Source organism: Paenibacillus mellifer, assembly GCF_023195895.1.
Taxonomy (GTDB): domain Bacteria; phylum Bacillota; class Bacilli; order Paenibacillales; family Paenibacillaceae; genus Fontibacillus; species Fontibacillus mellifer.
This window is the reverse complement of record NZ_JALPRK010000001.1, coordinates 519045-576715: the sequence shown is the minus strand read 5'-3', so window position 1 is coordinate 576715 and position 57671 is coordinate 519045. Positions and strand designations below refer to the sequence as shown.

The following is a 57671-nucleotide window of genomic DNA, read 5'->3' as shown; positions in this document are numbered from 1 at the left end:
TTTCAAGAGGACGAGGAAGGGAAGGTCGGTAAACTTTTTTACATACTCCTTGAAATAAGGGGTTTCTTGATCGACGTAAAATTCCTTCAGAATGACATGCGTCATGGCCATAGCCAGCGCCGCGTCCGTGCCGACCCGGGCAGGCAGCCAGATGTCGGCGAATTTCTCGTATTCCGAATAATCCGGACTCACGCCAACGACCTTGGTCCCGTTATAGCGGGCTTCCACCATAAAATGAGCGTCGGGGGAACGGGTTTGCGGGATATTCGTGCCCCAGATAATAAAATATTTCGTATTGTACCAATCCCCGCTTTCCGGCACATCGGTCTGCTCCCCCCATACCTGCGGGGAAGCCGGCGGAAGATCGGCATACCAATCATAGAAGCTCAGAATGGTTCCGCCGATCAGCGAGAGGAACCGAGTCCCCGCCGCATAGCTGACCATCGACATCGCCGGAATCGGGCTGAAGCCAACCACGCGGTCAGGCCCGTACTGACGGATCGTATGAATGGTTGCCGCAGCGATCATTTGACAGGCGGCATCCCAGTCCGCGCGGACGAAACCGCCTTTGCCTCGCGCTTTAACATAGCGGGCGCGTTTCTTCGGATCATCCACGATATTCTGCCAGGCGATCACCGGATCCTTCACGGCCGCCATCTCCTCACGCCACATCTCGTATAGATCCCCGCGGATATACGGGTATTTCACCCGCAACGGGCTGTAGGTATACCAGGAGAAGCTGGCCCCCCGCGGACAACCGCGCGGCTCATATTCCGGAAAATCCGCGCCCGTCGTCGGGTAATCGGTCTTCTGCGTCTCCCACGTAATGATGCCGTCCTTCACGAACACGTTCCAGCTGCAGGAGCCCGTGCAGTTGACGCCATGCGTGGAGCGGACGACCTTGTCATGCTGCCAGCGGCCGCGGTACAAGCTCTCCCAATCCCGGCTGCGGGGGCTTTCCTCGGTCCAGCCGTCATTGATTCGCTCCCCGCGCCGCAAATATTTCAAAGACTCGAACAGCTTGTTCTGCTTATCGCCCACTTAACTATCTCCCTTCTGTTCAAATGCCGCTTGTGAAATCGGATTAAACCGCTCACCGGTCAGCTTGAACGCGCCCTCTCCAGCCCGCAGCTCTTCAGCGAACACGCTCCAGGCGGGTGCATTACAAGCGGCCAGGATCAAACGCTGCAGCTCGTCCGGCTGATGGATGGAATTGATCTTCGCCTCGACATCGGCCTCCGGCTCTCCGAATCGCATCTGCAGCACCGCTAGCAGGTCCTCCCGGTCCTGACTGACGATGAGCTCAAGCTCGCGTGCTTCCTCCAACTTCCGTCAACTCCTCTTATAGTAATCCGTGATCAACGCCTGTTTGACCCGTTCGGCGGCTTCCCGCAGGAATCCCCCAATTCGTTCGTCGTCGCGCTCGATCCAATCCCAAGGAATCACGCTGCTTTCCAGACGTTCATAACGCTCGCCGTAGCGAACGCGAACGGCAACGCCGCGTTCATGGAGCTGTGCTCCTGCCTTAACGTCATAAGGGTGCAGACCCAAGCGCGCGAGCTCGTCCGTCAAACGGGAGTATAGCCGCGGCTCAGCAGCACGAAGCGGCTTATCCGGCAGCAATTCCGTCAATTTCGGGGCCGGAAGATGCGTCATGACGTACCGCCTCCATTTCTTTTTCCACCATGTCCTCTTCATACCGGTTATGCAGCTGATCGACCAGGATCAACGCCTGCAAGCGATGAACCACTTCATCCCCAACCTCGCCGCGTTCCAAACGATCCTTAATCTCCGCCACCAGCTCCCGCAGCAGCTGATGATCCCGGGACAAGGCGATAATGACATCCTTCAACTGCGGCTTGAGTTCCAGTGCCTCGACGTACAACCCTTCTTCCTCGCTTTGCGCATGCTGCAAGGTGCGTGATTCCCAGTGTTCTACGGCGATCCAGGCGATATCCAGCGCCTTCTCCGATTCTCCTCGGCTTAGACAGCGCGCGAGCAGCTCCGTAAGTTCCTTCGCCTCTTCCAACACCGCTTCATGAATCAACGCATGGCTGTCCACATTTCTTAATGAGGGCCCCGATCTCATGAATTTCACATCCCTTTTTTGGCTAATTTTTACTAGGGTTCGCTTTAAAATTCCGAATTATACCACATTTTGGGTAGAAAAAAACCGGGGTCCTTGCTTTACGCAAGACGCCCGGCGTGAAATAAATATATTTAGGAATCTCCGCTTTTTTTCCGTCGGATTGTTACCAAACCCGCGCAAGCTCCCTCACATATCGCCCCTCTCCGTGAATATACTTTATTTACATCCACAAATATAGCGTTCCGGGAAATCCCGATATGGAGGTGTTCATCTATGCCAACGCCTGATCGATATAACTTTGTCGTCTCCAAAGAGGACTGGTCGCTGCATCGCAAAGGGTATCAGGATCAACAGCGCCACCAGGAGAAAGTGCGGGAGGTCATTAAGCAGAATCTGCCCGACCTCGTCACCGAAGAAAATATCATTATGTCGGACGGCAAGCAGATCATTAAGGTTCCCCTCCGCAATTTGGAAGAGTACCGCTTTATCCATAACTACCAGAAACATAAGCATGTCGGCCAAGGTGACGGAAGCAGCGAGGTAGGGGATGTGCTTGGCCAGGACAGTCCTAAGGATAGCGGAAAAAGTGGAAAAGGCGGCAAGGCCGGCGATCAGCCGGGCTACGATTATGTAGAGGCCGAGATTAGCCTCGAAGAACTGGAAGATATGCTGTTCGATGAGATGGAGCTGCCCTACATTCAGGAGAAAGACAAAGAAGAAATGGAAACTGAGTCCATTCGTTTTAACGATATTCGCAAAAAAGGCCTGATGTCCAACATCGATAAGAAACGTACGATTCTGGAAAACTTACGTCGCAACGCAACCGCCGGCACCCCTGGCATCCATGGCATTTCGCCGGATGATCTTCGCTACAAAACATGGGAAGAGATCATTGTCCCCCGCTCCAACGCAGTGATCCTGGCGATGATGGATACGTCGGGCAGTATGGGCGCGTTCGAGAAATACTGCGCACGCAGTTTCTTCTTCTGGATGACTCGGTTTTTGCGGCGGCAGTACGAAAAGGTGGAGATCGTCTTTCTGGCGCATCATACCGAGGCGAAGGAAGTCAGCGAGGAGGAATTTTTCACCCGCGGGGAAAGCGGCGGCACCATCTGCTCTTCGGTTTATCAAAAAGCGTTGGAAATCATCGATTCCCGTTACCCGCCCTCCAGTTACAATATCTATCCGTTCCACTTCTCCGACGGCGATAACCTGACCTCCGACAACGAGCGTTGCGTCAAGCTGATCGGCGAGCTGATGAAGCGCAGCAACCTATTTGGATATGGGGAAGTCAACCAGTACAACCGCGGCAGCACGTTGATGTCCGCATATCGAACCATTAAGCAAGAGAAATTCATGTATTACGTCATTAAGGAAAAAGGCGAAGTATATAACGCGTTGAAACGGTTTTTCCACAAGCGTGAAGGGGGTGCGGCGAGTTGAGTAGTGAAATGGAGCAGCTCGAATACGCCATCTCGGAAATCATGGAAATCGCCGACTCGTTTGGGCTCGACTATTATCCGATGCGTTATGAAATATGCCCCGCCGATATCATCTATACGTTTGGGGCTTACGGCATGCCGACCCGCTTCTCTCACTGGAGCTTCGGAAAGACCTTTAACAAGATGAAGATGCAATACGATTTTGGACTCAGCAAAATCTATGAGCTCGTCATTAACTCAAACCCGTGTTACGCCTTCCTGTTGGAGGGTAATTCGCTGATCCAGAACAAGCTGATCGTTGCTCACGTGCTGGCACACTGCGATTTCTTCAAAAATAACGCTCGGTTCTCGGCAACCAACCGGGATATGGTCGAGAGCATGTCCGCCACCGCCGAGCGAATCAGCCGATATGAACTGGCTTACGGCGCGAGTACCGTGGAGAACTTCATCGATGCCGTACTCGCGGTCCAGGAGCATGTAGACCCGCAGCTGATCAAGCCGATGCGCTACGATAAACGCCAGCAAATGGAGGAGAAGCTGCGCCGGGCCAAGGATGGGCGGTATGGGCAGGTGAAGGAAGGTGCCTACGACGATCTGTGGTCGCTCGATGTGAATCCGGGCGGAAGCGCGGCTGCGGAAGCCAAAGAGAACGGCGTCCAATTCCCGCCTGAGCCGGAGAAGGATATCGTCTGGTTCATCCAGGAATATTCCGAAGCGCTGGAGGATTGGCAGCGGGACATCATGAGCATGCTGCGCGAAGAGATGTTGTATTTCTGGCCGCAGATGGAGACGAAGATCATGAACGAGGGGTGGGCTTCGTACTGGCACCAGCGAATCATCCGCGAGCTCGACCTCACCAGTGACGAAACGATCGAATTCGCCAAGCTGAACGCCTCGGTCGTCCAGCCGTCGCGGCAAAGCCTGAACCCTTATTATCTCGGGCTGAAGATCTTCGAGGACATCGAGCGCCGCTGGGATCACCCCACCGTAGAGGAGCGCCGCCGTTTTGGCCGTGAGCCCGGGCAAGGCCGGGAGAAGATCTTCGAGGTCCGTGAGCTCGACTCCGACACTTCGTTCCTCCGCAGCTATTTGACGAAGGAACTCGTCCGCGACCTAGACCTGTATATATTCGAGAAGCAAGGGCCGGAGTGGAAAATCACCGACAAAACCTGGGAGCACATCCGCGACCAACTTGTGGCCTCCCGCGTGAACGGCGGCTCTCCGTACATCGTCGTTCAGGACGGCGACTACCTGCGCTCCGGCGAGCTGCTACTGAAGCATCAGTATGAGGGGCTGGAGCTGGACCTGAAATACTTGGAGCATACGCTCCCCCACGTTTACAAACTGTGGGGCCGCCCCGTTCACCTGGAGACGGTGGTAGAGGAGAAGCGCGCCATGTTCTCTTATGACGGGCAAAAGCATGTGAGGAAGATGATTTGAGTTAGATTACCTTCAGGCTGAAATAGAAATCACTTTGGCCTTGATCCAGGAACCATTCGCAATGGATGCGGAACAGGTAGGTTCCTGTCTCTTGCGGAACCCTATAAGGGTCATTGAGGGCTCCGCCTTTCGGGTCCGTCCCCGTAAGCGTGAATTCCTTGATGCCCTCTGGAGCCTCGGTATCGATTGGAGCGCCTGCGGGAACCGGGGTTGCCTTTAGTTCAGGAATGCTGGCATCCACGCTGACGCAGCTGCCTTCACTGCTAAGAACTGGCGAGCACCAAGAGTAACCGGCCTGGGCAACCTCGATGGCGGTTCCTTGTACGGTAACGATGGGCGAGGGTGGGGTGCCTGCGATGACCCATTTGGAATGAATGGCTTGTTGGATGTCGGATGGATCCACGGGCTCGTTCTGCCGAATGCCAATCGAATAACCCGCCCAGAAGGTACACGCTACTACCGCGAGAGCGACTACTACCGTTAGCATGAGTTTATTACCTTTTTCCATGATATCCTCCCGTATTTGTCTCTTCATAATTAACGTTGCCGTTGACATGGATGTTTCAATAAAGAAGAAGAGCCACCTCGATCAAGGGATCAGGCGGCTCTTCTTCTGCCTGCGGAACCTCTCAGGACAGCAAAGCGATGACCAGCAGTTCGTAAAGCACCAGCGTCAAGATCATCTCATCGCTTGGACTTGGGCCAAAGAAGGGAGCGCCAAAGGCTCGCTGGCCCCCGTACCGTGGAACGGCCAAGTGCAACATCCCGCCTTGGCAGCTCACAATCCGGCCGACATGCACATGACCGTCCATCGTCTCAATACGGACTCTTTGATTGACATGCTGCCGGCAGATGCCTTGCACCCGGTCGCGGATCGATCGCAAATGTTGCGCGGATTGCGTGTCCGCCTGGTAAACGATGCGTTGTTGAGGGTGCCCCCATGGTTGAACACTCATTCGTTATTCGCCTCCAAGGTTTCAAGTTCAAGTTATCGTATGCGGATACCTAGAGGGCGGTGAGGCGGGGAGAGGGGGGAATTCGGCCCCGCCTTATAAATGGCGAAAAATTAACTGTAAAACCTGCTGTTAATTTGGTCAGTTCTGCGTTTGGAGGACGAATAGCAGTAAAAAGTAACGTTAATTTCAGTGGTTTTGCTGGTATGGCGAGAAAACGCGAAAATAGAGGTGCTTTTTCCAGTTAAATTGCTGAAACGGCCTTCTCGCTCCAAATTAACGGTAGAAAATCCAGTTAAACTCGACGCGTGCCGGACAAAGCAAATACGCAAAAAAAGGCGGAGGGCTTCCCCTCCACCTTACTCTTTACTCACTGATTACCGGTTCAACAAACTTCCCACGTACCGCAGCAGCTCGTTGGCACATACCGGGCAGTAGCCATGCTCGTCGATCAGCCGTTTGCTGACCTCGTTGATGCGTTTGAGCTGGTTTTCGTCCGGCGTTTTGGTCGAGGTCGTGATCTTCACGATGTCCTTGAGGTCGGCGAACAGCTTCTTCTCGATCGCTTCCCGCAGCCGGTCGTGGTGGTTATATTCGAATTTCCGCCCTTTGCGCGAGTACGCGGAGATGCGGATCAGAATTTCCTCTCTGAACGCCTTTTTGGCATTTTCCGAGATGCCGATTTGCTCTTCGATCGAGCGCATCAGCCGCTCGTCGGGATCCATCTCCTCGTCGGTGAGCGGATCGCGGATTTTCGTCCAGTTGCAGAACGCCTCGATGTTGTCGAGGTAGTTCTCGAACAAGGTGCGCGCCGACTCCTCGAACGAGTAAACGAACGCTTTTTGCACTTCTTTTTTGGCGAGTTCGTCGTATTCCTTGCGGGCAATGCTGATAAAGTTCAGATAGCGCTCGCGTTCTTCCTTCGTGATTGAAGCATGCTGGTCTAGGCCGTCCTTAATGGCCCGCAAAATATCCAGAGCGCCCATGCAATGCAAATCCTGCTTGATTAGCGCGCTGGAAATCCGGTTGATGACATACCGCGGATCGACGCCGGACATGCCCTCCTCGAGGTATTCGTTCTGCAGCTCCTTCAGATCTGCGTCCTTATAGCCTTCGACTTCTTCCCCGTCGTAGAGGCGCATTTTTTTCACCAAATCGACGCCTTGCTTCTTCGTCTCCTTCAACCGGGTCAAGATGGAGAAGATCGCCGCGGACCGCAGGGCATGCGGGGCAATATGGATGTGGCTCATATCGCTTTGGCCGATCAGCTTGGCGTAGATTTTCTCCTCCTGCGACACCTTGAGGTTGTAGGGGATCGGCATGACGATCATCCGCGACTGCAGCGCTTCGTTTTTCTTATTGGCGATAAACGATTTGTACTCCGCTTCGTTCGTATGCGCGATGATTAACTCATCGGCCGAAATCAGCGCGAACCGCCCCGCTTTGAAATTCCCTTCCTGCGTCAGGGACAACAGGTTCCACAGGAACTTCTCGTCGCATTTCAGCATTTCCTGAAACTCCATCAGGCCGCGGTTGGCCTTGTTCAACTCCCCGTCGAAGCGGTACGCCCGCGGGTCGGATTCCGACCCGTATTCGGTGATCGTGGAAAAATCGATGCTGCCGGTCAAATCGGCGATATCCTGTGACTTCGGATCGGACGGACTGAACGTGCCGATGCCGATGCGGTCGTCTTCGGACAAGAGCACCCGCTCGACCTTTACATTTTCGATGTCGCTGCCGTATTCCGTCTTCAACCTCATTTGACAGACGGGGCATAAATTGCCCTCAATCCGGACACCCAGCGTTCGTTCCACGTCCGGCCGGAGCTCATGTGGAACCAGATGAAGCGGATCCTCATGCATTGGGCACCCGGCGATGGCGTACACCGCCCCTTGATCGGTCCGAGAAAATTTCTCGAGCCCGCGCTTCAGCAATGTGACCAGCGTTGATTTGCCTCCGCTCACCGGTCCCATCAACAGCAGGATCCGCTTGCGAACGTCGAGCCGGCGGGCGGCGGAGTGAAAATACTCCTCGACCAGTTTTTCGACGGCCCGATCGAGCCCGAAGATTTCCTGTTCAAAAAATTTATACCTTTTCCTTCCGTCATCCTCTTCTATGCCATAGGACTTAATCATTTCATAAACCCGGGCATGGGCGGTCATCGCCGGCGAAGGGTCTTTGGCCAACAGTTCGACATATTCTTTAAATGTTCCGCTCCACGACAAGGAGTCGCTTTCCGCCCGGTAAGCCGCTAAACGCTCAAAAATGTCCATGTTAGGTACCTCCTGTACTCCCGCTTTGGGGGTTCTCCCGCGTCCCCGATCTTTAGAACTTGCCTGACCAGTATATGGAGCTTCCACGATAAAAAGTGTATTACATTCCTATGCGCCGGGACGGGAGAAGTTGACCTTTTTTCCGATGAAAATATTCGGATGGAAAAAGTAGGAATTCAGCTTTGTGATATAATTTGGATCATGATCATGGGAATGAAAAGGGGATCGTCATGGCAGTACAGCATGAGACGGAATTGTACGCTCCGCTGAAGGCTTTTTTTGAGGAGCGGGGGTATGTGATCAAAAGCGAGGTGCGGCATTGCGACCTGGTCGGCGTTCGGCCCGGCAGCGACGAGCCGCTGATCGTGGAAATGAAAAAGACGTTTAATCTTCCCCTGCTGCTGCAGGGTTTGGAGCGCCAGCGACTCAGTGCCGAGGTATATCTGGCCGTGGAGCGCAATCGCGCCAAAAAAGGGGCGCACAACCAACGATGGAGCGAAATAACGCTGCTCTGCCGCCGGCTGGGACTGGGACTCATCGCGGTAACACGGTATAAAACGAAACCCGCGTTCGTGGAGATCCTGTGCGCGCCGGGGAACGAGGCCTTGTACACGCCGGGGCCAAAGGTGGTCAAACGCCGGGCGGAGAAGCTGCTGCATGAGTTCCACGAACGCAGCGGCGATTACAACGTTGGCGGCAGCACCGGCACCAAGCTGGTGACGGCCTACCGCGAACGGGCGCTGCGCATCGCGCTCGCCATCGAGGAGGGTGGGGGCGAGATGTCGCCGAAGGACGCGCGCGATCGCAGCGGCGTCGGCACGGCCGCCGCGATTCTGCAGCGCGACTACTACGGCTGGTTCCGCCGCGTCGTCCGCGGGCGTTACGCGCTGACGCCAGCCGGCGCGGAGGGGCTGCGCCAGTACGCCCACGTCGTCGACGGGTGGCGGCGGGTGGCAGCGGCCGCGGAGCGGGATGGGGAGCGCCTTTAGGAACTGGCGAGATGAGGGCGATGCGCAGGTCTATCCTAGACCCATGAAATTGATCCTTGGCCCGCTCAACTCTAATCTTTATCCCGTTGATCTTTAGGGTCCGGGATTTGATTCAGACCTCTCATGAATAGCAGATACACATAGATGGCCAGACCCAGGCCTGCCATAAACAGAACGAATTTCCCTAGTGCCCATAACGTCGCCATCGTTCTACCTCCCTTATTGCGATTCGGGCAGCCTTCATTCGTCCGCGGAGCGCGCCGTGAACTCGGCGAGGGCGGCGGTGAGGCGCGCCAGCCCCTCGTGCAGCCGCGCCGGTTCGTGCGCGGCGACCGTGAGCCGGATGAAGCGATCATCCGGCTCTTTGGCGTAGCACAGCGTCCCCGGCAGGAACGCGGTGCCTTCCAGCAGCGAAGCGCGCAGCAACGCTTCGCTGGAGACCCCGGCGGGCAGGCGCAGCCAGAGGAACAGCCCGCCGCCGGGGTCTTCCACGCAGGCGCCGTGCCAAGCGGGCGCCTGCAGCAGCTCCAGCGCGAGCGCGCGCCGCGCGGCATACGCCGCCGCAGCCTCGGCGGCGGCGGCGCGCCGGCGTCCCGGCGGCTGGGCGAGCCAGGCGTGGAGCCGCCCGGCTCGCTCGGCCACGGCCGCCCCCGCGGCGCTGGAGCTGCCCGGCGATGGAACGCGGCGCAGCCGTTCCATCGTTTTCGCTTCACCGCGCAGCCAGGCCAGCGGCAGCTGCGGCGTCAGCGTCCGCTCCAGGGAGCCGAGGCTGACGGTCTCGGCTCCCCATAGGCCCGCTTGCTGGCGCAGCACATCCAGCGGCGTCCTATCCCCCTGCGCCCTGCGCTTTGAACCCGCTGCGCCCTCTGCACCCGCTGCCTTGATGAGATCCACGCTGTTCTCTTGGACATGGACCTCGCCTATTGCCGTATGCTCCTTCTGGCTCTCTCCCTCAGCCTCCCGTTTCACCTCGTCCGCCGCTTGCTGCGCTCTTTGAACCTCAATCCCGCTTCTCCTAGTTGTATTGTCCTTGACTTTACCCTCGGGTCCACTCTCTATTAAATCCTCCAATTCATTTCCAAATCCTGCCTCTCCCTCTTCTGCGAAAAGCACCAAGCTCGCTGTATCATCTATGACGATCGGCAGGCCCAGCCGCTCGCTGACCTCCAGCAGCGCCAGCTTGCGCTGCCGGCTCCACACCCGGCCGGACGGGTTCGAGTAATGCGGCGTCACATACGCCATAGCCGGCCGCCCGCCGGCCACCTCGCATTTCCGCCGCAAATCGTCCGGCAGCATGCCGTCCCGGTCACAATCCACCGGGACCGCCCGGATGCCGCGGCGACGCATCAACTCCAGCGCCTCCGGCGCAGCCGGCGTCTCGACGAGCACCGTGCCGCCGCCGGGAACCAGCCCTCGCAGCAGCATGTCAAGCGCCCCGTCGGCGCTTTCGGCCAATATCCATTGCTGCGGGTCCGTGCTTATTCGGACTTCGGCTTCTTCGTAGGCCGAAGCCAACCAATCCAGCAGCGCGCGAACCCCGCTGCGCTCCGCCGGCTCCCCCTCTTGCCCTTCGCCGTCCACGCCGTATTCCCGATCCAGGCGTACCCCGACTCCATACCCTTGCGGTCCCGCCAACGAGATCAAGTTACCTTCCCGCTGCCGATCTTCGATTTCCCGGGCGAAAGCCGGCGGCAGTCGGCGCTTTAACATTTCCAAACCCGTATCCACAAGAACACCCCGCTTCCCATCACTGTATATACGATTGTACCTCAGGACAAATTTTCCAGACAATGGGGGCAAACCGCCCGTCGTGCTTGATTTTGACGAATCATTGGCAAATCTATCATTTTTGCGTACCTAGTGTCGGCATGATAGAATGAGAACTGCATCATACGACTTTTATTAATTCTCTTGAGGTGATTTACCATGTCTTACTCTACGGAACCTGCAACCGTCACGGAAACGAGTCGCAGCAGGAAGACACGACGGCCTTCCGTAGCTATGATTTTGTTGATTTGGGTCCTACTGATTGGCGCCGGCGTCACTGCGGCTTACATGTATAGCAATCATTTGAAGCAATCGATGATCGATCAACTGGACACCAAATGGCAAAGCGAAGCGGAGCAAATGAAGGCGGATTATACCGCACAGCTAACAGCTTTGTCCGGCGAGGTCAAGGATTTGCAAAGCAAGGTGGAAACGTTCAACGAATTGCTCGAATTCACGAAGGATAACAACAGCGAAAAAACGGATAACAGCAACAAATTGTATTCGCAATTGAGCGAGGTTAAGCAGCAGCTCGCCGCGCTTCAGAAGAAAATGGACCTGCTCAAATGATTACGCCGGTCAAACAAATCAACCGTTTTTTTCTGCTGACTACCGGCCCGTTGATCGGAATGCTGATTGCACTTTTTATTAGCGGAGCCGCCATCGAATGGAACCGAGCCCCCCACTCTATCACGCATGATGCTGATGTATTTCAGACCACCGCTTCGATATCGGAAGGGTTATCCAAAGCGGAGAAAGATGCCAAAACGACGATCTCCTCTATCCGCCAAACGGCCGAGCTTTATCAGAAGACAACCCAAACGATGAGCACGATCGTCAAAACGGCAAAGACGACAGCAACTAAGCCGGAATCCATTTACAATCGGCGAATCACGTCCAAGTTAGGTTCCCCCTTCGAGACGATTCAAAGCGACCGGATTCGCATTGAATTGTACAAGATCAACCCCGGCACCTACCGAGGGTATGCGATGAAGATTCGACTCAAGTCGCCGGACGCCATGAAAATGACGCTGGGGAAGGACCATGTTGGGGGAGCGGAGACGACGAAACAAGCCGTACAGCGTCATGGTGCGGTCGCAGGTATTAATGCCGGTGGATTTGCGGATTCCCGCGGAGAACGGTACCCTTTGAGCACCACGATCCTGAACGGTCAATATGTGAATGGCTTCGAGCCAACGTATAAAGATTTGTTTTTCGTCGGATTAAATCGGTCGGGGCAGCTGGTCGGGGGCAAGTTTCAGAACAAAGCGAGCCTCGACAAGCTACAGCCCAAGTTCGGCGCCTCCTTCGTACCGATCCTGCTGCAAAACGGCGTCAAACTCCAGATCCCGCCAAAATGGAAAACATCGCCATTACGCGCACCACGTACGGTGATTGGGAATTACAAGGATGATCAGCTGCTTGTGCTGGTCGTTGACGGCGACAACGAAAAGGGCCGTTCCGGCGCTACGCTGGAAGAATTGCAAAACAAGCTGTGGAAGATGGGCGTGCAAGATGCTTACAACCTGGACGGCGGAGGTTCCTCCTCGCTGATCGTGAACGGCCGAGTCGTCAATAAACCGTCCGACGGCGCGCTTCGCCCGGTACCCACACATTTCTTGTTTTTCAAATAAGCGGTTCGCCTCTACCCATTCCCAACTTGTCTATGAAATATTTCACATTATGGATTTATTTTTAGGCTATCGCCGGGTATAATAGGGAAAGGAGTACAACGTGGAGGTGTTCGGCTTGTCATTCTCTTTAACGTTCTGGATTATTGCCATCGTTTTGGCTATGTTTTTGTGTGGGATTTTGACGGCATCCTATAACGAAGATAAAACCAAAGGCCTTTAAAAGGTTAGTCAAAAAGGCGGCTTCCCATCACGAAGCATTACAATGAAGAAGGCCCGGCTTCGAATCTTAGGATTCAGCCGGGCCTTCCGTTGCTCTCATAGCCCCTGGCTCCGCTACTCCTCCTGAGCTTCTTCCAACCTTCTCGGTGCTCGGCGGCTTCCCCCACCCTTCTCCTTCTCGCTAACGGACACCAGAGGCGCTATTTCTCGCATTCCGGGATCCTCCGAACTTTAACGGACACAGGAGACCTTATTTCTCACAAAAAGGGCTCAAACACCGCTCGAGGGTGCCGATAACGTCTCTGGAGTCCGTTACAGTGGGAAATAACCGGGAAATCGGCAAATAAGGTCGCTACGGTCCGTTTGAAGTCTTCCTGTAGGCTTGACAGCACATTCGTGGGCTATTTGGTTCCATAGCAGTCCGTTTCTAGCCCGAAGCGGTTCGTTAGGTTCTTCCCTACTTCTACCAAGATATTACCAAGTTTCTATCACTGCTCGTGCTTTAACGTAGGACCTCAATCGGCACCCGAAATCGACTCAAAACGACAAAATAAATAAGCTTCCCTCGCGGGAAGCTTATTTAGGGTTGTGCTCTGGTGCTGCTAAAACGTATCAAACGTCCTATTGGATCTAGGACAGTTGGCTCATTTCGACCAGGCATTGATTGCAAATGGAACGCTCTTTGAAATCGCTCACGCCTTCCATCGATCCGCAGAATACACATTTCGGGCGGTAACGCTCCAAAATGATGTGATCCCCCTGCACCAAAATCTCGACGGGGTCTCCCTCGTTCATTTGATATCTCTTGCGAAGCGACTTGGGTAACACGATTCTCCCGAGTTGATCCACTTTACGGACCACACCAGCAGGTTTCATAAATTTGTACACCTCTCCTGAAAAAAATAGTTATGTAAAAATAGAACCAAATACCTAATCTATTATATTTCGCTATTTTTTTCAGGATTCCTGCTACATTTCCACGTTTTTAATTATTTTCGCAGGATTGCCCCCAACGACGGCTCCATTGGGCACGTCTTTCGTCACGACTGCGCCGGCCGCAATCACCGCGTTATCGCCGATGGTTACCCCGGGAACGATCACCGCCCGACCGCCGATCCATACGTTGTTGCCGATGTTCACCGGTTTGCCATATTCTGCCCCAGAGTTTCGCGCAGCCGGATCCAACGGATGAGTTGCGGTATAAATGTGTACCCCCGGCGCCATAAAGCAATATTCCCCAATCCGCACCTCGCAGACATCCAGGATCACGCAACGAAGTTGGCGTAAAAATGATTGCCGACGTAAATATTCGACCCGTAATCGCAGCGGAAGGTCGGTTCAATGTAGATATCATCGCCGCAGCTGCCAAGCAACTCGTGAAGCAGGGCGGATCTTTGCTCTCGTTCATCCTCCAGAGTCGCATTATATTCCCGTGTCAGCCTGCGGGCCCGAAGCCGAGCGGCCACCAGCTCCGCGTCACCGGCGTTGTACCATTCCCCGGCGAGCATCTTTTCTTTCTCCGTTGTTCCCGAATTCATGAGGTCATCTCTCTTTCTGCCCTTTCAAACTTACTCCATTCCCGGAAAATCAAGCTGACGCAGCGCCTCGTACACAATAATAGCCGCAGAGTTCGACAGATTCAACGAACGAACCTTGTCGGTCATCGGCATGCGCATCACCGTATCGGGATGGGCGGCCAAAATTTCTGGCGGCAGGCCTTTCGTCTCCTTGCCGAAGACGAAGAAATCGCCGTCCTGGAACGTCAAATCCGTGTACCGTTTCTTGGCTTTGGTGGTGGCAAAGAAGAAGCGGCTGCCCGCGTACTTCTCCTCTACTTCCTGAAAAGAATCGTGATATTCGAGATTCACCGCATACCAATAATCCAAACCGGCCCGCTTCAGCGTCGCATCGTCTGTCCGAAATCCAAGCGGACGCACCAGATGCAGATGGATGCCCGTTGCTGCGCAGGTTCTGGCGATATTTCCCGTATTGGCCGGAATTTCCGGCTCCACCAGCACAATATGTAAGGCCATGATGATCGAACTCCTCGTCCTAATAAATAAAATCGGCCCGTCTGAGACCGTACTTGATCCATTATATCAAATTTTGCCCGCAAAAAACCTCCAACCCCTACCTGGAAACAGGCGGGGTTGGAGGTTGCGGCATAACGGGGCATTCTGAAGGAAGCCCCGCAATAAACATTATCCGTGGTTTTTTTGGAATTGGCCCATGAAATCGACGAGAGCCTGAATGCTGGACTTCGGAACCGCGTTATAAATCGAAGCGCGCAAGCCGCCGACGCTGCGATGGCCTTTGAGGCCGACGAAACCTTCTTTTTCCGATTCCTTCACGAACAGCTTCTCCAGCTCCTCGCTCGCAAGACGGAAAGTGACGTTCATCGTCGAGCGGCTTTCCGGATGGACGCACCCGCGGTAGAATCCGCCGCTGGCATCGATCGCTTGATACAGCAAGTTCGCTTTATCCTGGTTCTTCTTCTCGATGCCCTCAAGCGCCCCTTGCTCCTCGATCCATTTCAGCACTTCGTTCACCATATAAATCGAGAAAGATGGCGGAGTATTGTACAGCGAGTTGTTCTCGGCGTGCGTATCGTAGCGGAACATCGTCGGAAGATGCTTCGGCGACTCGCGCAACAGCTCCTCCCGGGCGATGACCACGGTCACGCCGGACGGTCCCAGGTTCTTCTGAGCTCCGGCATAAACCATACCGAACTGGGTCAAGTCGAACGGACGGCACAAAATATCGCTGGACATGTCGGCGATCAACGGAACGCTGCCGGTATCCGGAAACTCGCGGAATTGCGTGCCTTCGATCGTTTCATTCGAAGTGAGATGCAGATACGCGGCGTTTTCCGGCAGGCGCAGATTGCTGACGTCCGGAAGCGACATGTACTTGTCTTCCTCCGAAGAGGCCGCAACGAACGTTTCGCCGATGAGCTTGGCTTCTTTTAACGCTTTCGTAGCCCAACTGCCCGATTTTACGTAACCCGCCGTCTTGCCTTCCGTAAGCAGGTTCATCGGCAGCATGGCGAATTGGGTGGAGGCTCCGCCTTGCAGGAACAGCACCTGGTAACCGGACGGATTGCCGAACAGATTCAGCAGCCGGCTGGCCGCTTCGTTGTGGACCGCTTCATAAACGGCGCCCCGGTGAGACATCTCCATAATCGACATGCCTGTCCCGTGAAAATCAACAAACTCCGCCTGCGCCCGTTCCAGGACCTCCAGCGGCAGTGCGGCTGGGCCCGCGTTAAAGTTATAAGCTCTGTTACTCATTTCTCCCCATCCCTTCCCTTTACAATCCATGTCTGGTTTCGAATATAATTAACGATTATCATAGCAACTATTCGATCTCCCAGCAAGCCGTTATTTCGCAAAAATTCACTATTTTGCAGAATTGACACATTAACGCTTCATCAAGGGAAAGGGATGATAGGTTTATTCAGCTTTAGATTTGCTAAATCCGTAGGTCCGCGTCCAACTCTGCCGTTCTCCCGGCGCTACATGGACCGCAACGAACATTTCCGGGGAAATGACATGCCCGTGTCCCCAAACGGCGGCCGAGCTTAACGGAAGTTTGCTTAGCTCACGAACGGTCAGGCCGCTGGGACGATGCCGCAGCTCCCACAGCCACGGGGTTTCACGCCCGTCGAAGGTATCCATCCGGAAATAGAAATCCTTCTCCGGACGGCGCTCCCAAGTCACGTGATCTCCCTCGAACACTAAGCCCTCCAGCGTATCTGGCTCGTCGCTCCAAATCTTCGGAGCAAACGGCAACTTCAGTACGTAATCCGGTCCAACCGCATATCCATCGATGCCGAGAAAATTATGGCTGTATTCATCGGTCGAAATGACCCGGCTTCCGGTGTTTTCCACCGTGTAGGTGACCGACAACTGGTTACCGGAGATTTCAATGTTCTTGAACATACGCACAGCATATCCCCGACAATCCGCCGGCTGGGTCGTAAAACAGATCTGCTGGGCACTCTTTTGCTCCACCTGTGTCTCAAACCTCGCGCAGGCGTATTCTCGATAAAACCGGTATTCCGCTTCATCGGGCCGGGTTAATAACCCAACGCCCAGTTTGGGAAAACGCTCGCCAACCCGGGTTTCCTCATACCCGATCGCTTCTTTGATGCCAAATTCGCTGCATAACCCGATCCCGCCCGTGCCAGACCCCGGCATCAAGCTCTCCGGCACGCAGAATTGGTGCCGTCCGTTCAGCTCGACGCTGGTAATAAATCCGGCCCCGTCGAACCGGGTCCCGCGGTAAACTTCGCCGAGTTCGGCAATTTTCACACCTAGCTGTTCATTCTGAAGTTGATATGCCATTCGATCATTACCTCTCTTGCGGTCAATCGGCTAAAATCACGATCAGATCATGGACGCGATCCGAAGGCAAAGCTTCCAGTACCGAACGAGGAATCCGGCAGCCGCTTTCTGTGTTGTCGCAAGCCAACGTTTTGCCGTTCAGCGTCACTTCGGAGATCCGGTAACTCCCGAAATCGGCTAGTTTCGGATTCCGGTAAACGATATGCAGCTTCCGTCCAGCAAACAACGTCTCGACCGAGGCCTCCCCTTTTTCATCAAACTGGGCTTTTACCAGCTTTGGCTCCAGTAGAAGATCCCCATAGCATCCCTTGACTCCGAATACTTCGGTTAACTCGGTCAACAGCAGCCAGCTCGCCGATCCCGTCAGGTACGTATACATGCCGCGTCCGCGCTCATTAATGTACTCCGGAATTCCGGGATACATCCGGCTTGTTTCGAAGTCAGAGGACAAGCGATAAATGGAGTCCAGCACTTCATAACCCTCACGCACGAAACCTCGTTTATAAAGGGCGTTTGCGTACATCACCGTCATATGGCTGAACATGGCCCCATTCTCTTTATGCCCAAAGGCAAAACCAAATGCCCGGCCCAAGTTCTGCTGGATTCCGCCAAATCGGGAATTCAGACGGTAACCGATCCGCTCGTCCTTCAAGTATCGATCCACGGCTTTGGAGATTTCTCCGACCTGCTCATCCGTAGCTACGCCGCCCATAATGGTAAAAACTTGACCGGTCAGCGTCATGCGAACGCCGTTCGGATGGTCGCCTTCTACACGTTCGGCATCATTATCGTAATATCCGTTAAACCAGGAGAACCCTTCCTGATTTTGTATCCATTCGTTCCGGCGGAGATGTTGAATAATCCACTCCGCTTTCCGTTTCAAATCATCCGCAACCTTGCGAACGTCTATCTGCACCTTCTTGCCGCTCACGGCAGGTACGATCGAGTCATAATAACGTTCAAGCAGCTCATGTTTAGCCGAAATGCTGTCATAAGAGATCGGACTTTGAATCGTATCGAGCAGGGCGACCATTTCTTCGGCAATTTCAAGCGTGTCGCGGCCCGTCTTGTTCTGCACCTGCAACAGTAGCTCGGATAACTCCAGAAGGTTGTTCGCGTAAAAAGCGGTAAACGCCACGCTTTCGCCGCGAGCTGCCGCCAGGTCCAGACCGTCGTTCCAATCCGCGCCTTCCAGCTTAATATTGCCATGTTCGCCGACGTTGAAGAACGGAACGATATTTTGCAATAAGATGTGCTCCAGGATCGTTCCTTCATAAACCTTGCCGTCAGCCGCAATCAGCTTGTTCCCTTGTTCCGGCGTCCACGATAGATCGCGTTCCCGGCAGCGTTTCACGAATACGTCCCGGAAGTAAACCTGCGGCTGGAACAGGAAATCCAAATCCCCGCTTTGATTGATGTAAAGCAGCGTCGTCATCAGCGGCCAAGCCCCATGATCCATCCAAACCCGCGGAATGTTATTCCGGTCTGCGACAAATTCGCCCGGCTTGGAACCGATGATCGTCGCATTGCTTCCGTCCATACGGACCCCGGCGTAGTTATTGAGCAATAAATACCGGACTTCCGCCGGTTCCATCACCATCAAAGCCAAGCAATCCTGCCACAAATCGCGCCAGCCCCGGCCGCCGCGTCCGTAGTCATGATACGGCAGGAACGAGTTCCCGTACAATCTCCGCAGGATCGGCTGCAGCGTAACCCATTTCATCCACAGATCCTGTTCCGAATCCCCGGTTTGGAACTTGATCGTGTCCAGCTTCTCGTGCCAATATCTTTGATTATCTTCAAGCAGCGTATCGAACCGCTCCTCGGACAAGTACGTTGCAGCATAGTGTTGTCCGTCAATCCGGTCATCGGAGATCACCATTGCAACTACATACGAGGCGGTCTCACCCGGTTTCAACGTCACTTCGGCAAAACGCAAGGCGCCAACCGCTTCATAACCCTCCAGCGCCGCGCCGGCTTTCTCGGTAGGTGCGAGGTTGGAGATGATCGTCTGCGGCCAATCCAGAGCTCCGCCTTCTCCGATAAAGTCTTCGACGATGGGGAAGAAACCGACGGGCGCACTACCGTCCGCCCCGGCGCCAAGCACGCTGTAAGTCACCTTGTTGACGCGGTGCCCACGTTCGTCGAAGGAAAGCGCAGGTTGTACCTCAATGCCATGCTGCAAGGTAAATATCCGGTGCAGCAGCGATGTGACATGACGATGATCTCTCAGATCGTCGGCCGACCGACCGTACAGCGGGATCGCCGCCGTCGGGGTAAGCGTCAGGAGAGCGCTTCCCGTATTCGTCAAGCTGACCTTCATCAGCTCGATTTTGTCGTCCGTTACGGGAACGAAACTGACCGTTTGGGCTTTCAGGCCAATTTCGTTATGCTCGCGCGTAATCTTATGCCACAGGAAACCCGCCTCAAGCGCCGACTTTTCCTCGGATTCTGTAAACCATTCCGCATGTTGCTTGGCCGAATTGCCGCTGACCGACCAAGCGCCTTGCCCTTGGATATAAACCCAGAAGTTTCGGGCGGCTTTGGAATTATGCAGACTCTCGACCGACACGGGCTCCAGCAGGAAGGTGTTGTGGCTGGAGGTCAGTTCGCCATGCAAATTCGGGGTAACGGCCGACATCATTCCTGCCTCGTTCACCAAAGGAAAATATAGATAACTGTTTCTTTCAGGTTGCTCCAGTCTGAACTCTCCGTGCTCGCCAAGGAACGTCCATCCGTTTTGTCTCATTTCGCCTCTCCCTTTCATTGATAGTTCGCGTTTACGATTTCACAGCCCCGGCCAGTGCACCGTCCACCAAATATTTTTGAATGAAGGTATAGAGCAAAATGAGCGGCGCCGCTACGATCGTGATTCCACAGGCCAACAGCGGCCAGTTGTTTCCGTATTGGCCTTTGAACTCCTTCAAACCGAAGGTAATCGGGTAATTGGCTTTGCTCGGCAAATACATGATTGGACCCACGAAATCGTTCCAGATCCCGATGGCCGTCAAAATAACCCCCGTTGCGATAACCGGCTTCATCAGCGGCAGAATCATTTGGAACAAGTAGCGGAAATAACCTGCTCCGTCCATCCCAGCGGCCTCATCCAACTCGCGGCTGATCGATTTGATATAGCCGACGAACATCATGAATACAACCCCGGTGCCGCTTGTCTTTAGGATAATATAACCCAGCTTCGTATCATAGCCAAAAAAATCCAGGCTATCCTTAAAGCTCAGCATTAATTTATATTGCGCAACCATCGGGTTAGGCAGAAATTGCGACAAGAGGAAGAACATATAGATGAACCCGGCCCATTTGACGTAGCCGCGGGCTACCGGGAACGCGCCCAGGAGAGAGACGATGATCGTGAGAACGGTCGCAATCCCCGTATAAATTACGCTGTTCAAGAAGTAATTCGCAAAGTTCCCTTCTGTCCAAGCGCTCGCATAGTTCTGCCATTGAACCTCTTTGACCAACCCGATCGGATTCATCAAATACTCGGGATACGACTTCAACGATACGTTTAATACCAGAATTAACGGAACGACGTAAAGAACCAACAGTACGGCAATGATCGAGTAGGACAGAATAGTGAATGATTTGGAGTTTTTCATTAATATTCCACCTCTCTCTTCCGCGTTTGTCTAACGGCAAAGACGACGAAAACAAGAATGAGCAGGAACTGGACGACGGACAATGCCGACGGCAAACCCATCTCCAAGCTGCCTCGGAACGTTTCCTTGTATACGTCATAAGCCATCGTTCTTGTGTTGAAACGTCCGTCCGTGGTCGCCAAAATAATATCGAACGTGGACATCGCCCCGATGATCGAAAGCAGCATATTCACCGTAAAGGACGGTGCGATCAACGGGAAGGTGATATGCTTAAACGATTGCCACTTGTTCGTTCCATCGATGTAACCGGCTTCGTATAGATCTTTCGGAACGGATTGCAGACCGGCCAGGAAGATCAGCATCGAGTAACCCATGTACATCCAGATCTGAACGAAAATAATATATCCGAACGCATGGGTGAAGCTTGCGAAGAACATATCCTTATAACCAAACAGCCAGTCATACAGCAAGTTGACCGGACCGCTCATCGGGTCGAACATCATGCCCCAAATCAGCGCGACGACGGCAACCCCAAGTACGACCGGGAGGAAAAACACGGCGCGGTAAAAATAATCGCCTTTCAGTCGCTGGTTGATCAGAACGGCAACAAACAAAGCCACCCCGTTTTGGACCACGGTGACCACCAACATGAAGATTAATGTATTAATAATGGAGCGCCAGCGTTCTCCAGAGTTTCCGGCGAAAAATAAGTCATGGTAGTTATCCAAACCAATAAAATTCATGGGACTGCCAGGGATATTCTTCACGTCCGTGAAAGAATACACAACCGTCAGCATCGAAGGACCAAAATAAAAAATGACGTACAATGCGAAAGGAATCAATAACAGCAAATACGGGATGTACCTAGCGAAACCTTTTCCAAATGGATACAACTCTCTCACCTCACAGGTCCAAATCATAAATGATCGGGGCCTGATGTCCAGACCCCGAAGCAGTATGGTATTTCCAATTATTTAGCCTAATCGGCTTGTCTCTCTTTTCTAATCGGGTGCTTACTTAGGTTCTGCAGCTTCCCATTCTTTTTGCTGTACGTCAGCCAGCTCTTTGGCCGTTTTGAATTCGCCGCCAGGAGCCAGATATTCCGTATGCACGCCTTCCGCAGCCAGATGTTCGCCTACGTTCTCACGGTTGATCATCATGATTTCATAGGCCAGTTCAAAGTCGCCGAGGTATGGAGTAAGCTCATTATCGATGAATTCGCTCTCCGTCGAGATGTTGTCTTGAGTCGGGATAAATCCGGCCGCTTTGACGAATTTCGTATAGTTCTCAGGTTGGGAGAAGAACTCCAGCCATTTCAAACCGCCTTCTTTGTTCGGTCCTTTATCGGCTACATACCAAGTAACGTCGTATTTCCCTACGAAAGAAGCATTTTTCGTCTTGTCTTCCGTAGCTGGAAGCGGGAAATAACCGAATTTCAGGTCAGGGTTAGCCGTTGCGATGGTCGGAGCATCCCAGGAACCGTCAGCCAGCATCGCTGTTTTTCCAGCGGCGAAGATGGACGGTACGGAAGCGTAGTCGATACCCATGAAGCCGTCGATCATATAGTTGTCTTGAATCGTCTTCATTTTATCGAGGACTTCTACGGCTTCAGCGTCATTGTAAGCCGTTTCGCCTTTCCATACGCCTTCGATCCATTTTTGTTGGTTGCCGCCGCCCAGAATCTTCGCTTGCAGCGCGAACACAGGCAGTTTCAAAGGCCATACGTCTTTACCGGCTACGGCGATCGGAGTGATTCCTTTGGCTTTCAAATCGTCGCAAAGCTTAAGGAACTCGGTCCAAGTGGTAGGAACGGAAAGTCCGTTGTCTTCGAAAATCTGCTTGTTGTAGAACAAGCCGGACATCGCAACTTTACCTGTTGGAACCGCATAGACTTTGCCGTTAAACGTTCCGGCTTTTTCGATGTCATTTGCGTTCCAGTTTTTAATGAAAGCTTGATCGGACAAATCAGCGATCAGACCGGATTCGATCCATTGTTGCCAGTCAGGCGTTTTAGCCCCTGGTGTCCATTCCTGCGGAGAAAGTCTCATCCCCGACAAGTCGGCCATAACGTCGACGTCGTTAGCGGTGATTCTTGCTCTTTGCGCTTGTTTGTACTCATCATCCGGTCCGGTCGTTGTATATTCGACTTTGTATTCCGGATACTTTTCTTCGAAGGCTTTGTTGATTTCTTCCATTGCCTTGTTGATGTTCTCTTGTTTCCAGTGGAGAATTTTCACGACTTTCTTATCCCCGGTGCTGCCCCCTGCTGCATTGCCTTGATCGTTGGAAGCTGCGTTTCCGCCGTTGTTGTTGCCTCCTCCGCAAGCTGCCAGGCTAAGTGTAAGTGCACTCGCCACTACCAATGCAGTAATTTTCTTAACCATGCTGTTACCCCCAATGACAAAATAATGGTTGAAATCCAATCGGCCTTGTCCGACATGTTTTATTCCGGGAGATCATTTCCTAAAATCACGAAAATAAGTAACCCTATTCTATAAATATCGATTCAAGCACCGAAAGCGGTTTCGCAAGTCACATTATTGCATCAATCTTTTTGTTTGTAAAGTGATTTTTTCTCTAAATTCAATTCACACAGCAATAAACCTTGATTGCAACAGGATTTTCTGAAGATAATCACGTTTGCAAGCTGTCGAAATCTGGTTGTAGGTCCCCCATATTGACTAAAGTTTAGGCTTTTATTACACTATTTACGAAAATAGTTTCGTAATAAGTGAATTTGAATAGTTCGGATGCTATAATATTTCCGAGTGCTGTTTATTACAGAAGGGGGGCGACTTTCCCTTGGCCGTCAACATAAAAACGATTGCGGAAATGGCTGGTGTCTCCATCTCAACCGTTTCCAAAATAATTAATAACTATAGCGATATTTCGGAAGAAACCAGATCGAAAGTTCTCGAAATCATGAAGCAAACAGGTTACGTTCCCTCAAATTCAGCGAAAACGCTCGCCACCAAGAAATCCAATCTCATTGGCGTCATCTTTGCCGGAAAGCTCAATATCGATTTTAACCATCCTTTTTTCGTGGAAGTGTTGAATGCCTTCAAGAAGCAAATGGGCATGTTCGGATACGATCTCCTCTTCTTCTCGAACGAAAAGTTTCACGCGGTCGACGGCGACTATTTGGCGCGTTGCCAGCATTATCATGTCGACGGGTGCATTATCGTCACGGGGCAGCAAGTTGAGCCCTCGATAAGCGAGCTGGATCATAGCGAAATCCCATGTATCGGCGTTGATATCGAGCTCAAAGGGAAGAGCTCCGGGTATATCATGTCCGACAACTATAAGATGTCGTTTAAGGTGGTAGAACACTTCTACCTACTGGGTTATCGGGAATTAGGGTATATCGGCAGCACCTTGGAATCCGACATTTCGAACATGCGTGAAAACGGATATAAAGCTGCGATCGAAAATTTCGGTTTATTCGTGAATGACGAGTGGTTTGTAAACGGGGAGAACTTCTTTGAAGCCAGCGGTTACGAAGCCATGAACCGTATGATCAAGGCAGGCAACCTGCCCAGAGCCATCTTCGCCGCATCCGATCAACTCGCCATCGGAGCGATGCGCGCTTTGAAAGAGCATGATTTACGAATTCCGCAGGATATTGCGATCATCGGCTGCGATGATATTGAAGCCTGCAATTACACCACTCCGGCGCTGAGTACGATCCGTCAGAACAAGGAAAAAATCGGCAGGCTGGCCGCTTCCCTGCTTTACGACTTGATCCACAACACCTCGGTCACAAGCAGCGTCGTCGTCGAACCCGAACTGGTGGTTCGACAGTCCTGCGGGGCCGCGCAATCGGATCGCTACTAAGTTTAGGCCTGCACTTATATACGCAAACAAAGAACGTCCCCGAGGATTTAAACCAACTCTCGGGGACGTTTCTTTGTTTCTATTCGGATGATAATAGCTAATTCTTCTTACAGATCGTAATAGAGGCCAAATTCGTAAGGATGTACACGCACGGCAACGGCTCTTGCTTCGGCGCGCTTCAACTCCACGAAATTGTCGATGAACGCTTTCGTGAATACGCCGCCTTGGGTCAGGAATTCATGGTCGCTTTCCAAAGCGTTCAGCGCTTCGTCCAGGGAACCCGGAACGCTGCGGATCGTCGCTTTCTCTTCGTCGGACAATTCATAGATGTTCTTATCGAACGGTCCGTAACCCAGTTTCACCGGATCGATTTTGTTCTTGATGCCGTCAAGGCCGGCCATCAGCATGGCGGAGAAGGCCAGGTACGGGTTAGCCGTGGAGTCCGGCGTACGGAACTCGATGCGGCAGCCCTTCGGCGTTACGGCAGCAACCGGAATCCGGACGGCTGCCGAGCGGTTCCCTTTCGAGTAAACCAGGTTTACCGGAGCCTCGAAGCCAGGAACCAAGCGTTTAAACGAGTTGGTGCTTGGGTTGGTGAAGGCGATAAGCGCCGGCGCATGGTACAGAATGCCGCCGATGTAGTTCAGGGCGATTTCGCTCAGGTTCGCATAGGCGCCTTTTTCGTAGAACAACGGAGTATCGCCTTTAAAGATCGATTGGTGCACGTGCATCCCGCTGCCGTTGTCGCCAAACAGCGGTTTCGGCATGAACGTTGCCGTTTTGCCGAACTGAGCGGCGGTGTTGTGCACGATATATTTGTAGACCATCAGGTTATCGGCCGTTTTCAGCAACGTGTCGAAACGGAAATTAATCTCCGCTTGACCTGCTGTCGCTACCTCGTGGTGGTGACGTTCCACGCGAAGGCCGGCTTCTTCAAGCAAACGGCACATTTCGCTGCGAATGTCCTGCTGCTTGTCAGTTGGGGCTACCGGTACATAACCGCCTTTGACCGGCACTTTGTAACCCAAGTTGCCGCCTTCTTCCGAACGGCCCGTATTCCAAACTGCTTCTTCGGAATCTACCGAGTAGAACGTTTTGTTCATTCCGCTCTCAAAGCGAACGTCGTCGAAAATAAAGAATTCGGATTCCGGTGCGAAAAATGCCGCTGTACCCACACCGCTTTGCTTCAGGTATTCTTCCGCACGAACCGCGATGCTGCGCGGATCGCGCTCGTAACGTTCGCCGTCCGGCGTATAGATATCGCAAAACACGTTCAACGTCGGATGCGCGGTAAACGGATCGACGAATACGGAACCATGGTCCGGCATCATGACCATGTCGGATTCTTCAATGCCACGGAACCCGGGAATCGAAGATCCGTCGAAAGCAACGCCGTTCACGAAAGTGTCCTCATCTACTTCTTTAGCTGGAAGCGTAATATGATGTGCCCGTCCCGATAGATCAACAAAGCGGAAATCTACCCACTCGATTTGTTTTTCCTTGATTGTCTTTAAAACGAACTCTGCTGACATACTCTTTCCTCCCCAAATCACGAACATTAAATCTAGTTTTTGCGATTAACGTTCATCCTTTAGTATGATTATGTCGTCATTATAGGACGATGGAGGCGAAGTCGTCAATACTTATGTAAGGTATTTTTACATCCGATATAAGGTATTATTACGCATAGTACAAATTATACGACAAATAGTATAAAAGCCCACTCGCCGCATGGGGAATGGACTTTAGGGATTTGCTCAATTCATGAAAGCGTTGCATATGTCGGGCTATCTCACACGTGAAGTGCGGCTTTCGGGGTATCGAAACGTTTCCCTACCAATGGAGCCAATTTCTCCAAATCTTGCAGCAAAGCCGCGAATTGGTCAGGGAACAAGGATTGAACGCCGTCCCCGGTCATCGAGTTATCCGGATCGGTGTGCATTTCGATGATCAGACCGTCCGCGCCGGCAGCCACGGATGCTTTCGTCATCGGCTCAACGAGTTCACGGCGGCCCGTGCCGTGGCTCGGGTCGGAAATCACCGGCAGATGGCTTAAGCCCTGCAGGACCGGAATGGCCGACAGGTCCAACGTATTGCGCGTGTACGTCTCGAATGTACGGATCCCGCGTTCGCACAGCATCACGTTCGGGTTGCCGCCCGCCAGGATGTATTCCGCCGCGTTCAGGAACTCGTCATAGGTGGCGCTAAAGCCGCGTTTCAGCAGCACCGGCTTGTTGCAGGTGCCCAGCTTGCGCAGCAAATCGAAGTTCTGCATGTTGCGTGTTCCAACCTGCAAGATGTCGGCGTATTCGGCGCACACATCCACGTACTCCGGCGTCATGACCTCCGTAATGGTCAGCAGGCCGTGCTTCTTGCCCGCCTCCGCCATCATGATAAGGCCCTCCACGCCGATGCCCTGGAAACTGTACGGCCCGGTGCGCGGCTTAAACGCGCCGCCTCGCAGCACTTGCCCGCCGGCCGCCTTCACCAAACGGGCGATCTCGTCGATTTGTTCCGGCGATTCCACGGCGCAAGGTCCGCCCATGACAACAAGCTCCCCGCCGCCAATCTTCACGTCGCCGATGGAAATCACCGTATCCTCTGGATGAAAGTCCCGGCTGGCCAATTTATAGGATTTCGAAATTTTGATGACGTTTTCGACGTCCTTCATTTGGCGAAGATGCTCGGCGAGTTTCGGTTCGATCGAGCCGAGCAATCCGATCACGGTCCGATCCTTCCCGCGAGAAACATGGGTCTGCAAGCCTTCCTTCTCAATCACGGCGATAATTTCCTGAACGCGTTCCTCAGGCGTTTGGTTTGATGTAATAACGATCATACGATTCCATCCTTTCTTCATTGGCGATTCGTCGTCGGGCTAAAAACCAATATTCGAACGTACAGGCACTATTTCGCTTGAACGCTTGTGTGCTTTTAAGCTTTTATCCACTAAAGTAACTATAGCCGAATTTGTCTTCCCCGTCAACCCCATTGGACATAGGCAAGCGTTTGAATAACTTGGCGCTCGGGTTAACACGTCTCTTCCGGACGCTTTACGGGATTATCCCGATGAATCAGGCAACAGAATGGGATTCATCCTTATCCCGGCCACACCCGCCCGCCTGCTCCCTGAACAGCCCCCCCCCCTGAACAAAAGGGATAATCGTGAAAAAAGCGACAAAACACAAAAAAGCCGGAGAGCTGGACTCTCCGGCCTATCCTATAAGTGCTTATCTACCAACGAACTCCTGGGCCCAATACCCGTTATAGTAGCCCACGCCGATCAGGTTGTAATTGGCGTTCAAAATATTGGCGCGGTGACCTTCGCTGTTCATCCAGGCGTTGACGACCTCCGCCGGTGTCTTCTGCCCCATCGCGATATTCTCACCGGCATAGCCGAATTTAATGCCGAATTTTTTCATCATATCGAACGGTGAACCATAGGTTGGAGAGGTATGGCTAAAATAGTTATTATCGCTCATGTCCTTCGCTTTGGCCCATGCCATATTGTTCAGTGCCGCGTCACCGGTAAGCGGCTTAAGTCCTTGTTTTGCACGCTCCTGGTTCACCAGCGTAATGACCTGGGTCGCAAACTGCGATTTGTCGGTCGTTGCGCTTTGCGTATTGCCGCTCTGCGTAGTTCCTTGCGTAGTTCCTTGCGTTGTTCCTTGCGTTGTTCCTTGTGTAGTGCCTTGGGTAGTGCCGGTTTGCGTCTTATTACCCGTTTGCGGTTGATTATATTGATACCACGGAATCGTATAATAATTTGTCCAAGTGTTCGAGTTCGTACCGTAAGTCGTGTAAGTCTTAAATGTTGTATAAGTTTTATAAGTCGTCGTATTCGAGGCTGCCGATGCCGAAGCCGGCACAATAACTGCTGCGGCTAACATTGCAGTTAGTCCACCCGTCACCAAACGTTTCAGTCGATTCGATTTCATCCTGTCATCTCCTTCGTTGTAGTTGATAGGTTAGTTACATTTTTGTAACCTTTCTACAACGAGTATAACATGTATCGACTCGTATGGGACCCCGCAAATGTTGGTAAACTTTTATTCCTCTTTACTTTTAGCTCCGACTTTAACTGGAGGCAATAATTTCGCTAGATTGACCGTTCGGACGATATCCCAAGTCGCCGGTACTTCCGGGACATATTGCTCTAGATAATGGATGACTTCCTTCGTAATTGGCGTCGGCGTCGACGCGCCTGAGGTCACCGCTACCTTGCGGATGCCTTCCAGCCATTCGCGCTTCAGCTCCGTGACGTCGGCGATCCGGTACGCCTTAACTCCGGCGATCTCTTCCGACACCTGTGCGAGCCGGTTAGAGTTATTGCTCCGGGGATCGCCAACGACGATCACGAGGTCCGCCTGACTGGCTTGCTCCGCAACCGCCTGCTGGCGCATCTGGGTCGCCAGGCAAATCTCGTTATGCACCTCAGCGCCGGGAAACTTCTCCAGCAATTTTTTCATAATATGCTTGATATCCCACTGGCTCATCGTCGTTTGGTTGGTGATTACGATTTTGTCGGCCGATAGATTCAGAAGCTCGATCTCCTCTTCCTTCTCGATCAAATGCACCTTGTCTGGTGCTACGCCTACCGCGCCTTCCGGCTCGGGATGCCCTTTCTTCCCGATGTAAATCACCTCATACCCATCGGCAACCTTCTCTTCGATGAGTACATGAGTTTTGGTCACATCCGGGCAAGTAGCGTCGACCGTCGTCAGCCCTTTGTCACGGGCCAACTTGCGGACCTCCGGCGACACCCCATGCGCTGTAAAAATAACTGTCCCGCTCTCCACCTTGCTCAAAATGTCGAGGCGATTCGGGCCGTCCAACGTAATAATCCCTTCATCCTCGAAAGAATTCGTGACATGGCTGTTGTGCACAATCATGCCTAGTATATATATCGGCCGCGGGAGATCGAGGTTCTTAGCCGCCTGCCGGGCCAGAACCATCGCGTCCACGACGCCGTAGCAGTAACCGCGCGGCGAAATTTTAATGACTTCCATGATCGTATCCCTGCTTTCTCGTCCCCCAGTTTTCCCTGACGGAGGGGGCCTCTCTATTATAAACTATTCCTGGAGGGCATTAAAGACAGTGGGAAGCCAGATGATGAAAGTCGTCCCTTCGCCTCGCTTCGTTAACACTTCTACAGAGCCCTCGTGTTCGTCAATAATCCATTTGGCAATCGATAACCCCAGCCCGGTTCCTTGAATAACCCCACGGGACGGATCCGCCCGATAGAAGCGTTCAAAAATATGCGGTACCTCGCTGCGGTCCATCCCGATGCCCGTATCAGCGACGCGGATGCCAATCTGTCCTGCCGATTGAACAGCATCGATCGTGACGCTGCCCTGTTCGGTATATTTGAACGCATTTTCAATAAAAATAAACAACATCTGCTGCAAATAATCCTTGCTGCCAACAACCGTCACACCCTCTAGTGCCTGCAAATCGCCTTGGACCCACTCCGCTCTCCGCGGCAAGAATTGCGCCCTTCGGGCGACCTCCTCCACAACCGGAGCCAGCAGCAGCGGCTCTTTCGTCAGCGTTTGCCCGGCATCCGCACGGGCCAGCGACAGCATATCGTTCACCAACCGGCTCATTCGTTCGGATTCAGCGGCGATGTCGCTCACAGCTTCCAGTGAGAAGTTGCGTACCCGTTCCTCTTCGCCAGGATCGCGCCGTGCTTCATCCTGAGTCCACATCCGCTTCAACAAGTCCACGTTGCCGCGAATTGTCGTGAGTGGTGTTCGCAATTCATGGGAGGCATCCGATACGAACCGGCGCTGGGTCGAATAGGCCTCCTCAAGCTCCCTATAAAAGCCCTCGGTTCGTTCGAGCATGTTGTTGACGGTGCCAATCAGTTGGCCGATTTCATCATTTGGCCCTTCGTAATCGATCCTCACACTCAGATCATTCCCAGTCTGAATCCCGTTTGCCGCCTCAATGACCTTGCCGATAGGCGCCATCGATTTACGCGCAAGGAAGAGACCCAGTGAGCTGGCCGCCAGAATCGTGATGATCGAGCCAAATAACAAGACCGTGCTCATCCGGTTCATTAGCTTATCTTCGGCGCCGGTATAGGCCGCAAGCTGGATCAAACCAATCAAATTGTTATCGAGCGTTATCGGAAGCTGATACAGCAAGAAAGACTGATTATACAGCTGAACCTTCTTGAAGCCCGCGATCTTGCTCAACGAGCCGGCGTCAGGAACGGGGAACTTCATGTTCCAACTCAACAGATTTTGCGAATACCGCGTGTTTCCATCCGTATAATTGTGGATCTGCACAAACAGTTGGGCATCCTCTAACCGGTTCGCCTGCATCGGATCCAAATACAAATCCAGTCCCTGAGTGATGCTGTAGCTTTGGGAGTTTTTGATCCGATTGGCCTGATCCTCCAACCGATTCTTCACTTCCATATAGGTGTTATATCGGACAAAGGCATAGATCGAAGCGCTGAACAGGATCAGCGTAACGGCCAAAATCCCGGTATACCATGCAGTCAGCCGCAGCCGAATCGACATGCTTAAGCCTCTCCTCTCAGGATGTAACCGGCCCCGCGGATCGTCTGAATGATACGTTTGCCGCCGTGCTCCTCTGTCTTTTGCCGAAGCATGGCAATATAAACCTCCAGCACGTTCGACTCCCCGCTGTAGTCGTAACCCCAAATTTTATCCATGATTAAATCTCGGGTCAGCAGCCGTTTGGGATTTTGCAAGAACAGGTGGAGCAGCTCAAATTCCTTGGCGGTTAGTTCCAAACGCTGTCCGGCCCGCGTAACCTCGCGAGAATCGAGATCCATGACGATGTCCTCAAAAATAAGCCGCTGGTTGCCGGCGTCTCCCGCCGAATCCTTGCGCCGAAGCAATGCTCGCACCCGGGCCAGCAGCTCCTCCAGGGCAAAAGGTTTGACGAGGTAATCGTCCGCGCCCAGATCCAATCCCTTCACCCGGTTCTCGACCTCGTCCTTGGCGGTCAACATCAGCACCGGTACGGTGCTTCCTCCCTCGCGCAATCGCCGGCATACCTCGAACCCGTCTACTTTAGGCATCATGACGTCTAAAATAATCAAATCCGGGTCGGCGCTCATCATCATCGAGAGTCCTTCCGCTCCGTTCTGGGCCGTATAGACGTCATATCCCTCAAACGCCAGGCCGCGCCGCAGCATCGACGTGATTTTCTCATCATCATCTATAACCAAAATTGCCGATCTCACGAACAATCTCTCCTTTGCCTTGCGCTTGCCTCGGGCAAGCTCCACTGTCTCCATTGTATCAAAACGGACCGGCAACCCGCATCCGGGTACCAAAAAAGGCGGCAGGCTCTATTCCTGCCGCCTTCGCCGCCCTAGTGACTTCCCGTGCGTATTAGTTCACGTTAGAGAACTCATTTTTGTCGCCAACCGTGACTTCAAGGTCGATGTTCTTACCATCGCGAACGATGTTCATCGTAACCTTCGTGCCAACCTGCTGCTTCTGAATGAATTCAATCAACTTCTCCTTCGTGGCAAATTTGGTGCCGTTTGCCCCGGTGATGATATCGTAAGGACGAAGGTCGGCGTTATAAGCCGGCGATTTGAAGACGATGTCAGTGACGATCGAACCTTCCTTCACGTCGGTTTGCATTTGCTTCGCCACTTCCTCGGTCATCGTCATCAAGGTAGCTCCGATAAACGGTACCGGCTTTTGCGGAATTTTCTCATTATTCTTCAGTTTTTCTAGGACTTCGCTGATGGTACTCGTCGGAATCGCAAATCCAATCCCCTGGGCGTCGGAGCTAACGGCCACGTTAATCCCGATCACTTCGCCGTTTAGGTTCAGCAGCGGACCGCCGGAGTTCCCCGGATTGATCGAAGCGTCCGTTTGCAGCAGATGCTCGTACTCCCGGTCTTTCTCCCCGTTCTCGCCGGCAATTGAGATATCGCGTTCCTTCGCACTTAATACCCCGGCCGTAACCGTATGGTCAAAGCCCTGCGGGTTACCGATTGCAACCATCCATTCGCCGACCTGGGTGTTGTCGGAGTTGCCGAGCGGAATCGATGGGAAGTTGCTGTTGCTTTCGATCTTCAACACAGCCAAGTCAAGCTCGTAACTCGTGCCGAGTACCTTGGCTTCGTACGGCTTCTCAGTGCCTTGCACCGTGACCTGCACCACATCGGCGTTATGAACGACGTGTTCATTGGTCAGAATGTATCCCGTTTTATCGAAAATAAACCCGGATCCGATACCCGTCGGTACCAGTTGGCTCGAACCGGAGGACGAACCGCCGCTCCCGTCGTCGCTTCCGTTGTTCCCGCCGGAGCCAAACGCATCATCACCAAAGAAGTAGCGGTAAAACGGATCGTTGCTGTACGGGTTGCTGCTTCTTTGCTTATTCGAATCCGTTAGCGTTTCGATTTTCACGACGGCCGGCCCGGCTTGGCTGACGACTTTGGTCACTTCTCCGGCATCCGTTACCGGGTACAAGGCGGTTGTCGCTTTGCCGGTTGATTCCGCGCTTCCGCTGCCTGACGCATTTCCCGATGCCGGCACCGAAGCGGTAGCCGCTTGATCCGATGTAAACAGGTTGACGCGGTCCGCAAAGACCATCGCGCCGGTCATAATCAGCATGCCCGCCAATACGCCAGCGATCACTGAACGGACCGAGGATCTTTTCGGCGGTTTGCTGTTGTATTGCCAGTTGCTATTTTTCGCCGCAGGGAAGTTGTTGCGCCCGTCTCCATTAGATCCGTTAGTAGATTCGACCGTGCTGCGAATCATATCGTAGGAAGAAGGAAACGGTTTAAGCGGCTGCGGTCTCGTCATTTCCACCTCTTCAGGCTGGCTGCGTTCGTAGTCTGCACCTTGGCTCGGTTCCTCGTTTGTTTTTCCATAGGATTGAAAAGGTCCGTAAGAATAATAATAGGAAGAGCCCAACTCCGAAGATTCTTGGCGTTTCGATTCGTTCGCGTCTTCTTCAAAGGGTTGGCCCGATTTGTTCTTTTGATCGTCCATGGTATGATTGACCTCCTTCCCCTGCGTAATTCAGGGGTAACTTGTTTTCATGTATTTATTCTGTACCAGAAACCTTAAACGTACATTAAAAACAATTAAAAAGGAGATAAAAGCTAGAGTGCCTCTCTATTAACGTGCCACCCACCCTTGACGGTGTGCGTAAATCGCCAGCTGCGTGCGATCTTCCAGTTCGCATTTCATCAGCAGATTGCTGACATGCGTTTTGACCGTTTTGATGCTAATATGCAGCTCTTCAGCGATATCCTTGTTGCTTTTGCCTTCGGCAATCAGAAGCAGGACTTCCTTCTCCCGCTCAGTCATCCCTGAATCATCGCCCTGTACGGTTCGTTGTCTAAGGCCACGCGTAAGCGCCTGGGCTACGTCGCCCGTCATCACCGGCATCCCGCGGTACGCGCCTTGAAGCGCGTAAATCAGTTCTTCGGCGGAGACCGTCTTGAGCACATAGCTGACCGCACCGGCTTCAACTGCCTGGACCACGAGATCATCCTCCAAAAAGCTGGTCAAGATCACGATTTTCATGCCCGGAAATCGACTCAACACTTCCTTAGTTGCCTCTGCCCCGTTCATATTCGGCATCATCAAGTCCATCAGAATGATATCCGGGGGCCCCTCCGGAAGCCCGCGCTCCAGTACCTCCACCGCTTCGCGTCCGTCCCCGGCTTCACCGATTACCTCGAACCCCGGATCCAGCATCAAATATGTCTTTAATCCCATTCGCACCATGTCATGGTCGTCGACGATCATCACCTTAATTTTGCTCATTCGCGGCCTCCCCCTTTACCTTCCTCGAACTTCGGAATATGCACCCGGATCGTCGTTCCCGCCCCCGGTTTACTGATGATTTCCGTGTTGCCGCCCAATTTCTCGGCCCGCTCCTTCATCGTCGTCAAACCGTAAGAGCCCTGCTTCTGGAACGTGCTGCTGAAGCCTTGTCCGTCATCGCTGATGCTGAGCACAACCTGGCGCGGGCCTTCCCGCAATGACAAGCTGACCATGCCGGCTCCGGCATGCTTCACGATATTGGCCATCGCTTCCTGGATGATTAGGAACAGCTGATGTTCCTTCGCTTCCGACATATCTCCTTGGATGTCCATGTCCTTGATCCCCTTTAGCCCATTTTGCCGGCAATAATCGGGAAACCACTGATCCAGCGCCTCCGCTAAGGATTTACCCACCAGCTCCATCGGACGCAATTGAGCGATCAGGGCACGCATCTGCTTTTGCGCGGTATTCGACATCTGAATCAGCTGATTCAGAACCGTTTCCGCCTGAGCCGCGTTGACCTCCAGCACTTTTGGCAAAGACGAAGCCGCCATATGTATGGCGAACAACTGCTGACTGACGGTATCGTGCAGGTCGCGGGCGAGCCGTCTGCGCTCCTCCAGCACCGCTTTCTCCGTCGCCTGCTCCTTCTCGATAACCTCCTGCTCCCCAAGCTGCTGCAGGAGCTGCATCTTTTTCTCCATCGCGTCAATCATATTGTTGAATTCCTGATACAACCCGTTAAACGTCTGGTCCGCCGTCTCCGGCATCCGCACGGATAAATTGCCTTTGGCCACTTGAAGCATGTTCAGGTGCAGGTGATCGATCTTTCCCTGAATGCGCCGGCCGGCGATATAACCGATAATCAGCGCCAAAACGACGATGCCTGCCATATCGTAAATCCACACCCAGGGATCACGGACAACGATCACCCCGGTGGTGGTTCCGATATAGAAGGCAACCGCCGTTAGGCTGCCGGTGAGTAAAAAGTAACACAACAGTTCCCACTTCGTATTCTTCAATATCCGCTGCACGATCATGGGATTAACCTACCATGTTGACTTTGACGTCACCTACAAAGACGCTGACAATCAGCTTTACCCGTTTGCTCGCTTCGCCATAATACGGAGATTCAGCCGTGACGCTGGTCATGAATCCGCCCTGCTTTTGCGTCAGCACCTTCAAGTCGCCGATGAACGCGCTTGAGGTGGCCACGATGCCGATATCCATATCGTCGGGGACGAACACCTTAACGTCACCGATGAACGACGATACGTTGATTTTCGTTTCCCCATAAGGAATCTGTGCTTTGGTCAGGTCAATGATCGTATCGCCGATAAAATGAGAGATATTCATCGGTTTCAGTTGAAAATAATCCTGGCCTAAATGAACGTCGCCGATAAATCCGGACTTCTGAATCACGGGCCCGTGGTCTCCCGGTACGCTTCCTCCGTGGAATTGACTAAACTTTGGTTGCTCAAATCGCGATTTTTCCTGTTTCGCCTGCTGTTCCCGCTCCTTCTCCTTATCCTTCTCCATCGAACCAAAAATCGAATCAAGCGGCGATTCCATCTCCGGATGGAACGTTGGCGGAGGGGGCGGCGGATTAAGCGGCGGCATTGGCGGAGGTGGAAAATCCTCATGCCGCTTCCGTCGATGCGGATCACGTGGTTTGAACAATACGTACAAACCGCCGATAATCAGCATCATCGGGAAAAAGAAGCGAAAAAATTCACCGGGACTTAAGTAAATCAAATTCAGGTTTCGACCCAGAAAATAACCGCCAATTAGAATTAATATGGCACTGCCGACAAAGTTCCCGCCCCGCAGGCCACTGTTACTGAGGTTCACCAATCCCCCCAGAATCAAAAATACGGGCCAGTAGGTGGAGAACATCTCGCCGATGCTGAAATCGGTCACTCCAAGCTGGTTCAGAAGAAATACTCCCCCGATACCGATCAGCACCATCCCGCCTATAAACCTTCCAAATAAGCCGTTTCTCATCTCGTTTACCTCCAATGGACTGCCTCTTACTAATGTCAGTTTACCTGAAGCCAGAGCTGCTGAACAGCGGCGCGGGATGGAAAGACGGCTCGGTCCCGAGACCGAGGCGATTGGGGATATATGTAAAAGAGCGTCCCCGAGGGACGCCCTTTGCTCTTTCACGCTATCATTATTGTTGTTTGTTCACTGGAGTCGTTGCATTGCGGGAAGCTTTCGCTTTCTGAGCAACGGTAGCCGTGCTTTCCTCAGCAAATTCCTCGTTAAACTTCTCGTTCGGTGTTTTATAACCTGGAGAAGCGGCTTTCTTTTGATTTGCCATGAATTTCACCTCCCTCTCGCATACGCCGAATCGTAAATCATCGGCGTTTTACGTGGTCTCTCTATGTTGACCACGTAGCTTATTATGCGAATCGGGAAGGCGAATTATGCGAAAGCTTAAGACGAACTTCAAATCGCCTTATCCCACAGGTTGTCGGGAATTTCCTTACTCACTTCCATCACTTTGCCAAGCTCCCGCAGCATCGCTTCGGTGAGTTTGCCTTCTCCTTTGCGGACCACCTGCACCTCGACCTCTTTTTTGCCCCATTCCTTGTAAACCTGCTTAATGGTATCGAAATAAAGATCGATTTTGTGGCCGCGGATGGCTGAGCCTTTATCGGCGACGACCCCGTAACCGTATCCCGGGATGTAGAGGATCGTGCCCAGCGGAAAAATCTTCAGATCGGCGGCGATCGTCGAGACGGTGTCTTTGTCACGCCGTACCTTAACGCCTGAATACGTGATTCCGTATTGCGGATGGCTTGGCTTCTTGCCGGTAGACTCGTAGCCGGCGGTATAACCGGTCGCTAAAACTTTGATCGTTTCCACTTTCTTGCGTTCAGGCTGAGCCTGTTTATGTTCCGGGCTCATGACGATGACCCGCTGATATTGAGTTTGACGAACGGCCCTTTCAACCTGCAGTTGCTGCGTTTGCTTAAGCTCCAGCCATTCCGCGAAGTTCCGGGCTTGCCGGTTCGCGTTTAAGCTTTGCGGATGAACTCCATGAACTCCGCTGGCCGGTAGATCCGCCGCCATCGTAAAAATGAGCAGTCCAGCAAGCAAACAGCGTTTACTAATCTTTTGCCAGAAATGAAATTGGCGCATGAGAAAACCTCCCCCTTATCCGAAAGGGTTTCCACATCCGCCCAATTCTATACATGTTGGCTTTCCAGCACGAAGCAAATGCAGGGGAGCTCACTCGGCGTCGAATCTTGAATTCAACTGTGCTCTCCGTTGCTCATGTAGACTCCTACGCCTCCTCACCACAAAAATGTTGCAAAAAGTGCACCATTTCTGCACTCTTTAGCCGCACCAAGCCCCAAATGTTGCAATAAGTGCAACATTATTGAGGGCTTTGCGCCAAAGGAGGCTGGAATGTTGCATAAAATGCAACATTTGCTCCGCTGTGAGTCACGGGCTAGCGAAGCAAGCAAGCATGCGAGTTAAATCACGTGGTTGCGAATGGCTTCCTGCAGCTGAGCGACAACTTCATCCACCGCTCGAGCACCAAGATCACCTTCGCCGCGCTTACGCACGGAGACAGTACCTGCGCTTTGCTCGCTTTCGCCAACGACGAACATGTACGGCAGCTTCTCGAGCTGAGCTTCGCGAATTTTATAACCGAGCTTCTCGTTCCGAAGATCGCTCTCCGCGCGGATACCAGCAGCGCGCAGCTTGTCTTCCACCTGACGCGCGTAATCATCAAAGTTACCGGAGACCGGAATAACCTTCGCTTGAACCGGAGCGAGCCAGAGCGGCAAGTTACCGGCAAAGTTCTCGAGCAAGAAGGCCGTGAAGCGTTCCATCGTGCCGAGGATCCCGCGGTGCAGCACGACCGGACGGTGTTTAGCGCCGTCGTCGCCTACGTATTCCAGCTCGAAACGTTCCGGCAGCAAGAAGTCGATTTGCACGGTGGACAACGTTTCTTCTTTGCCAAGCGCCGTTTTGATCTGCACGTCAAGCTTCGGACCGTAGAACGCCGCTTCGCCTTCCGCTTCGAAGAACGGCAGACCCGCTTCCTCTACTACTTCGCGGAGCATCCGTTGCGCCGTGTTCCACATCTCATCGTTCTGGAAGTATTTCTCGGTATCCTGCGGATCCCGGTAAGACAACCGGAAACGGTATTCATGGATCCCAAAGTCGTTATAGACCTGCTTGATCAGGTCGAGCACCCGGGAGAACTCACTCTTAATTTGATCTAGACGACAAAAAATATGCGCGTCATTCAGCGTCATCGAGCGCACACGATGCAACCCGGTCAAAGCGCCGGACATTTCGTAGCGATGTTGCATCCCAAGCTCAGCGATTCGGATCGGCAGATCCCGATAGCTGCGCATGTCACTCTTATACACCATCATATGGTGCGGACAGTTCATCGGACGGAGTACGAATTCTTCCGTATCGATGGCCATTTTCGGGAACATATCCTCCTGGTAATGCTCCCAGTGTCCGGACGTTTTATACAAATCCACATTACCAAGCACCGGCGTGTACACATGTTGATAACCCAAACGTTCCTCGATATCCACGATATAACGCTCGAGTGTCCGGCGAACCGTAGCTCCCTTCGGCAACCAGATCGGCAGACCTTGACCCACCAGGTTATTGAATGTGAAAATATTCAGTTCTTTACCCAGCTTACGATGGTCCCGTTTCTTGGCCTCTTCCAGCATATGGAGATGCTCATCCAGCTCGGCTTTCTTCATAAACGCCGTGCCGTAAATCCGCTGCAGCATTTTGTTGTTGCTATTACCGCGCCAGTAAGCGCCAGCCACGTTCAAGAGTTTAAATACTTTCATCTTCCCGGTCGATGGCACATGCGGCCCACGGCACAAATCGAAAAATTCACCTTGATCGTAAATCGAAATGACGCTGTCTTCCGGCAGATCACGAATGAGCTCCAGCTTGTACGGATCGCCCAGCTCGGTAAAGATCGCCACCGCTTCCTCGCGGCTTACTTCCCGACGCGTAATCGGCAGGTTTTCACCGATGATACGTTCCATTTCTTTTTCGATTTTTTGCAGATCTTCCGGATTGAGCGGATGCTCCAGGTCCATGTCATAGTAGAACCCGTCTTCGATGACCGGACCGATCCCGAGCTTCACTTCCTTGTTGCCATACAAGCGTTTCACCGCCTGAGCCATCAAGTGGGCGCTGCTGTGACGCATAATTTCCAGACCGTCCTGCGAATCCCCCGTAATAATCTCTACCTTGGCGCCGTCCACCAACCTCGTATTCAAATCAACCGTCACGCCGTTGATCTTCCCGGCAAGCGCGTTTTTACGCAAACCACTGCTGATCGAAGCCGCCACATCCTCCAAACTGTTACCTTCCGCATACTCCCGAACCGAACCGTCCGGCAAAATAACAGATACTGCCACCTTTTGTTCCTCCCTATTCTAAAATGTTGTTGGATTTACCGGAGCGGACAAATCAAAAAACGCCCGTCCCGGAAAGGGACGAGCGTTATACCCGTGGTTCCACCCTCATTCGACCGTTCTTCAGTACCCAATGGAATATACCTCGGAAACGGTCCTTAATTCGGCATTCAGTAACGGGAATGAACCGGTAATCCCTACTTCGTGAAGGTTCGGGAATACAGCTACAAAGGGGTAAACCAAAAGCGAAACCGAAGGGAATTCCAGCCAAGTTCCCTTTCTCTGTACCGTTCAAGCCCTCTGGCTCATGTCTTTGTCAACGCTATTAAAGTTGTTCAATAATCAGCTTTTGATCACGAAGCTAATCATGATCCTAATACTTGCAAGTTATTATAATGCTAACTTTTCGAGCCGTCAAGGAACCCATATCTTATCTGCCTTGATCCAGGCGGCGATATTCTTGATGGAACAGCTTGCAATGAGGACAAAGCAAACAGATTTCCACCCGCTCTCCAAAAATCCGCGAGATAGTCGTAATCACCTGAGCATCCGGGTCCTGAGTATGAATCAGGATCTTATCCGGGGACAAGGAGATCAAGGTGCTAACGATCACGTCTTCCATCTGCATTTCCTGGTCGGCAATCCGGGCAACGACCCCGCCCGAAGCCGGTACGTGGACCGGCGTAAATTGCTCGTTCAAGATCGCGAATTCATGGCCGTGTTTATGCATCAAGTGAACCAACGGCGTCAAGGGCTCTTGAAAATACACGAAATACTGCAGCAGCCCAATAAACTCCTCATATTGCTTATCAAGCAAGTATTCGTCCACGGCAAAATCCACAATTTCCCGCAGCTTGTCCTCATATGTCTTTAAGCGAAACAGGGCGAATCCATCCAGATGAAGATCGGAAGAAGCCTGCAAATACTCGCGAAGCGCCTCTTGGATCAACGTTCTTCGTTCCTCTCGGGAGCTTCCGGTTTCCGTGTCTTCCGCCAACATCCGGTTCACCATCTGTTGGACCTGCAACGCTTCATCCCGGGATTCGAAGCTGTAATCCCGTTTCATCACTCGAGCAGCTAGCTCTTCTTCCTTCACACCTATCAGGTATTCCGCGATTCCGAGCGATAATAAGTCGATCAGTTGTTCCGGGTAATCTTGTCCGCCGTCCTCATCCGGCCGGCCGATCACCACAGCCTCCAGCATCTCGCCCTCAGCCGCTTGAAATGTAAGCTGAACCTCGCGGTTATGTAAGCTGTTAACGGCATCTTGTATCAGGTTTTTGAACCGTTCCTCCGATTCGGCGGAACCGCAATTAACGCGTACGGTAAAAAAATCCATGAACCTGGCCCCCTTCCGCTTCCTTCTCCAAGTATATGGCGGGAAGGAAACGGATATACGGAAACGGTTCATGGAATGAAAGGTAGCTCTTCCAGTAAATTGTCAGCTGCTACACCCTGTTAGTTTTGCATAATAAAATCGCGTTCGATCGTTGCTTCTCCGTCGAAGACACGCAAAATTTCGTATTTCGTATTGCGCTGGGCCGGGATTTTCCCCGCCGCACGAATGATGGACAGAATCGATTCTATATTGACTTTATGCGTTGCCCCGGCGGACGATACGACATTCTCCTCGATCATCGTGCTGCCGAAGTCGTTACAGCCGTACTGCAGCGATAACTTGCCGACTTCCGGCCCCATCGTCACCCAGGAGGATTGCAGGTTCTTGATGTTATCCAACACGATTCGGCTGATCGCCACCGTTTTCAGATAAGATTCCGGGGTCTGGCGTTCCGCTTTCAGATTCGTGTTATCCGGCTGGAAGGTCCATGGAATGAAGGCCAGGAAGCCTTCCGATGCATAGCCGTTTTGGATGCATTCATCTTGCGCTTCACGGACGCGCAGCAAATGCAACGCCCGCTCTTCCATCGATTCGCCGAACCCGATAACCATCGTGGCCGTCGTGTTCATGCCGATTTTATGCGCAGTTTGCATAACATCCATCCAGTCTCTCCAGGAGCCTTTCAGGCGGCTGATTTTCCGGCGCGTCCGGTCGTCTAGAATCTCCGCTCCGCCGCCAGGCAGCGAATCGAGGCCCGCCGCATGAATTTCGCGCACCACTTCCTCCAGCGAAAGTCCTTCCGATACTTCCTTCATTTTCATAATCTCCGCAGGAGAAAACGAGTGCATCGTAATGTCAGGGAACCGCTGTTTGATCGCTTTAAGTAGATTCGTATAATAGCTAAATGGCAGGTTCGGGTTCGTTCCGCCCTGCATCAAGATTTCTGTGCCGCCGACATCGATCGTTTCCTGGATTTTCTGAAAAATCAACTCATCCGGAAGCACATATCCTTCCTCCGAGCCCGGCCGGCGATAAAACGCACAAAACCGGCAGTATACGTCGCATACGTTCGTATAGTTAATGTTCCGTCCGATAACGAACGTCGTAATCGGTTCGGGATGCTTGCGCTCCATCAGGATGTTAGCGGTATGCCCCATCTTCTCGACTTCATCGGACTCATACAGCCGAATGGTATCTTCCAGATCCAGACGCCCGCCCTGCAGCGCTTTGTTTAATATATCGTCGATTGCAGTCATGTTCACTGCCTCCTTAGAACAATAAATGAATACCGAGAATACCTGAAAATTGAAATGATAATTCAATCGTAACACAGGTACGCCCAGAAAAACAGCACCCGATTTGCAGGTACAAATGACAAAGGGCCGCAAACGCGGCCCAAGTTTATGCAGATAGAAACCATTAACTATTCCGAAGCGCCTCGTCCAGATCGGCGAGCAAATCGTCGATGTCCTCAAGCCCGACGGAGAAACGCAGCAGACCGTCGGTAATGCCCCGCTCCGCGCGAACCTCCGGCGGCATCGAGGCGTGCGACATCATCGGCGGATAGGAGAGGATGCTCTCCACTGCGCCCAAGCTAACCGCGACGAGCGGCAGCTTCACGAGATTCAGCAGACGCTTCGCCCGCTCGCCCGAGCCGACGTCGAAGGAGACGACCGCGCCATAGCCGGTCGATTGCTTCTCCTGCACCTCGCGGCCCGGATGGTTCGCTAGGCCGGGGTAAAACACCGCGTCGATATCGCCGCGGCGGCTCAGCCAATCGGCCAGCTTACGCGCGCTGATCTCGCTATGCGCCATCCGAGCGCCCAGCGTTTTCATACCGCGCATCAGCAGCCACGAATCCTGCGCGCCGAGGACAGTGCCCAGTCCGTTCTGCACGTATTTCAGCTGACGGGCCAATTCGTCCGTCCGCGCTACCGCCAAACCGGCCAGCACGTCGCTATGACCGCCAAGGAATTTGGTTGCGCTATGCAGGACGATATCCGTCCCAAGCTCGATCGGCCGCTGATAATACGGCGTCATGAACGTATTGTCCACGATGCTGAGCAATCCCTTATCCCGCGCCCAGGCGGAGATTTCCGCGATGTCGGTGATTTTTAGCGTTGGGTTGGACGGCGTCTCCATATAAACAGCTTTCGTATTGGCTTTTAACGCGGCCTTCACCAACTCCGGCTGCGTCATGTCTACAAACGTTGTCTCGATATTCATTCGAGTCAAGATATTCGACAGCAATCGGTATGTACCCCCGTACACGTCTTCCGTCACGATAATATGATCGCCGGCCGAGAGCAGCATCAGCGTCGTTGAAATGGCCGCCATCCCACTCGCGAAAGCAAAGCCCTGCACTCCGCCTTCCAGTACGGCAATATAATCCTCAAGCGCTTGCCGCGTCGGATTGCCGGAACGGCTGTAATCATGCTGCGGCGGATTAAAAATATCGTGATGATGGAACGTCGACGCCTGATAAATCGGTACGCTGGATGCGCCCGTCGCCTCGTCCACCTCGCCGCCGAAATGGATCAGCTTCGTTTCAAATTTGGTTTCCCGTTTCTCCTGTCCGCTCATGCGCCTTGTCCCCCTTCGACTTCCTGCCGCGCCGCTTCCAATGCTCCACTTAAGTCGGCAATTAGATCATCGATATGCTCGATGCCCACAGAGAACCGCAGCAACCGGTCGTCCACGCCTACCGCTTTTCGGATCTCCTCAGGAATGTCCGCATGCGTCTGCACCGCCGGATACGTCATGAGCGACTCCACACCGCCAAGACTTTCAGCGAACGCGATCAGATTCAGATGACGCAGCACCGGCTCCACATAACGGGCATCGGTGACCTTAAAAGCGAAGATTCCTGTGTTCCCACTCGATTGCTTCCGTTGCGTCGCGTACCCTGGATGATCCTCCAAGCCGGGATGGAACACTTCCGCTACCTGTGGATGCGACTGCAGGAATTTCGCGATGGCCAGCGCATTGCTCTCATGCCGTTCCATCCGTAACGCCAATGTCTTCATCCCGCGCATCAGTTGGTAGGAATCGGAGGGGCTTAATACCGCACCAATCGAGTTGTGCAAAATCGCCATCTCCTGCGACAGCTCCTCGCCCTTGGTGACGATCAGTCCAGCCAAGACATCGTTATGGCCGCCCATGTATTTCGTTGCACTGTGCACAACGATATCCGCGCCAAGCTCGATCGGCCGCTGAAAATACGGGGTCATCAGCGTATTATCAACAACCGTTAGCAACCCGTGGGTACGCGCCCATTTCGATACGGCTTCAAGATCGGTGATCATCATCAGCGGATTGGTTGGCGTTTCGATGATCACCGCTTTCGTATTGGTCTGACGCGCTTGTTCCAACCCATCCAAATCATTCGTATCTACGTAAGAGGCGGTTACGCCATACTTGGACATGATTCGTTCCAGCAAGCGATAGGTCCCCCCATAGAGATCCAACGACACGATGAGGTGATCCCCTTGCGAAAACAACGTAAACACGGTCTGCAGCGCCGCCATCCCGGAGCTACAGGCAAACCCGGCATCCCCGGATTCCAGGGCCGCCGCCGCGTCTTCCAGCACCTTGCGGGTAGGGCTCTTCGTTCGAGCGTAATCAAACCCCGTGCTTTGCCCAAGACGCGGGTGACGAAACGCAGTTGCTTGATAAATCGGGTAGTTTACCGCGCCAGTAACCGGCTCCTCGATCGATCCAATTTGCGCCAACCTGCTCTCAATGCGCCATTCCTTGTTCTGCTCCCCCACCTGCAATCCCTCCACTTTAGATCTCATATACAAAATCAGCCGTTTGATCGATATCGTACGGCGTTTCTTGGTACACATAGTAGTTTAGCCAATTGGAAAATAATAAGTTTGCATGGGCCCGCCAGGAAGAACGCGGCGTTCGGGTCGGATCGTCATTCGGATAGTAATTCACCGGCAACTCGATTTCCATGCCTTTGGCAACGTCCCGATCATATTCCCATTTCAACGATTCCGGATCGTATTCCGAATGGCCGGTTACGAAAATATGTTTACCGTCCCGAGTGGCCACCAAATAAATTCCGGCTTCGTCCGATTCCGCCAGAATTTGCAGCTCTGGCACCCGATCGATGTCCGACCGCTCCACGTCGGTATGGCGGGAATGTGGCACCTGGAACACTTCATCAAACCCTCGCAGAAGCTGCACCTTCGGATCGTTTACCGTGTGGGAGAATACGCCAAAGCATTTTTTCGCGAGCGGTACTTTGCGAACCCCGTAATGGTAGTATAAGCCTGCCTGCGAGCCCCAACAGATATGCATGGTCGAAGTGACATGGGTTTTGGTCCACTCGAAGATTTCCTTCAGCTCATCCCAATAATTTACGTCTTCGAAGTCTAGCTGTTCCACCGGTGCTCCGGTCACGATCATGCCGTCAAAGCGGCGGTTCCGGATCTCGTCGAACGTTTTGTAGAACATTTCTAAATGCTCCGCTGGCGTGTTCTTCGAGGTATGGGAACTAGGGTGGAGCAGGACGATTTCAACCTGGAGCGGCGTATTTCCAAGTAAACGAAGGATTTGCGATTCTGTTGTTTCCTTGGTAGGCATCAGGTTGAGAATGGCAATCCGCAGCGGACGGATGTCCTGATGATAAGCGCGGCTTTCGTCCATGACAAAGATGTTTTCACTGGCCAGCACATCCTTAGCCGGCAAATGATCCGGTACTTTGATCGGCATGTGGTTTCACTCCTTTTTATCGTAGCGTTATCCTTAAATCTACATCCCTTTGAGGGGCCATTTAAACAGAATGACCTCTCTCACGGGGAGAAAGGTCATTACGTATCCGGTATGCGCCTCTCTCATCTCTCAGAAGCCGCTCAGCGTTCGAAGCTGACGGTTCTGCAAGAATTAGCACCGCTGCGATTCTCTTGGAAAATCGCCGGTTGCCGGGTATCATCGGGCTAGTCCCTCCACCTGCTCTTGATAAGATTTCGCTATATTTAGTTAGGTTAAGGACCTCGGCGTTGCGCCTACTCCTTGACATTCACTTTAAAGGATTTGGCGGTATTCCGTCAAGAACCTGCGAGAAAAATCACACGAATGTTCATGGACCGCTTTGATCCGGCTCACATAGTATACTTTTGGGTTGAAACATTTCATTCGCTGGCGTTATACTAGACAAGTGCCTTTAGGCCCAGACGGCCCTAGGGTTTGACGAATGTTCAAACAACCTGAAAATAGCGAGGTGAAACCGAGAATGGAAGGCGACCCGAGTCCGCAGAGGACAACCCAGGAATACCAATCGCATAGGAAACCAACCCGCTGGGTGCCTGCGGAACGCTTAGGGCACTTTCTTTTCCCGGTGTTTGCATAAACGCCTTTTTCATCGTTCCGGGCAAGCGACGGTTGGTCCCTTTCCTATGCTTCAACCAAGAGCATCCCAGGCCGGCAGGCCCGGGGAAAGGGAGTGAAAGCTTATGAAAATCCGTCATGTCCAAGCCGGCGTATTTACCCCTGTAGAAGATGTGGAACTGACGACCACCGCTCCAGAAGAAGGCTTCTACTGGATCGATGCCGACGTTGATGATCTCGCTCTGCTGCAGCCTTTATTTTCGCTGCATGATTTGGCCGTAGAGGACTGCTTGAGCGAAGAAGAACAACGTCCAAAGATTGAAACCTACGATAACCACTATTTTATTGTTGTGAACAGCATACGGTATGATGATGAAGAAATTTTTCTACGCGCGTTAAACCTGTTTTTGGGACGGCATTATATCATTACGGTTACTAAGCAGAAAATCAACGAGCTTCGCGCGGTGAAGCCAATCCTGTGGGAGCAGGAAGTCAGTGAGCCCGACCGGTTCCTGTACCTGCTGGTCGACCTCGTGGTCGATAACTACTTTACTGTCGGCGACCGGATCGAAGTAAAGATCGAGAAGCTGGAAGAAGATATCCTGATGCATACCAAACGTTCGCATCTGAACGAAATCATCGGGCTGCGAAGCGAAATTCTGTGGCTGAAGAAGGTACTTGGGCCGCAGAAAGAAGTCATCAACATCCTGAACAAGAAAGATCTCCGGCTGATCGACGACCAGCTGCAGAAATATTTCAGCGACATTTACGAAAACGCCGTGAAGATCTCCGAGAACTTCGATACGTTCCGCGAGCTCGTGGGCAACTTACGCGAGGCCTACCAGGCCGCCATCGCTAACCGCGCCAACGAAATCATGCGCGTATTTACCGCGATTACAACCATCTTCATCCCGCTGACCCTGATTACCGGCATCTACGGCATGAACTTCGATCATATGCCGGAGCTGCATTCGCAATACGGCTACTTTATCGTCCTCGGCATCATGCTTGCCTTGGGTTTAGGGATGTTTTATATTTTCCGCAAGAGGGATTGGATTTAGAGCAACGTACGCGTTTGAACAATGAGGCCAACTTGGACAATAGTCTAAGTTGGCCTTTGTCTATTCATGAGAGCATGTCTGAACTCAAGGAGAACCTCAGGCAGCTACCGTTGCAGCATCCGTTACCACCGCCTCACCCCGCGTGCCGGGCACTCTCACGATGGCGGCGGTACCGGATGCGAATCAGACGCAGCCGCTCATATAACGTGTCGAGGCTACCGCCTTCAGCGGCTTCGGTCCCGTACACTTTGTGCAAGACCGGCTTCAGGAGCGCATCCCCCAGCTCTTCGTAGGCCAACCAAACGGCCTGCTGCTCCGCTTCGGGCATCTCCACCAGCTCGGCACTCACCAAATCATCGGTATTGTAGCCTTCCTTCTCCAAATTCTCCAGCAGCTCGACCGCATCCCGCCGCTCAATGCCTGTTCGCGTGCATATATCCTCCACTTTGAGCCCTTCCGCCAACGCCTCCAGTGCAGCCCGACGGATGCTGAATTTCTCCATCTCCGCCCGGTATTTGACTTCCTTCTGTTTATACAGCCAGGTACGGAATACCTCGCCATCAATCTCCTGCTCGACCCAATCCAGCGGGAACGTCCGCTTCCGCTCCACCGCCTTCGTGATTTCGAGCAGCTCCGCTCCGTATTCGCCGGCTTTGTTCTCTCCGACACCCGGCAGCTGCAGCAGCTCATCAGCCGTTTGCGGCAAAAATACGCTGATCATCCGCAACAACCGGTTGCTGGCAATCAAGTAAGGCGCTTTGCGTTCCGCAGACGCTTTCTTCCGGCGCCATGCCGTCAATTCGTTGTAAACCGGCTCGTTGCCATTGAGTTCGCTATAACAAAACAGCTTCTGTGCAGCCATGCCGCGCCTGGTTAACCCTTCCTTCTCATCCCATATGTCTTCCATTACGGGGCGAAATCCCTCACCTAGCTTGGCGGCCAATCGATGGCGATAAATATGCAGCATCTCCGACCAGGATGCCCCTTCATACCACAGATCCTCCGTCTGACCGTCGGCTAACAGCTCATTCCAGCCCATCCGCCAGACGCCCTCCTCTTCTCCGATCCACACCTGGGCCCCCCGGATCATGGCCCCGCCATCCTTCTTCTCCAAACTGTTCAAAAATACGATTCGCATCAACCTGTCGCCTCCTTAAAATTTCAGCTACGAAGGAGAATCTTAAATGAAGTGCAAACGCAAAAAAGCACCTCTTCTGCGAAAATTCGCAAAAGAGGTGCTTCCCCCAAACGTAACCTGTTATCCCTAATAATACCATGTTTAACCAAGCTGTCAATGCAGATTTTTTCATTGTCCCATCGATTCCCGTTTTCCGGTATAATAGCTAGAGATATTCCATGAAGGAGGCATACAATATGAGTGACCCGCATCAAGAGCTTGATTTCCTATCCGACAGCACCGAAGCGACTTCAACCCGATTCGTCACGTTTATCGGCGGTTCGCTGAAACGGTTTGACCTTGCGGTCACGTCCACCAATCGCTTCTACGGCAAGAAGCTGGTCATGGACCTGCATAACGGACGCACGGCCATTCTGGGTACCGACGATTTGGACGAGGAAGGTTACCTCGAGCATATTTATCAGCTGAACGAAGAAGAAGGTTCCGAGCTGCGCACATTCCTGTACCAAGTCCTAGGCGAGCCTTACTTCACGGATTAATGGGCTGAATTCAAAGTTCGATGTCAAAAAAACTTCCTGAATCACTTCCGTGAAACCGGCTTTTCAGCACCGAGAAGGTTGGATGAAGCTAGGGACTGAGTAGTGGAGCGTAGCTGGAGGCTACGTGAGCAACGGAAGGCCCGGCTGAATTCAAGATTCGATGCCGAATCCGCTTCCTGATTTACTTCGTGATCAAAAGCCGGTTATACAACGCCCATCCAGGCGCTGACACTGGCCATCTCCAGCTCCTCGAACTTGGAGACCACCTGGGCTGCGTTCAGCTCGAGTCGGCAAGCTTCTACCGCACACTCCAACTCGATGTCGCAGCGGATGGTGGCCAGTTGCCGAGAGAGATGGAGCATATCCAGATCGGCTTCGATTTTGGCGCGAACCGATTTGGAGAGCTGGTCCAGGTTAGCCAGGATGCCATCCACCGAACCGTGCTCCTGCACCAGCTTGAGGGCTGTCTTCTCGCCGATCCCACGCACGCCCGGATAGTTATCGCTCGTGTCCCCCATCAAGCCCTTCAGATCAACGATCTGTCCAGGTGTTAACTGTTTCTCCTCCATCAAGGCCTCCGGCGTATACACCATGTAATTGCCGTGGCCTTTCTTCATGATGATTACGCTCGTCCGGTCACTGACCAGCTGCAGCATGTCGTGATCGCCCGTCAGTACCAGCACATCCATCTCCTGTCCAAAACGGGATGCCAGCGTCCCGATGCAATCATCCGCCTCGAAACCCGGCGAACTGATATTCGGAATGCCCAAGCTGTCCATCACCTCGCGGATCATCGAAAACTGCGGGATCAGCTCTTCCGGCGCGTCCGAACGATTGCCTTTATAATCGGAGAATTGCTCCGTCCGGAACGTTTTGCTACCCAAATCCCAACAGCAGGCGATATGCGTCGGCCCAAACTTCTGTACCGCGTCCCAGAAATACCGCATAAACCCATACACCGCATTCGTCGGAACGCCTGCTTTCGTCCGCCGAATATATCCCGTGGCAGCCGAAGCATAAAAGGCGCGGAACATCAGCGCCATGCCATCCACCAGCAGGATCGTATCTTTACTGCTTTGCACCAAATTCACGAGTCACTCAAGCCACCTTTCGTTTCAAAAAATGATTTCCCCCATACTTGTTCGTAGGTCTCTTCCTTGTACCCAACGGTCGCGTTCTTTCCGTCCGACACGATCGGTCGTTTGATCAGCATGCCGTTTGACGACAGCAGCGCAAGCTGTTCTTCCCGCGTCATCCCCGCCAGCTTGTCCTTCAAGCCTAATTCCTTGTAAACCTCACCGCTGGTATTAAAAAACTTCTTCAGTTCCAGCCCACTGAGCTTCACCAGCTTATCCAATTCGGCGGCACTCGGCGGCGTTTCCTTAATTTGATGCAGCTCCAGCTCATGCCCTTTGGACTGCAGCGATTTGATCGCATTACGGCATGTCCCGCATGGCGGATAATGATATACAGTCAACTGACTCACGTTGCAATTCCTCCTAACCATTTGCAGAAAAAAATAGTTCGCCTCCGCGCAACAGGTCCTCGAGTTTCCGCATATCCGCGGGCAACTCCGACTTGAAGGTCAGCGTTTCACCGGTAAGCGGATGGCGGAAGCCCAGCTCCGAGGCATGCAGCGCCTGCCGCGAGATCGCTCCGTCCAACCGTGCGATACGCTCGCGCGCAGGCTCCGGCAGTTCTGCGAGGCCCGGCAGCCCGTAGAACTTGTCGCCGATCAGCGGATGGCCGATCGACCTCATATGCACGCGGATCTGATGCGTCCGCCCCGTGCCGAGGCGCAGCTCAACCCGGGACCCGTCGCCGTAAGCTTCCGCCACCCTGTAATAGGTCAGCGCGGGATAACCCGACGGGGTCACGATCCGGCGATGAGGCTCGTCTGGATCGCGATCAATCGGACCGTCGATCGTTCCTTCCGGCACCGACGGACATCCATGCACCAGCGCCGTATATTTTTTGGTCACCTCGCCGGCGATCAACTGCTCGGAAATATGCTGATGGACATATGCATTTTTGGCAATGGCGATTAAGCCGCTTGTTTCCTGATCCAGCCGGTGCACCGGACGAAACCGAAACCTCTCGCCCTTCTCCTGCCAATAATGCACAACGCCGTTCGCCAGCGTACCCGTGTAGTGACCATGCGTCGGATGGACGATCACACCTGCCGCCTTATCCACGATAAGCAGCGCTTCGTCTTCGTACACGATGTCAAAAGGAATCGGCTCCGGCAGGATATCGGCGGACGTTTCCTTCTCCAGCGATACGCTCACCGTATCTCCGGCTTTGACCGGAACGCTGATGAATACCCGCTCTCCATTCAACATCACTCCGCGCTCCGTCAGCTTTATCCGGGACAGCAGCTTCCGGGAAACACCTAACCGGCGCTGGAGTACTGTTTTTACCGTCCACCCATCTTCCGCAGCGGGCACTTGATATTTAATCGGATCATAATATTCGGATCTCACTTGTTGCCAAACACCTTCCCGCTCCGAACGTATTCGATATCCGCAACCTGGGCGCGATGATTGGCGTTACGGGCAGCCGCGAAGAAATAGTCCGACAAGCGATTCAGATATTTCAACACCTCGGCATTGATTTCCTTACTCTTGCCCAGCGTGACCACCCCCCGTTCCGCCCGGCGACATACCGTTCGGCAAACGTGGAGGATCGCAGCCAACGGTGTTCCTCCCGGTAAAATAAACTTCTCGAGCGGCGGATTCTCGAGCTCATACCGATCAATCCAGGCCTCTATCTGCTCCACCAGCTCCGACGTAACCTTATAACGGCTTTCCGACAGCTTAACATAAGCGAGATCGGAGCCGCAGTCGAATAATTCCTGTTGAATTTGCAGCAGCTGCTCGCGAAGATCACTAAAGGTTTCCTCGTCCGACAAACTGGCCGCTTGGCCGACAAAACTATTGAGCTCATCAATCGTTCCGTACGCCTCCACCTGCGCATCGTCTTTATTCACTCTACCGCCGATGACCGAGGTTTGGCCCTGATCACCCGAGCGCGTATAGATCGACATTCAAATTCCTCCCCGTGGCATACTCTCGTACCATCTTACCATAAATCGAAGCCCGGCTGGTCATGGAACTACTGGAACCGCAAAAGGGGACCCGCATGCGGGTCCCCTTTTCCAACTGATAAAGACAGGTTAACGTCTATTTGATTTTGGATTGGATTTCATCGTTTTCATGAATTCATTGATCTTCAGGTCCAATAAGCTGCTGACTTCAATCACAATATCCGATGTAAAGGATTTTTCCTGCAGGAAGAGCCGTTCCATCTTGCTGCGCAGCAAGTGAATTTCGTCCTCCAGCGTGACGGCTTGCGGTGAATGCGGCCGATCCTCTTGATCCATCCATGGATGCATGTCACGGCCTTCAGCGATTAGAGCATTATCGTATGGCAAGTTGTACTCACCGCGCAAAAGAAATCCCTCCCTGAGAAACTTAAACCTTCTTCCAAAATCAAATTATACCATGTCTTTAAAACTTAAATCAATTAGAAAATGAAAGAATTGTTAAATACCTCCAAATTTCGAGGGTTTTCGACTTTTGTCGTCAGCAAGTCAACCTTGCTACAGTTTACGAACAAATTGCTCCATACGGTTGAGAGCTTCGTTCAACTGGTTCACACCCGTCGCATATGAACAGCGAAGGAACCCTTCTCCTCCAGCGCCAAAGACGTTGCCGGGAACCGCCGCGACCTTGGCCTCAAGCAGTAAACGTTGGGCGAATTCCTCCGAGCTCAGTCCCGTTGAGGCGATGCTTGGAAAAGCGTAGAACGCCCCCTGAGGTTCATGGCATTCGAGCCCGATATCACGCAAACCTTGGACGATTAACCGGCGGCGCTGGTTATAGGACTCCACCATTTGGTCTTTATCAGGAAGCCCGTTCTTAAGCGCTTCGAGTGCAGCAACTTGCCCCATAACAGGAGCGCACATTACCGTGTATTGGTGAATTTTCAGCATCGCATAGATCAGATCAGGATGGCCGCAGGCATAGCCCATACGCCAACCTGTCATAGCAAACGCTTTGGAGAAACCGTTGACGAGAATCGTCCGGTCCTGCATCCCCGGAATCGAAGCGAAGCTGACATGCTTCTGTCCATACGTCAGTTCCGAGTAAATTTCATCCGAAATGACGATCAGATCATGTTCCTCCACGAGTTTGGCAATTGGCAGCCAATCCTCGTACGTCATGATGCCCCCCGTCGGGTTGCTCGGATAATTTAAAATAAGAACTTTTGACTTCGGTGTGATTTTTGCCTTCAGGTCCTCCGCCTGCAGCTTAAATTCGTGGCGGGCATAAGTCTCAATTTCAACCGGTACCCCTCCTCCGATCGAAGCGATCGGCGAATAGGAGATATAACAAGGAACCGGAACGAGAATTTCGTCGCCCGGTTCGATCAACGCCCGCAGCGCAAGATCGATCGCTTCGCTGCCGCCAACCGTGACGAGAATTTCATCTTTGGGATTGTATTTCACATGATAACTCGTATCCAAGTATTCAGCGATCGCTTCCCGAAGCTCCGGCGTTCCCGCGTTGGAAGTATAGCTCGTATATCCGCGTTCCAGCGAGTACACACAAGCCTCCCGCACATGCCATGGAGTTATAAAATCCGGTTCGCCTACGCCTAACGTAATAATATCCTTACTACCGCTGGCCAGGTCGAAGAAACGGCGGATGCCGGAGGGTTGAATCTCCCGGACCCGCGGGGCCAAATACGACGTCATCGTTTTATCCGACTGCTCAGCTCGTTGTGATTGAATGCTCATAACATAACTTCCTTTACGGAGATATCAACAAACGGCGATCTTCCTCGGGATCCTCGAAAATGATGCCGTCCTGCTTGTATTTTTTCAAAATAAAATGGGTCTTCGTCGACAACACCGACTCCAGGGTGGACAATTTGTCGGATACGAAGCTCGCCACTTCCTTCAGATTGCGGCCTTCCACTTCCACCAGCAGATCGTACGCGCCGGACATCAGAAATACCGATTTGACTTGGGGAAACAGGTACACCCGCTCCGCGATCGCTTCAAAGCCGCGCCCACGCTCGGGCGTAATTTGCACTTCGATCAGTGCCGTGACTTTCTCGTCATCCAGCTTGCTGGAATTCACCACCGTCGCGTATTTGACGATCACATGGTCCTCTTCCAATTCCCGAATCGCTTCCGTCACTTCCTCCGAAGACGCGCCTAGGAGTGTCGCCAACAAATTCGCATCCCGGCGGGCGTCCTCTTTGAGGAGGTCCAGCAGTTTGAGCTTCAATTCGCTTAGTTGTTTCATCCCTCATCCTCCAGCGATGCTTCCGCGTGCCCCTCTCGATAACCAAGCGGCTTGCAGAATAAATTTAATACTTATATTACATGAAATTTGTGCGTCTGCATAGAAAAACCGTCCACTCCAAGTGAGCTTTCGGAATGGACGGTTAGGCGTTAAATCGAGTACGGCGTCAAGACATTAGGCTGATGCGCTTCCACATTCGCTTGATGGGCATGAGGCGTCCAACGAGAGGTTCGCTGTTCGGTAAACTGGCGCAGCTCCAGCTGCGTTTTCTCCGCTTCCTGCAGCTTTTTGTCCAATAATTGGCGTGGCGCTGGAGCCGGTGCCGTATAGATGCCTTGATGTTTCATCAGCTCATAGAGGGTACCTTGCAATCTCAAGGTGCTGTTCGTCAACTCTGTGAACAACTGCCGGACAGCCGGACAGGACGACTCCGTTGTTGCAGTTGTATATTCCCGAACCGTACGCCGTAAATCGGCTAAGATGGATTTTAATAAATCGTTCTGGGGCAAGAGCTCTTGGTGGTCCGTCTGATTCATCGGGCTGTTCCTCCTATAGACAAGTTGATTAATGGTTTGGCGTTGGAGCCGCCATTTGATGCTGGCGCAGCGAATCCGTCAATTGATGCAGATGATGCTCATGCGCACGGATATGCTCCAGCATCGCCTGCTCGATTTCAAAGTTTTGCGATACGGCGGCGGCTGCCGCACAGAGTTTGCTTAGCATCTCCTCATTGGAGATCGAATCGGCGATATAATCCAGTTCTTTCATGGATAACGGCTGCATCTGAGAGTACATCATCGGGTTTCCCTCCTGGTGAATGATCCTTCTTGCGGTATTATGCCCTGCACCTGTGAGGATATGTTATAGAGGTCATCATTCCATGACGAAGCAGAGAAGGAATCGCCGTTTTTAGTCCGGGGCGGTTGGATATAATGATGGAATCTCCCTTGTACGAAAGGATGAACCGGCATCGATGAAATTACATACCGGCAAGTTATATTGGCCTTCTACGCTGCCAAATGCAGCCAAATATCCCGTGCTGGACCGTGACCTACACTGCGAGGTGCTCATCGTGGGAGGCGGTGTCGGCGGCGTCCTTTGTGCGTATCTGCTGGCGGAGCGAGGAATCGATGCGGTACTGGTGGAGCGGGACAAGATCGCCGGCGGAAGCACAATGGCTAGCACAGGCTTACTGCAATATGCCAGTGACAAAACACTGGCTTCGATGATCCGAACCTTTGGAGAGGAACCGGCCGTCCATTTCTACAACCTCAGCCGAACGGCACTGGAACGGTTAAAGCAGATTGCCGGCAGATTGGAGGGGGCAGCACGGTTGACAGAGCGCAGCAGCATTTATCTCGCCAGCTCCGAGGGGGACGTCAAGGCGCTTCGGGAGGAATGCGCCGCGCTGCAACGTTTCGGGTTTCCGGCGATCTGGTGGTCGGCCGGCGATCTCGCGGATAGATTTCCCTTCCGTTACCCCGGTGCGATATACGCGGGAGGAGATGCGGAGATGAACCCCTATGCTTTCGTTCATGGTTTGGTGCAGAAGGCCGCACAGCTTGGGGTGAAAGTTTATGAGCGGAGCAAGATGCGCGGCAGTGAGCGAGGGGACGACGGACGAATTCGCTGTCTCTGCGGCGAAGGGAGAGTGACAGCTCGCCATGTCATCTGGGCGACCGGCTATGAGGCGCAGCAATTTAAGAAGGAGAGCGGCGCTCATTTTCGCGCCTCTTACGTGACCGTCACCGAGCCGGCGTCCTCCCTGAATGATTGGTTCGAGCATTGCCTGATTTGGGAGACGGCCAGGCCGTATCTGTATATGAGGACCACCCCCGATGGGCGGATCATCGCCGGAGGTCTGGATGAGATTCTCCCCGGCGGCGAACTGCCGGAAGGCCGTGAGATCCGGCAAAGCGAACGGCTGCTATCAGAGATCCGCCGGCGATTCCCGAATCAGGAAGGCTTAAATGCCGACTTTGGCTGGGGGGCCGTATTCGGTGAATCCCGGGACGGCCTTCCTTTTATCGGACTGCATCCGAAATATCCAAACTTTTATTTCCTGGAGGGTTACGGCGGAAATGGGACGGTCTGCAGCATGATCGCAGCCGAGATGATCGTAGATCAGCTGACGGGAATTCGGCGGGAGGACATGGCCATGTTTTCGCTAATACGAAGTTCCAAACCCAAGCCCGTGCCTACACAGCAGCAATAGATCTTTTAGGCCGCCTTGGCCCCCCTTTTTAACAGCCGGCGCAGGGCCAACCAGCTCAGCACCGGCGTCGCCCCTAAGGCAAACATCAGCCAGGTGATCGTTGGCATTCGTGGAACCATGGAGTACACGGCGATAAACATCAGCGTGCCCCCCAAACGGCCAACCGTAATGCTCAGTTCGCGCAACACAATCAGCTCGACCCGCCCCTCAACGCTTTCCGGACTGTTGCCGATCAAATCGAATACCGAAGAGATCACCGGGATCAGGTACAGCGGCAAAAACAAGGACGTACCCACCCCCATCACCATGAGAGTCGTGTAATTGACCTTCCACAGTAGCGGGAGGATCACAGCGGTGATGAGCAGGGCACCAATCAACATCCCGTAGTAACGCGTTCGGATTTTCAGCCATTTGCCTACGGCCCAGAAGCTGACTAGAGAAACCAAAGAGGTGATCAGCGAATATTGCCCAATTCGCCATTCAGCCGAAGTACTGATGAAAATCAGCAGATTGATGAGGAAGGAAAACACGCCCTCGCGCAAGCCATGGGCGGCCGAGGCCGGAGCGGCCTGCCGCCAGGCGCTGCCCTTTTGCAAGTAATGTACCGGGGCAAGCCAGTTGTACGGCTCGCCTGTTTTTCTTTTTTTCAACCAAAAACTCAGCAGGATTCCGGCACCATATACAATTAATGAGATTGTGAAAATGAATCGGTAACCGGCTTCGCCATGTTTGATGGAGATGAGCCATCCGGAAATCCACGGTCCGAAGATCCCGATCACCGAACCTAAAATTCCCACCCAGCCGTTGAATCGGTCCCGCGTCTCCACATCAGTCACTTCGAAATACACGACGTTGAAGGCCAGCCAGAATAATCCCGAACCGGTGCCGAACAACAAACCAAGCGGCCATATGTAGTCCACCGTAT

55 protein-coding genes, 1 pseudogene and 1 riboswitch (2 of these 57 cut by a window edge) are annotated in these 57671 nt (G+C 52.9%); of the genes and pseudogenes, 9 read left to right on the top strand and 47 right to left on the bottom strand.

Features of this window, described 5'->3' with window-relative positions; translation table 11 throughout:
* The 4 genes in view from M0651_RS02610 to M0651_RS02595 are tightly spaced (at most 6 nt apart) and all read right to left on the bottom strand, a layout consistent with a single transcriptional unit that may run on beyond the window.
* Window positions 1–1041: the 5' end (the start) of a nitrate reductase subunit alpha gene (locus M0651_RS02610; protein WP_248550268.1), read on the bottom strand. 2643 nt of this gene lie to the left of the window's left edge; only the first 1041 of its 3684 coding nucleotides appear in the window; the start codon lies at window positions 1039–1041; the stop codon falls past the left edge of the window.
* A complete protein-coding gene (locus tag M0651_RS02605; protein ID WP_248550267.1) occupies window positions 1042–1326 on the bottom strand; it encodes a hypothetical protein in 285 nt (94 codons plus the stop codon).
* Between the two features lie 6 nt (window positions 1327–1332).
* Entirely contained in the window at window positions 1333–1656 is a 324-nt protein-coding gene (locus M0651_RS02600; protein ID WP_248550266.1) for a hypothetical protein, read from the bottom strand.
* Complete coding sequence (locus tag M0651_RS02595) at window positions 1610–2089, bottom strand: hemerythrin domain-containing protein (RefSeq protein WP_248550265.1); 480 nt, start codon at window positions 2087–2089, stop codon at window positions 1610–1612. The genes M0651_RS02600 and M0651_RS02595 overlap by 47 nt, the downstream gene beginning before the upstream one ends.
* A 273-nt stretch (window positions 2090–2362) precedes the next feature.
* Between M0651_RS02595 and yhbH the strand changes: the two genes are divergently transcribed.
* Window positions 2363–3532 carry a sporulation protein YhbH gene (gene yhbH, locus M0651_RS02590; protein ID WP_248550264.1) on the top strand — a complete coding sequence of 390 codons (1170 nt, stop codon included), beginning with the start codon at window positions 2363–2365 and terminating at the stop codon, window positions 3530–3532.
* 8 nt (window positions 3533–3540) lie between these two features.
* The gene (locus M0651_RS02585; protein ID WP_248550314.1) at window positions 3541–4971 is read left to right on the top strand and encodes a SpoVR family protein; all 1431 of its coding nucleotides are present in this window, start codon (window positions 3541–3543) and stop codon (window positions 4969–4971) included.
* A gap of 1 nt (window position 4972) precedes the next feature.
* Here the strand turns inward: M0651_RS02585 and M0651_RS02580 are convergent, their stop codons facing one another.
* From M0651_RS02580 to M0651_RS02570, 3 genes are all read right to left on the bottom strand, one after another.
* The gene (locus tag M0651_RS02580; RefSeq protein WP_248550263.1) at window positions 4973–5479 is read right to left on the bottom strand and encodes a hypothetical protein; all 507 of its coding nucleotides are present in this window, start codon (window positions 5477–5479) and stop codon (window positions 4973–4975) included.
* Window positions 5480–5600: 121 nt separating this feature from the next.
* On the bottom strand, window positions 5601–5927 hold the full coding sequence (locus tag M0651_RS02575) for a hypothetical protein (protein WP_248550262.1): 327 nt from the start codon (window positions 5925–5927) through the stop codon (window positions 5601–5603).
* Window positions 5928–6301: 374 nt separating this feature from the next.
* On the bottom strand, window positions 6302–8197 hold the full coding sequence (locus M0651_RS02570; RefSeq protein ID WP_248550261.1) for a PrkA family serine protein kinase: 1896 nt from the start codon (window positions 8195–8197) through the stop codon (window positions 6302–6304).
* A 230-nt stretch (window positions 8198–8427) separates the two neighbouring features.
* On the opposite strand from M0651_RS02570, the gene M0651_RS02565 reads away from it, so the two are divergent.
* On the top strand, window positions 8428–9186 hold the full coding sequence (locus M0651_RS02565; RefSeq protein ID WP_248550313.1) for a DUF2161 family putative PD-(D/E)XK-type phosphodiesterase: 759 nt from the start codon (window positions 8428–8430) through the stop codon (window positions 9184–9186).
* Window positions 9187–9257: 71 nt separating this feature from the next.
* Here the strand turns inward: M0651_RS02565 and M0651_RS24035 are convergent, their stop codons facing one another.
* Both M0651_RS24035 and M0651_RS02560 read right to left on the bottom strand, forming a co-directional pair.
* Complete coding sequence (locus tag M0651_RS24035) at window positions 9258–9392, bottom strand: hypothetical protein (RefSeq protein ID WP_282577690.1); 135 nt, start codon at window positions 9390–9392, stop codon at window positions 9258–9260.
* Between the two features lie 34 nt (window positions 9393–9426).
* Window positions 9427–10914, bottom strand: a complete 1488-nt coding sequence (locus tag M0651_RS02560; protein ID WP_248550260.1) for an aminotransferase class I/II-fold pyridoxal phosphate-dependent enzyme — start codon at window positions 10912–10914, stop codon at window positions 9427–9429.
* 198 nt (window positions 10915–11112) lie between these two features.
* Between M0651_RS02560 and M0651_RS02555 the strand changes: the two genes are divergently transcribed.
* Together M0651_RS02555 and M0651_RS02550 are read left to right on the top strand one after the other, a co-directional pair.
* Window positions 11113–11523, top strand: a complete 411-nt coding sequence (locus M0651_RS02555) for a hypothetical protein (RefSeq protein ID WP_248550259.1) — start codon at window positions 11113–11115, stop codon at window positions 11521–11523.
* Window positions 11520–12587, top strand: a complete 1068-nt coding sequence (locus M0651_RS02550; RefSeq protein ID WP_248550258.1) for a phosphodiester glycosidase family protein — start codon at window positions 11520–11522, stop codon at window positions 12585–12587. The genes M0651_RS02555 and M0651_RS02550 overlap by 4 nt, the downstream gene beginning before the upstream one ends.
* A gap of 849 nt (window positions 12588–13436) precedes the next feature.
* Here M0651_RS02550 and M0651_RS02545 read toward each other — a convergent pair.
* From M0651_RS02545 to M0651_RS02505, 9 genes and pseudogenes are all read right to left on the bottom strand, one after another.
* Window positions 13437–13682, bottom strand: coding sequence for an AbrB/MazE/SpoVT family DNA-binding domain-containing protein (locus M0651_RS02545; RefSeq protein WP_155607094.1), 246 nt, complete (start codon window positions 13680–13682; stop codon window positions 13437–13439).
* Window positions 13683–13775: 93 nt separating this feature from the next.
* Window positions 13776–14344 (bottom strand): annotated as a pseudogene (locus M0651_RS02540) (maltose acetyltransferase domain-containing protein).
* A 30-nt stretch (window positions 14345–14374) separates the two neighbouring features.
* The gene (trmL, locus tag M0651_RS02535; RefSeq protein ID WP_248550257.1) at window positions 14375–14839 is read right to left on the bottom strand and encodes a tRNA (uridine(34)/cytosine(34)/5-carboxymethylaminomethyluridine(34)-2'-O)-methyltransferase TrmL; all 465 of its coding nucleotides are present in this window, start codon (window positions 14837–14839) and stop codon (window positions 14375–14377) included.
* Between the two features lie 168 nt (window positions 14840–15007).
* Entirely contained in the window at window positions 15008–16096 is a 1089-nt protein-coding gene (serC, locus tag M0651_RS02530) for a 3-phosphoserine/phosphohydroxythreonine transaminase (RefSeq protein WP_248550256.1), read from the bottom strand.
* Window positions 16097–16258: 162 nt separating this feature from the next.
* On the bottom strand, window positions 16259–17152 hold the full coding sequence (locus M0651_RS02525; protein ID WP_248550255.1) for a hypothetical protein: 894 nt from the start codon (window positions 17150–17152) through the stop codon (window positions 16259–16261).
* Window positions 17153–17174: 22 nt separating this feature from the next.
* On the bottom strand, window positions 17175–19901 hold the full coding sequence (locus tag M0651_RS02520) for a GH36-type glycosyl hydrolase domain-containing protein (RefSeq protein WP_248550254.1): 2727 nt from the start codon (window positions 19899–19901) through the stop codon (window positions 17175–17177).
* A 31-nt stretch (window positions 19902–19932) separates the two neighbouring features.
* Window positions 19933–20769, bottom strand: coding sequence for a carbohydrate ABC transporter permease (locus tag M0651_RS02515; protein ID WP_248550253.1), 837 nt, complete (start codon window positions 20767–20769; stop codon window positions 19933–19935).
* On the bottom strand, window positions 20769–21662 hold the full coding sequence (locus M0651_RS02510) for a carbohydrate ABC transporter permease (protein WP_248550252.1): 894 nt from the start codon (window positions 21660–21662) through the stop codon (window positions 20769–20771). Before M0651_RS02510 ends, M0651_RS02515 begins: the two co-directional genes overlap by 1 nt.
* A gap of 120 nt (window positions 21663–21782) precedes the next feature.
* Window positions 21783–23153 (bottom strand): ABC transporter substrate-binding protein, encoded by a 1371-nt coding sequence (locus M0651_RS02505; RefSeq protein ID WP_248550251.1) that lies wholly within the window; start codon window positions 23151–23153, stop codon window positions 21783–21785.
* Window positions 23154–23601: 448 nt separating this feature from the next.
* Here M0651_RS02505 and M0651_RS02500 point away from each other — a divergent pair, with 448 nt between their 5' ends.
* Window positions 23602–24603, top strand: a complete 1002-nt coding sequence (locus M0651_RS02500) for a LacI family DNA-binding transcriptional regulator (RefSeq protein WP_248550312.1) — start codon at window positions 23602–23604, stop codon at window positions 24601–24603.
* A 107-nt stretch (window positions 24604–24710) separates the two neighbouring features.
* On the opposite strand, the gene glnA is transcribed toward M0651_RS02500, so the two are convergent.
* The 18 genes from glnA to metA form a co-directional block, all read right to left on the bottom strand.
* Entirely contained in the window at window positions 24711–26135 is a 1425-nt protein-coding gene (glnA, locus tag M0651_RS02495; protein WP_248550250.1) for a type I glutamate--ammonia ligase, read from the bottom strand.
* 260 nt (window positions 26136–26395) lie between these two features.
* Window positions 26396–27439 carry a 3-deoxy-7-phosphoheptulonate synthase gene (aroF, locus tag M0651_RS02490; protein ID WP_248550249.1) on the bottom strand — a complete coding sequence of 348 codons (1044 nt, stop codon included), beginning with the start codon at window positions 27437–27439 and terminating at the stop codon, window positions 26396–26398.
* Window positions 27440–27830: 391 nt separating this feature from the next.
* Complete coding sequence (locus M0651_RS02485; RefSeq protein ID WP_248550248.1) at window positions 27831–28538, bottom strand: CAP domain-containing protein; 708 nt, start codon at window positions 28536–28538, stop codon at window positions 27831–27833.
* Between the two features lie 111 nt (window positions 28539–28649).
* Complete coding sequence (locus M0651_RS02480) at window positions 28650–29609, bottom strand: 4-hydroxy-3-methylbut-2-enyl diphosphate reductase (protein WP_248550247.1); 960 nt, start codon at window positions 29607–29609, stop codon at window positions 28650–28652.
* Window positions 29610–29672: 63 nt separating this feature from the next.
* Window positions 29673–31130, bottom strand: a complete 1458-nt coding sequence (locus M0651_RS02475; protein ID WP_248550246.1) for a sensor histidine kinase — start codon at window positions 31128–31130, stop codon at window positions 29673–29675.
* 2 nt (window positions 31131–31132) lie between these two features.
* On the bottom strand, window positions 31133–31822 hold the full coding sequence (locus tag M0651_RS02470) for a response regulator transcription factor (RefSeq protein WP_193418325.1): 690 nt from the start codon (window positions 31820–31822) through the stop codon (window positions 31133–31135).
* A 151-nt stretch (window positions 31823–31973) separates the two neighbouring features.
* The gene (locus tag M0651_RS02465) at window positions 31974–33599 is read right to left on the bottom strand and encodes a S1C family serine protease (RefSeq protein ID WP_248550245.1); all 1626 of its coding nucleotides are present in this window, start codon (window positions 33597–33599) and stop codon (window positions 31974–31976) included.
* Window positions 33600–33728: 129 nt separating this feature from the next.
* Entirely contained in the window at window positions 33729–34382 is a 654-nt protein-coding gene (locus M0651_RS02460) for a response regulator (RefSeq protein ID WP_248550244.1), read from the bottom strand.
* Window positions 34379–35422, bottom strand: a complete 1044-nt coding sequence (locus M0651_RS02455) for a HAMP domain-containing sensor histidine kinase (RefSeq protein ID WP_248550243.1) — start codon at window positions 35420–35422, stop codon at window positions 34379–34381. The genes M0651_RS02460 and M0651_RS02455 overlap by 4 nt, the downstream gene beginning before the upstream one ends.
* A 4-nt stretch (window positions 35423–35426) precedes the next feature.
* On the bottom strand, window positions 35427–36386 hold the full coding sequence (gene liaF / locus M0651_RS02450; protein ID WP_248550242.1) for a cell wall-active antibiotics response protein LiaF: 960 nt from the start codon (window positions 36384–36386) through the stop codon (window positions 35427–35429).
* Window positions 36387–36555: 169 nt separating this feature from the next.
* Window positions 36556–36705: a hypothetical protein gene (locus M0651_RS02445; protein ID WP_016312938.1), complete on the bottom strand. Its 150-nt coding sequence runs from the start codon at window positions 36703–36705 to the stop codon at window positions 36556–36558.
* A 128-nt stretch (window positions 36706–36833) separates the two neighbouring features.
* Window positions 36834–37529 carry a 3D domain-containing protein gene (locus tag M0651_RS02440; RefSeq protein WP_248550241.1) on the bottom strand — a complete coding sequence of 232 codons (696 nt, stop codon included), beginning with the start codon at window positions 37527–37529 and terminating at the stop codon, window positions 36834–36836.
* Between the two features lie 338 nt (window positions 37530–37867).
* Window positions 37868–39805: a threonine--tRNA ligase gene (gene thrS, locus M0651_RS02435; protein WP_248550240.1), complete on the bottom strand. Its 1938-nt coding sequence runs from the start codon at window positions 39803–39805 to the stop codon at window positions 37868–37870.
* 427 nt (window positions 39806–40232) lie between these two features.
* Window positions 40233–41141, bottom strand: coding sequence for a putative sporulation protein YtxC (locus tag M0651_RS02430; RefSeq protein WP_248550239.1), 909 nt, complete (start codon window positions 41139–41141; stop codon window positions 40233–40235).
* Window positions 41142–41260: 119 nt separating this feature from the next.
* Entirely contained in the window at window positions 41261–42397 is a 1137-nt protein-coding gene (gene mqnC, locus M0651_RS02425; RefSeq protein WP_248550238.1) for a cyclic dehypoxanthinyl futalosine synthase, read from the bottom strand.
* Between the two features lie 163 nt (window positions 42398–42560).
* Window positions 42561–43724 (bottom strand): trans-sulfuration enzyme family protein, encoded by a 1164-nt coding sequence (locus M0651_RS02420; RefSeq protein WP_248550237.1) that lies wholly within the window; start codon window positions 43722–43724, stop codon window positions 42561–42563.
* Window positions 43721–44938: an aminotransferase class I/II-fold pyridoxal phosphate-dependent enzyme gene (locus M0651_RS02415; RefSeq protein WP_248550236.1), complete on the bottom strand. Its 1218-nt coding sequence runs from the start codon at window positions 44936–44938 to the stop codon at window positions 43721–43723. Before M0651_RS02415 ends, M0651_RS02420 begins: the two co-directional genes overlap by 4 nt.
* Window positions 44928–45863: a homoserine O-acetyltransferase MetA gene (gene metA, locus M0651_RS02410; protein WP_248550235.1), complete on the bottom strand. Its 936-nt coding sequence runs from the start codon at window positions 45861–45863 to the stop codon at window positions 44928–44930. Before metA ends, M0651_RS02415 begins: the two co-directional genes overlap by 11 nt.
* Window positions 45864–45982: 119 nt before the next feature.
* Window positions 45983–46116: riboswitch (SAM riboswitch) on the bottom strand.
* A 487-nt stretch (window positions 46117–46603) separates the two neighbouring features.
* Between metA and corA the strand changes: the two genes are divergently transcribed.
* On the top strand, window positions 46604–47539 hold the full coding sequence (gene corA, locus M0651_RS02405; protein ID WP_155607073.1) for a magnesium/cobalt transporter CorA: 936 nt from the start codon (window positions 46604–46606) through the stop codon (window positions 47537–47539).
* A gap of 133 nt (window positions 47540–47672) precedes the next feature.
* Here corA and M0651_RS02400 read toward each other — a convergent pair whose 3' ends face one another.
* Entirely contained in the window at window positions 47673–48677 is a 1005-nt protein-coding gene (locus M0651_RS02400) for an HRDC domain-containing protein (RefSeq protein WP_248550234.1), read from the bottom strand.
* 236 nt (window positions 48678–48913) lie between these two features.
* On the opposite strand from M0651_RS02400, the gene M0651_RS02395 reads away from it, so the two are divergent.
* Window positions 48914–49216 (top strand): DUF3055 domain-containing protein, encoded by a 303-nt coding sequence (locus M0651_RS02395; protein ID WP_248550233.1) that lies wholly within the window; start codon window positions 48914–48916, stop codon window positions 49214–49216.
* Window positions 49217–49419: 203 nt separating this feature from the next.
* Here M0651_RS02395 and M0651_RS02390 read toward each other — a convergent pair whose 3' ends face one another.
* From M0651_RS02390 to M0651_RS02350, 9 genes are all read right to left on the bottom strand, one after another.
* Window positions 49420–50301: a 5'-3' exonuclease gene (locus M0651_RS02390; protein ID WP_248550311.1), complete on the bottom strand. Its 882-nt coding sequence runs from the start codon at window positions 50299–50301 to the stop codon at window positions 49420–49422.
* Between the two features lie 2 nt (window positions 50302–50303).
* On the bottom strand, window positions 50304–50702 hold the full coding sequence (locus tag M0651_RS02385) for an arsenate reductase family protein (protein WP_248550232.1): 399 nt from the start codon (window positions 50700–50702) through the stop codon (window positions 50304–50306).
* Window positions 50703–50715: 13 nt separating this feature from the next.
* A complete protein-coding gene (locus M0651_RS02380; protein WP_248550231.1) occupies window positions 50716–51699 on the bottom strand; it encodes an RluA family pseudouridine synthase in 984 nt (327 codons plus the stop codon).
* On the bottom strand, window positions 51696–52262 hold the full coding sequence (locus M0651_RS02375) for a cob(I)yrinic acid a,c-diamide adenosyltransferase (protein ID WP_248550230.1): 567 nt from the start codon (window positions 52260–52262) through the stop codon (window positions 51696–51698). Before M0651_RS02375 ends, M0651_RS02380 begins: the two co-directional genes overlap by 4 nt.
* 129 nt (window positions 52263–52391) lie before the next feature.
* Entirely contained in the window at window positions 52392–52610 is a 219-nt protein-coding gene (locus M0651_RS02370; RefSeq protein ID WP_248550310.1) for an aspartyl-phosphate phosphatase Spo0E family protein, read from the bottom strand.
* Window positions 52611–52817: 207 nt separating this feature from the next.
* Entirely contained in the window at window positions 52818–54017 is a 1200-nt protein-coding gene (locus M0651_RS02365; RefSeq protein ID WP_282577688.1) for an aminotransferase class I/II-fold pyridoxal phosphate-dependent enzyme, read from the bottom strand.
* Window positions 54018–54030: 13 nt separating this feature from the next.
* Window positions 54031–54531 carry an Lrp/AsnC family transcriptional regulator gene (locus M0651_RS02360; protein ID WP_248550229.1) on the bottom strand — a complete coding sequence of 167 codons (501 nt, stop codon included), beginning with the start codon at window positions 54529–54531 and terminating at the stop codon, window positions 54031–54033.
* Window positions 54532–54680: 149 nt separating this feature from the next.
* A complete protein-coding gene (locus tag M0651_RS02355; protein ID WP_248550228.1) occupies window positions 54681–55067 on the bottom strand; it encodes a spore coat protein in 387 nt (128 codons plus the stop codon).
* A 28-nt stretch (window positions 55068–55095) separates the two neighbouring features.
* Entirely contained in the window at window positions 55096–55329 is a 234-nt protein-coding gene (locus M0651_RS02350; RefSeq protein WP_248550227.1) for a hypothetical protein, read from the bottom strand.
* Window positions 55330–55504: 175 nt separating this feature from the next.
* Here M0651_RS02350 and M0651_RS02345 point away from each other — a divergent pair, with 175 nt between their 5' ends.
* Window positions 55505–56746 carry an NAD(P)/FAD-dependent oxidoreductase gene (locus M0651_RS02345; protein ID WP_248550226.1) on the top strand — a complete coding sequence of 414 codons (1242 nt, stop codon included), beginning with the start codon at window positions 55505–55507 and terminating at the stop codon, window positions 56744–56746.
* A 5-nt stretch (window positions 56747–56751) separates the two neighbouring features.
* On the opposite strand, the gene M0651_RS02340 is transcribed toward M0651_RS02345, so the two are convergent.
* A protein-coding gene (locus tag M0651_RS02340) for an MFS transporter (protein WP_248550225.1) crosses the window boundary here: on the bottom strand, window positions 56752–57671 show its 3' portion. Its footprint extends 283 nt past the window's final position; 920 of the gene's 1203 nt are visible here — the last part of the coding sequence; its start codon lies beyond the right edge, outside the window — the gene reads right to left on this strand; the stop codon is at window positions 56752–56754.

What these genes read in the sequence shown, in the direction of transcription:
- metA (WP_248550235.1), bottom strand. Translation starts at nt 45,863, where the DNA reads ATGCCGATCAAAGTACCGGATCATTTGCCGGCTAAGGATGTGCTGGCC.
- M0651_RS02460 (WP_248550244.1), bottom strand. Translation starts at nt 34,382, where the DNA reads ATGAGCAAAATTAAGGTGATGATCGTCGACGACCATGACATGGTGCGA.
- M0651_RS02580 (WP_248550263.1), bottom strand. Translation starts at nt 5,479, where the DNA reads ATGGAAAAAGGTAATAAACTCATGCTAACGGTAGTAGTCGCTCTCGCG.
- M0651_RS02465 (WP_248550245.1), bottom strand. Translation starts at nt 33,599, where the DNA reads ATGGACGATCAAAAGAACAAATCGGGCCAACCCTTTGAAGAAGACGCG.
- M0651_RS02455 (WP_248550243.1), bottom strand. Translation starts at nt 35,422, where the DNA reads ATGATCGTGCAGCGGATATTGAAGAATACGAAGTGGGAACTGTTGTGT.
- yhbH (WP_248550264.1), top strand. Translation starts at nt 2,363, where the DNA reads ATGCCAACGCCTGATCGATATAACTTTGTCGTCTCCAAAGAGGACTGG.
- M0651_RS02400 (WP_248550234.1), bottom strand. Translation starts at nt 48,677, where the DNA reads ATGCGAATCGTATTTTTGAACAGTTTGGAGAAGAAGGATGGCGGGGCC.
- M0651_RS02485 (WP_248550248.1), bottom strand. Translation starts at nt 28,538, where the DNA reads ATGAAATCGAATCGACTGAAACGTTTGGTGACGGGTGGACTAACTGCA.
- M0651_RS02480 (WP_248550247.1), bottom strand. Translation starts at nt 29,609, where the DNA reads ATGGAAGTCATTAAAATTTCGCCGCGCGGTTACTGCTACGGCGTCGTG.
- M0651_RS24035 (WP_282577690.1), bottom strand. Translation starts at nt 9,392, where the DNA reads ATGGCGACGTTATGGGCACTAGGGAAATTCGTTCTGTTTATGGCAGGC.
- M0651_RS02420 (WP_248550237.1), bottom strand. Translation starts at nt 43,724, where the DNA reads ATGAGCGGACAGGAGAAACGGGAAACCAAATTTGAAACGAAGCTGATC.
- M0651_RS02565 (WP_248550313.1), top strand. Translation starts at nt 8,428, where the DNA reads ATGGCAGTACAGCATGAGACGGAATTGTACGCTCCGCTGAAGGCTTTT.
- M0651_RS02355 (WP_248550228.1), bottom strand. Translation starts at nt 55,067, where the DNA reads ATGAATCAGACGGACCACCAAGAGCTCTTGCCCCAGAACGATTTATTA.
- M0651_RS02430 (WP_248550239.1), bottom strand. Translation starts at nt 41,141, where the DNA reads ATGGATTTTTTTACCGTACGCGTTAATTGCGGTTCCGCCGAATCGGAG.
- corA (WP_155607073.1), top strand. Translation starts at nt 46,604, where the DNA reads ATGAAAATCCGTCATGTCCAAGCCGGCGTATTTACCCCTGTAGAAGAT.
- serC (WP_248550256.1), bottom strand. Translation starts at nt 16,096, where the DNA reads ATGAGTAACAGAGCTTATAACTTTAACGCGGGCCCAGCCGCACTGCCG.
- M0651_RS02585 (WP_248550314.1), top strand. Translation starts at nt 3,541, where the DNA reads ATGGAGCAGCTCGAATACGCCATCTCGGAAATCATGGAAATCGCCGAC.
- aroF (WP_248550249.1), bottom strand. Translation starts at nt 27,439, where the DNA reads ATGATCGTTATTACATCAAACCAAACGCCTGAGGAACGCGTTCAGGAA.
- M0651_RS02525 (WP_248550255.1), bottom strand. Translation starts at nt 17,152, where the DNA reads ATGGCATATCAACTTCAGAATGAACAGCTAGGTGTGAAAATTGCCGAA.
- M0651_RS02520 (WP_248550254.1), bottom strand. Translation starts at nt 19,901, where the DNA reads ATGAGACAAAACGGATGGACGTTCCTTGGCGAGCACGGAGAGTTCAGA.
- liaF (WP_248550242.1), bottom strand. Translation starts at nt 36,386, where the DNA reads ATGAGAAACGGCTTATTTGGAAGGTTTATAGGCGGGATGGTGCTGATC.
- M0651_RS02445 (WP_016312938.1), bottom strand. Translation starts at nt 36,705, where the DNA reads ATGGCAAATCAAAAGAAAGCCGCTTCTCCAGGTTATAAAACACCGAAC.
- M0651_RS02500 (WP_248550312.1), top strand. Translation starts at nt 23,602, where the DNA reads ATGGCTGGTGTCTCCATCTCAACCGTTTCCAAAATAATTAATAACTAT.
- M0651_RS02365 (WP_282577688.1), bottom strand. Translation starts at nt 54,017, where the DNA reads ATGAGCATTCAATCACAACGAGCTGAGCAGTCGGATAAAACGATGACG.
- M0651_RS02505 (WP_248550251.1), bottom strand. Translation starts at nt 23,153, where the DNA reads ATGGTTAAGAAAATTACTGCATTGGTAGTGGCGAGTGCACTTACACTT.
- M0651_RS02360 (WP_248550229.1), bottom strand. Translation starts at nt 54,531, where the DNA reads ATGAAACAACTAAGCGAATTGAAGCTCAAACTGCTGGACCTCCTCAAA.
- M0651_RS02515 (WP_248550253.1), bottom strand. Translation starts at nt 20,769, where the DNA reads ATGAAAAACTCCAAATCATTCACTATTCTGTCCTACTCGATCATTGCC.
- mqnC (WP_248550238.1), bottom strand. Translation starts at nt 42,397, where the DNA reads ATGACTGCAATCGACGATATATTAAACAAAGCGCTGCAGGGCGGGCGT.
- M0651_RS02370 (WP_248550310.1), bottom strand. Translation starts at nt 52,610, where the DNA reads ATGCATCCATGGATGGATCAAGAGGATCGGCCGCATTCACCGCAAGCC.
- M0651_RS02395 (WP_248550233.1), top strand. Translation starts at nt 48,914, where the DNA reads ATGAGTGACCCGCATCAAGAGCTTGATTTCCTATCCGACAGCACCGAA.
- M0651_RS02345 (WP_248550226.1), top strand. Translation starts at nt 55,505, where the DNA reads ATGAAATTACATACCGGCAAGTTATATTGGCCTTCTACGCTGCCAAAT.
- glnA (WP_248550250.1), bottom strand. Translation starts at nt 26,135, where the DNA reads ATGTCAGCAGAGTTCGTTTTAAAGACAATCAAGGAAAAACAAATCGAG.
- M0651_RS02545 (WP_155607094.1), bottom strand. Translation starts at nt 13,682, where the DNA reads ATGAAACCTGCTGGTGTGGTCCGTAAAGTGGATCAACTCGGGAGAATC.
- M0651_RS02595 (WP_248550265.1), bottom strand. Translation starts at nt 2,089, where the DNA reads ATGAGATCGGGGCCCTCATTAAGAAATGTGGACAGCCATGCGTTGATT.
- M0651_RS02575 (WP_248550262.1), bottom strand. Translation starts at nt 5,927, where the DNA reads ATGAGTGTTCAACCATGGGGGCACCCTCAACAACGCATCGTTTACCAG.
- trmL (WP_248550257.1), bottom strand. Translation starts at nt 14,839, where the DNA reads ATGGCCTTACATATTGTGCTGGTGGAGCCGGAAATTCCGGCCAATACG.
- M0651_RS02600 (WP_248550266.1), bottom strand. Translation starts at nt 1,656, where the DNA reads ATGACGCATCTTCCGGCCCCGAAATTGACGGAATTGCTGCCGGATAAG.
- M0651_RS02375 (WP_248550230.1), bottom strand. Translation starts at nt 52,262, where the DNA reads ATGTCGATCTATACGCGCTCGGGTGATCAGGGCCAAACCTCGGTCATC.
- M0651_RS02350 (WP_248550227.1), bottom strand. Translation starts at nt 55,329, where the DNA reads ATGATGTACTCTCAGATGCAGCCGTTATCCATGAAAGAACTGGATTAT.
- M0651_RS02570 (WP_248550261.1), bottom strand. Translation starts at nt 8,197, where the DNA reads ATGGACATTTTTGAGCGTTTAGCGGCTTACCGGGCGGAAAGCGACTCC.
- M0651_RS02550 (WP_248550258.1), top strand. Translation starts at nt 11,520, where the DNA reads ATGATTACGCCGGTCAAACAAATCAACCGTTTTTTTCTGCTGACTACC.
- M0651_RS02475 (WP_248550246.1), bottom strand. Translation starts at nt 31,130, where the DNA reads ATGTCGATTCGGCTGCGGCTGACTGCATGGTATACCGGGATTTTGGCC.
- M0651_RS02440 (WP_248550241.1), bottom strand. Translation starts at nt 37,529, where the DNA reads ATGCGCCAATTTCATTTCTGGCAAAAGATTAGTAAACGCTGTTTGCTT.
- M0651_RS02415 (WP_248550236.1), bottom strand. Translation starts at nt 44,938, where the DNA reads ATGAGATCTAAAGTGGAGGGATTGCAGGTGGGGGAGCAGAACAAGGAA.
- M0651_RS02555 (WP_248550259.1), top strand. Translation starts at nt 11,113, where the DNA reads ATGTCTTACTCTACGGAACCTGCAACCGTCACGGAAACGAGTCGCAGC.